57 protein-coding genes, 1 tRNA gene and 1 pseudogene (2 of these 59 running past the window's edge) are annotated in these 54,429 nt (G+C 73.9%); 37 read left to right on the forward strand and 22 right to left on the reverse strand.

Going from position 1 to position 54,429, the window contains the following annotated elements:
• Window positions 1-37, forward strand: the end of a protein-coding gene (locus PHY01_RS10815; protein ID WP_141278437.1) for a LacI family DNA-binding transcriptional regulator. It extends 1,016 nt beyond the left edge of the window; only the last 37 of its 1,053 coding nucleotides appear in the window; its start codon lies beyond the left edge, outside the window; the stop codon is at window positions 35-37.
• Window positions 38-40: 3 nt separating this feature from the next.
• Here PHY01_RS10815 and PHY01_RS10820 read toward each other — a convergent pair whose 3' ends face one another.
• The gene (locus PHY01_RS10820; RefSeq protein ID WP_141278438.1) at window positions 41-922 is read right to left on the reverse strand and encodes an oxygenase MpaB family protein; all 882 of its coding nucleotides are present in this window, start codon (window positions 920-922) and stop codon (window positions 41-43) included.
• A gap of 79 nt (window positions 923-1,001) precedes the next feature.
• On the opposite strand from PHY01_RS10820, the gene PHY01_RS10825 reads away from it, so the two are divergent.
• Entirely contained in the window at window positions 1,002-1,343 is a 342-nt protein-coding gene (locus tag PHY01_RS10825; protein ID WP_141278439.1) for a UBP-type zinc finger domain-containing protein, read from the forward strand.
• Between the two features lie 25 nt (window positions 1,344-1,368).
• Here the strand turns inward: PHY01_RS10825 and PHY01_RS26425 are convergent, their stop codons facing one another.
• Entirely contained in the window at window positions 1,369-1,536 is a 168-nt protein-coding gene (locus PHY01_RS26425) for a hypothetical protein (protein ID WP_170183752.1), read from the reverse strand.
• A 190-nt stretch (window positions 1,537-1,726) separates the two neighbouring features.
• Between PHY01_RS26425 and ilvA the strand changes: the two genes are divergently transcribed.
• Entirely contained in the window at window positions 1,727-2,974 is a 1,248-nt protein-coding gene (gene ilvA, locus PHY01_RS10830) for a threonine ammonia-lyase IlvA (protein ID WP_141278440.1), read from the forward strand.
• A 256-nt stretch (window positions 2,975-3,230) separates the two neighbouring features.
• Here the strand turns inward: ilvA and PHY01_RS10835 are convergent, their stop codons facing one another.
• Window positions 3,231-3,998 carry a MerR family transcriptional regulator gene (locus PHY01_RS10835; RefSeq protein WP_141278441.1) on the reverse strand — a complete coding sequence of 256 codons (768 nt, stop codon included), beginning with the start codon at window positions 3,996-3,998 and terminating at the stop codon, window positions 3,231-3,233.
• A gap of 62 nt (window positions 3,999-4,060) precedes the next feature.
• Here PHY01_RS10835 and PHY01_RS10840 point away from each other — a divergent pair, with 62 nt between their 5' ends.
• The 4 genes from PHY01_RS10840 to PHY01_RS10855 all read left to right on the forward strand — a co-directional run bounded on the left by PHY01_RS10840 (window position 4,061) and on the right by PHY01_RS10855 (window position 8,364).
• Entirely contained in the window at window positions 4,061-5,065 is a 1,005-nt protein-coding gene (locus PHY01_RS10840) for a ferredoxin reductase (RefSeq protein ID WP_141278442.1), read from the forward strand.
• Between the two features lie 11 nt (window positions 5,066-5,076).
• A complete protein-coding gene (locus PHY01_RS10845) occupies window positions 5,077-6,231 on the forward strand; it encodes a fatty acid desaturase family protein (RefSeq protein WP_141278443.1) in 1,155 nt (384 codons plus the stop codon).
• Between the two features lie 272 nt (window positions 6,232-6,503).
• The gene (locus tag PHY01_RS10850) at window positions 6,504-7,766 is read left to right on the forward strand and encodes a geranylgeranyl reductase family protein (RefSeq protein WP_141278444.1); all 1,263 of its coding nucleotides are present in this window, start codon (window positions 6,504-6,506) and stop codon (window positions 7,764-7,766) included.
• A gap of 73 nt (window positions 7,767-7,839) precedes the next feature.
• Window positions 7,840-8,364: a DUF3558 family protein gene (locus PHY01_RS10855; protein WP_141278445.1), complete on the forward strand. Its 525-nt coding sequence runs from the start codon at window positions 7,840-7,842 to the stop codon at window positions 8,362-8,364.
• 62 nt (window positions 8,365-8,426) lie between these two features.
• Here the strand turns inward: PHY01_RS10855 and PHY01_RS10860 are convergent, their stop codons facing one another.
• Window positions 8,427-9,971, reverse strand: coding sequence for an AMP-binding protein (locus tag PHY01_RS10860; RefSeq protein WP_141278446.1), 1,545 nt, complete (start codon window positions 9,969-9,971; stop codon window positions 8,427-8,429).
• A 10-nt stretch (window positions 9,972-9,981) separates the two neighbouring features.
• On the reverse strand, window positions 9,982-10,773 hold the full coding sequence (locus tag PHY01_RS10865) for an SDR family NAD(P)-dependent oxidoreductase (RefSeq protein ID WP_141278447.1): 792 nt from the start codon (window positions 10,771-10,773) through the stop codon (window positions 9,982-9,984).
• 119 nt (window positions 10,774-10,892) lie between these two features.
• Here PHY01_RS10865 and PHY01_RS10870 point away from each other — a divergent pair, with 119 nt between their 5' ends.
• Genes PHY01_RS10870 through PHY01_RS10880 form a run of 3 tightly spaced genes read left to right on the forward strand, consistent with a single transcriptional unit; the run spans window position 10,893 to window position 13,368 of the window.
• A complete protein-coding gene (locus PHY01_RS10870; RefSeq protein ID WP_141278448.1) occupies window positions 10,893-11,510 on the forward strand; it encodes a TetR/AcrR family transcriptional regulator in 618 nt (205 codons plus the stop codon).
• Window positions 11,507-11,854, forward strand: coding sequence for a TraR/DksA family transcriptional regulator (locus PHY01_RS10875; RefSeq protein WP_141278449.1), 348 nt, complete (start codon window positions 11,507-11,509; stop codon window positions 11,852-11,854). The genes PHY01_RS10870 and PHY01_RS10875 overlap by 4 nt, the downstream gene beginning before the upstream one ends.
• A gap of 50 nt (window positions 11,855-11,904) precedes the next feature.
• Window positions 11,905-13,368 (forward strand): GDSL-type esterase/lipase family protein, encoded by a 1,464-nt coding sequence (locus tag PHY01_RS10880; protein WP_141278450.1) that lies wholly within the window; start codon window positions 11,905-11,907, stop codon window positions 13,366-13,368.
• On the opposite strand, the gene PHY01_RS10885 is transcribed toward PHY01_RS10880, so the two are convergent.
• The 5 genes from PHY01_RS10885 to PHY01_RS10905 all read right to left on the reverse strand — a co-directional run bounded on the left by PHY01_RS10885 (window position 13,365) and on the right by PHY01_RS10905 (window position 18,181).
• On the reverse strand, window positions 13,365-14,516 hold the full coding sequence (locus tag PHY01_RS10885) for a carboxylate--amine ligase (protein WP_141278451.1): 1,152 nt from the start codon (window positions 14,514-14,516) through the stop codon (window positions 13,365-13,367). The genes PHY01_RS10880 and PHY01_RS10885 overlap by 4 nt on opposite strands.
• Window positions 14,517-14,603: 87 nt before the next feature.
• Window positions 14,604-15,944, reverse strand: coding sequence for a sensor histidine kinase (locus tag PHY01_RS10890; RefSeq protein ID WP_141278452.1), 1,341 nt, complete (start codon window positions 15,942-15,944; stop codon window positions 14,604-14,606).
• Entirely contained in the window at window positions 15,944-16,588 is a 645-nt protein-coding gene (locus tag PHY01_RS10895; RefSeq protein WP_141278453.1) for a response regulator transcription factor, read from the reverse strand. The genes PHY01_RS10890 and PHY01_RS10895 overlap by 1 nt, the downstream gene beginning before the upstream one ends.
• Window positions 16,589-16,628: 40 nt before the next feature.
• Window positions 16,629-17,138 carry a spermidine N1-acetyltransferase gene (gene speG, locus PHY01_RS10900; RefSeq protein WP_246085825.1) on the reverse strand — a complete coding sequence of 170 codons (510 nt, stop codon included), beginning with the start codon at window positions 17,136-17,138 and terminating at the stop codon, window positions 16,629-16,631.
• A complete protein-coding gene (locus PHY01_RS10905) occupies window positions 17,135-18,181 on the reverse strand; it encodes an Atu2307/SP_0267 family LLM class monooxygenase (protein ID WP_141278454.1) in 1,047 nt (348 codons plus the stop codon). Before PHY01_RS10905 ends, speG begins: the two co-directional genes overlap by 4 nt.
• Window positions 18,182-18,199: 18 nt before the next feature.
• Between PHY01_RS10905 and PHY01_RS10910 the strand changes: the two genes are divergently transcribed.
• Entirely contained in the window at window positions 18,200-18,487 is a 288-nt protein-coding gene (locus tag PHY01_RS10910) for a DUF1905 domain-containing protein (RefSeq protein ID WP_141278455.1), read from the forward strand.
• A 3-nt stretch (window positions 18,488-18,490) separates the two neighbouring features.
• On the opposite strand, the gene PHY01_RS10915 is transcribed toward PHY01_RS10910, so the two are convergent.
• Both PHY01_RS10915 and PHY01_RS10920 read right to left on the reverse strand, forming a co-directional pair.
• Complete coding sequence (locus tag PHY01_RS10915; protein WP_141278456.1) at window positions 18,491-18,766, reverse strand: hypothetical protein; 276 nt, start codon at window positions 18,764-18,766, stop codon at window positions 18,491-18,493.
• A 34-nt stretch (window positions 18,767-18,800) separates the two neighbouring features.
• The gene (locus tag PHY01_RS10920) at window positions 18,801-19,838 is read right to left on the reverse strand and encodes an alpha/beta hydrolase (RefSeq protein WP_141278457.1); all 1,038 of its coding nucleotides are present in this window, start codon (window positions 19,836-19,838) and stop codon (window positions 18,801-18,803) included.
• A 213-nt stretch (window positions 19,839-20,051) separates the two neighbouring features.
• On the opposite strand from PHY01_RS10920, the gene PHY01_RS10925 reads away from it, so the two are divergent.
• Window positions 20,052-20,309 carry a WhiB family transcriptional regulator gene (locus tag PHY01_RS10925; RefSeq protein WP_141278458.1) on the forward strand — a complete coding sequence of 86 codons (258 nt, stop codon included), beginning with the start codon at window positions 20,052-20,054 and terminating at the stop codon, window positions 20,307-20,309.
• Between the two features lie 117 nt (window positions 20,310-20,426).
• On the opposite strand, the gene PHY01_RS10930 is transcribed toward PHY01_RS10925, so the two are convergent.
• Entirely contained in the window at window positions 20,427-20,840 is a 414-nt protein-coding gene (locus tag PHY01_RS10930; RefSeq protein WP_141278459.1) for a GlcG/HbpS family heme-binding protein, read from the reverse strand.
• 288 nt (window positions 20,841-21,128) lie between these two features.
• Between PHY01_RS10930 and PHY01_RS10935 the strand changes: the two genes are divergently transcribed.
• Together PHY01_RS10935 and PHY01_RS27525 are read left to right on the forward strand one after the other, a co-directional pair.
• Window positions 21,129-21,431, forward strand: a complete 303-nt coding sequence (locus tag PHY01_RS10935) for a putative quinol monooxygenase (protein WP_141278460.1) — start codon at window positions 21,129-21,131, stop codon at window positions 21,429-21,431.
• A gap of 56 nt (window positions 21,432-21,487) precedes the next feature.
• Window positions 21,488-22,084, forward strand: coding sequence for a Dps family protein (locus PHY01_RS27525; RefSeq protein WP_141278461.1), 597 nt, complete (start codon window positions 21,488-21,490; stop codon window positions 22,082-22,084).
• A gap of 50 nt (window positions 22,085-22,134) precedes the next feature.
• On the opposite strand, the pseudogene PHY01_RS28105 reads toward PHY01_RS27525, so the two are convergent.
• Window positions 22,135-23,964 (reverse strand): annotated as a pseudogene (locus PHY01_RS28105) (PucR family transcriptional regulator); the annotation flags it as partial.
• A gap of 310 nt (window positions 23,965-24,274) precedes the next feature.
• On the opposite strand from PHY01_RS28105, the gene PHY01_RS10950 reads away from it, so the two are divergent.
• The 13 genes from PHY01_RS10950 to PHY01_RS11010 all read left to right on the forward strand — a co-directional run bounded on the left by PHY01_RS10950 (window position 24,275) and on the right by PHY01_RS11010 (window position 36,036).
• Complete coding sequence (locus tag PHY01_RS10950) at window positions 24,275-24,676, forward strand: Hsp20/alpha crystallin family protein (RefSeq protein ID WP_141278462.1); 402 nt, start codon at window positions 24,275-24,277, stop codon at window positions 24,674-24,676.
• A 61-nt stretch (window positions 24,677-24,737) separates the two neighbouring features.
• On the forward strand, window positions 24,738-25,268 hold the full coding sequence (locus tag PHY01_RS10955) for a YflT domain-containing protein (RefSeq protein ID WP_218030101.1): 531 nt from the start codon (window positions 24,738-24,740) through the stop codon (window positions 25,266-25,268).
• Between the two features lie 3 nt (window positions 25,269-25,271).
• Entirely contained in the window at window positions 25,272-27,164 is a 1,893-nt protein-coding gene (gene dnaK / locus PHY01_RS10960; protein ID WP_141278463.1) for a molecular chaperone DnaK, read from the forward strand.
• Window positions 27,165-27,196: 32 nt separating this feature from the next.
• Window positions 27,197-27,712, forward strand: coding sequence for a nucleotide exchange factor GrpE (locus tag PHY01_RS10965; protein ID WP_141278464.1), 516 nt, complete (start codon window positions 27,197-27,199; stop codon window positions 27,710-27,712).
• A 2-nt stretch (window positions 27,713-27,714) separates the two neighbouring features.
• Complete coding sequence (locus PHY01_RS10970) at window positions 27,715-28,719, forward strand: DnaJ C-terminal domain-containing protein (RefSeq protein ID WP_141278465.1); 1,005 nt, start codon at window positions 27,715-27,717, stop codon at window positions 28,717-28,719.
• On the forward strand, window positions 28,716-29,042 hold the full coding sequence (locus PHY01_RS10975; protein WP_141278466.1) for a chaperone modulator CbpM: 327 nt from the start codon (window positions 28,716-28,718) through the stop codon (window positions 29,040-29,042). The genes PHY01_RS10970 and PHY01_RS10975 overlap by 4 nt, the downstream gene beginning before the upstream one ends.
• Window positions 29,042-31,675: an ATP-dependent chaperone ClpB gene (clpB, locus tag PHY01_RS10980; RefSeq protein WP_141278467.1), complete on the forward strand. Its 2,634-nt coding sequence runs from the start codon at window positions 29,042-29,044 to the stop codon at window positions 31,673-31,675. Before PHY01_RS10975 ends, clpB begins: the two co-directional genes overlap by 1 nt.
• A 72-nt stretch (window positions 31,676-31,747) precedes the next feature.
• The gene (gene trxA / locus PHY01_RS10985; protein ID WP_246085826.1) at window positions 31,748-32,224 is read left to right on the forward strand and encodes a thioredoxin; all 477 of its coding nucleotides are present in this window, start codon (window positions 31,748-31,750) and stop codon (window positions 32,222-32,224) included.
• Complete coding sequence (locus tag PHY01_RS10990) at window positions 32,221-32,634, forward strand: hypothetical protein (protein ID WP_141278468.1); 414 nt, start codon at window positions 32,221-32,223, stop codon at window positions 32,632-32,634. The genes trxA and PHY01_RS10990 overlap by 4 nt, the downstream gene beginning before the upstream one ends.
• Window positions 32,631-32,903, forward strand: coding sequence for a UBP-type zinc finger domain-containing protein (locus PHY01_RS10995; protein WP_141278469.1), 273 nt, complete (start codon window positions 32,631-32,633; stop codon window positions 32,901-32,903). Before PHY01_RS10990 ends, PHY01_RS10995 begins: the two co-directional genes overlap by 4 nt.
• Window positions 32,900-34,609 carry an FAD-dependent oxidoreductase gene (locus tag PHY01_RS11000; RefSeq protein ID WP_141278470.1) on the forward strand — a complete coding sequence of 570 codons (1,710 nt, stop codon included), beginning with the start codon at window positions 32,900-32,902 and terminating at the stop codon, window positions 34,607-34,609. Before PHY01_RS10995 ends, PHY01_RS11000 begins: the two co-directional genes overlap by 4 nt.
• A gap of 15 nt (window positions 34,610-34,624) precedes the next feature.
• On the forward strand, window positions 34,625-35,077 hold the full coding sequence (locus tag PHY01_RS11005; RefSeq protein WP_141278471.1) for a DUF1931 family protein: 453 nt from the start codon (window positions 34,625-34,627) through the stop codon (window positions 35,075-35,077).
• Window positions 35,077-36,036 (forward strand): AraC family transcriptional regulator, encoded by a 960-nt coding sequence (locus tag PHY01_RS11010; RefSeq protein WP_141278472.1) that lies wholly within the window; start codon window positions 35,077-35,079, stop codon window positions 36,034-36,036. The genes PHY01_RS11005 and PHY01_RS11010 overlap by 1 nt, the downstream gene beginning before the upstream one ends.
• Window positions 36,037-36,087: 51 nt before the next feature.
• Here the strand turns inward: PHY01_RS11010 and PHY01_RS11015 are convergent, their stop codons facing one another.
• Window positions 36,088-36,516, reverse strand: a complete 429-nt coding sequence (locus PHY01_RS11015; protein WP_141278473.1) for a hypothetical protein — start codon at window positions 36,514-36,516, stop codon at window positions 36,088-36,090.
• The gene (locus PHY01_RS11020; RefSeq protein WP_170183753.1) at window positions 36,497-37,099 is read right to left on the reverse strand and encodes an MEDS domain-containing protein; all 603 of its coding nucleotides are present in this window, start codon (window positions 37,097-37,099) and stop codon (window positions 36,497-36,499) included. Before PHY01_RS11020 ends, PHY01_RS11015 begins: the two co-directional genes overlap by 20 nt.
• Window positions 37,100-37,435: 336 nt before the next feature.
• Here PHY01_RS11020 and PHY01_RS11025 point away from each other — a divergent pair, with 336 nt between their 5' ends.
• Window positions 37,436-37,813: an STAS domain-containing protein gene (locus PHY01_RS11025; protein WP_141278475.1), complete on the forward strand. Its 378-nt coding sequence runs from the start codon at window positions 37,436-37,438 to the stop codon at window positions 37,811-37,813.
• Between the two features lie 157 nt (window positions 37,814-37,970).
• Window positions 37,971-38,606, forward strand: a complete 636-nt coding sequence (locus PHY01_RS11030; RefSeq protein ID WP_141278476.1) for an NADPH-dependent F420 reductase — start codon at window positions 37,971-37,973, stop codon at window positions 38,604-38,606.
• Window positions 38,607-38,624: 18 nt separating this feature from the next.
• On the opposite strand, the gene PHY01_RS11035 is transcribed toward PHY01_RS11030, so the two are convergent.
• A complete protein-coding gene (locus PHY01_RS11035; RefSeq protein ID WP_141278477.1) occupies window positions 38,625-39,410 on the reverse strand; it encodes a PAS domain-containing protein in 786 nt (261 codons plus the stop codon).
• Between the two features lie 348 nt (window positions 39,411-39,758).
• Between PHY01_RS11035 and PHY01_RS11040 the strand changes: the two genes are divergently transcribed.
• Window positions 39,759-41,015 (forward strand): cytochrome P450 family protein, encoded by a 1,257-nt coding sequence (locus tag PHY01_RS11040; protein WP_141278478.1) that lies wholly within the window; start codon window positions 39,759-39,761, stop codon window positions 41,013-41,015.
• Between the two features lie 100 nt (window positions 41,016-41,115).
• Here the strand turns inward: PHY01_RS11040 and PHY01_RS11045 are convergent.
• Window positions 41,116-41,187, reverse strand: a tRNA-Asn gene (locus tag PHY01_RS11045).
• 504 nt (window positions 41,188-41,691) lie between these two features.
• Entirely contained in the window at window positions 41,692-43,794 is a 2,103-nt protein-coding gene (locus PHY01_RS11050; protein ID WP_141278479.1) for an alpha-galactosidase, read from the reverse strand.
• A 103-nt stretch (window positions 43,795-43,897) separates the two neighbouring features.
• Between PHY01_RS11050 and PHY01_RS11055 the strand changes: the two genes are divergently transcribed.
• The 7 genes from PHY01_RS11055 to galK all read left to right on the forward strand — a co-directional run bounded on the left by PHY01_RS11055 (window position 43,898) and on the right by galK (window position 51,992).
• Window positions 43,898-45,241: an ABC transporter substrate-binding protein gene (locus tag PHY01_RS11055; protein ID WP_141278480.1), complete on the forward strand. Its 1,344-nt coding sequence runs from the start codon at window positions 43,898-43,900 to the stop codon at window positions 45,239-45,241.
• Between the two features lie 2 nt (window positions 45,242-45,243).
• Window positions 45,244-46,194 carry a carbohydrate ABC transporter permease gene (locus PHY01_RS11060; protein WP_141278481.1) on the forward strand — a complete coding sequence of 317 codons (951 nt, stop codon included), beginning with the start codon at window positions 45,244-45,246 and terminating at the stop codon, window positions 46,192-46,194.
• 110 nt (window positions 46,195-46,304) lie between these two features.
• On the forward strand, window positions 46,305-47,093 hold the full coding sequence (locus PHY01_RS11065) for a carbohydrate ABC transporter permease (RefSeq protein WP_246085834.1): 789 nt from the start codon (window positions 46,305-46,307) through the stop codon (window positions 47,091-47,093).
• Window positions 47,090-49,054 carry a beta-galactosidase gene (locus tag PHY01_RS11070; RefSeq protein ID WP_246085827.1) on the forward strand — a complete coding sequence of 655 codons (1,965 nt, stop codon included), beginning with the start codon at window positions 47,090-47,092 and terminating at the stop codon, window positions 49,052-49,054. The genes PHY01_RS11065 and PHY01_RS11070 overlap by 4 nt, the downstream gene beginning before the upstream one ends.
• Window positions 49,055-49,810, forward strand: coding sequence for a DeoR/GlpR family DNA-binding transcription regulator (locus tag PHY01_RS11075; RefSeq protein WP_141278483.1), 756 nt, complete (start codon window positions 49,055-49,057; stop codon window positions 49,808-49,810).
• Window positions 49,807-50,901 (forward strand): galactose-1-phosphate uridylyltransferase, encoded by a 1,095-nt coding sequence (gene galT / locus PHY01_RS11080; protein WP_370467276.1) that lies wholly within the window; start codon window positions 49,807-49,809, stop codon window positions 50,899-50,901. The genes PHY01_RS11075 and galT overlap by 4 nt, the downstream gene beginning before the upstream one ends.
• Entirely contained in the window at window positions 50,898-51,992 is a 1,095-nt protein-coding gene (galK, locus tag PHY01_RS11085) for a galactokinase (RefSeq protein ID WP_218030102.1), read from the forward strand. Before galT ends, galK begins: the two co-directional genes overlap by 4 nt.
• Before the next feature lie 36 nt (window positions 51,993-52,028).
• Here the strand turns inward: galK and PHY01_RS11090 are convergent, their stop codons facing one another.
• The 3 genes in view from PHY01_RS11090 to PHY01_RS11100 are tightly spaced (at most 8 nt apart) and all read right to left on the reverse strand, a layout consistent with a single transcriptional unit that may run on beyond the window.
• Window positions 52,029-52,418 carry an OsmC family protein gene (locus tag PHY01_RS11090; RefSeq protein ID WP_246085835.1) on the reverse strand — a complete coding sequence of 130 codons (390 nt, stop codon included), beginning with the start codon at window positions 52,416-52,418 and terminating at the stop codon, window positions 52,029-52,031.
• Window positions 52,419-52,420: 2 nt separating this feature from the next.
• Entirely contained in the window at window positions 52,421-53,842 is a 1,422-nt protein-coding gene (locus PHY01_RS11095) for an ATP-binding protein (RefSeq protein WP_246085828.1), read from the reverse strand.
• An 8-nt stretch (window positions 53,843-53,850) separates the two neighbouring features.
• On the reverse strand, window positions 53,851-54,429 hold the 3' portion of the coding sequence (locus PHY01_RS11100) for an FAD-dependent oxidoreductase (protein ID WP_141278487.1). Its footprint extends 1,095 nt past the window's final position; only the last 579 of its 1,674 coding nucleotides appear in the window; the start codon falls outside the window, past its right edge — the gene reads right to left on this strand; the stop codon is at window positions 53,851-53,853.

The following is a 54,429-nucleotide window of genomic DNA, read 5'->3' on the forward strand; positions in this document are numbered from 1 at the left end:
GCGCATCGGCACCACGACCGGACCACCGGCCCGCTGACCGCTACGAGGCGGGCGTGTGCGGGACGGGGCAGCCCCGCGGGAAGGTGCCGAGCGCGGCCACGTCGTAGCCGTCGGGGTAGCTGCGGACGTTGGGCAGCTGGCGGGCGTACTTCGGCTCCGCCCGCGGCGCCATGCGGCGCACCACCGCGCTGCGCGCCCGCACCGCGGCCCGGGCCGCGCGCTGCTCCCACGCCGGGATGCGGGGGTAGCGGAAGGCGGCGCGCAGGGCGTCGTCCATCAGGCCGTAGGAGAAGCGGGTGACGACCTTCGCGGGCGCGAGGTGGTTGGGTGGGAAGGTCGTGAACAGCGCCAGCGTGGCGTCGGCGACGGCGCGGGCGCCCGGGTCGTAGCCGAAGTGCTCGCGCTCGTAGTCGTCCATGTAGGTCGCGAACTCGCGGTGGGTCTCCGGGATGTCCTTCATCCCCATCAGCGCGCCGAGCTTGCGGTAGTTGTGCGCGGCGGCGATGCGCTCGTGCTCGGAGAGCCGGCGCCACCCCATGTCGTCGATCCACCGGATCGGCACGACGACGAACGTGGACAGGACGTAGAGGAAGTCGGCGTTGGAGATGTCGTACGCGCCGTGCATCTGGTTCATCCGCCGGATCGCCGCACGGCCCTGGGTGCTGTCGTGCCCGTGCTCGAGCACCGCGTCGAGGATCAGGGCGGTGTCGTCGTAGCGCTTCTGGACCCGCTCGGTGAACTCGCCGGTGGACGCCAGGAGCTTCCCGATGCTCGGCACGGCGTAGGTGCGGAACAGCGCGAACGACAGGGCCTGGTTGTAGTCCCACGGGAACTCGTGGGTGGCACTGATGCCGTAGATCTCGACGGCGTCGGCGACCGGGTCGAGCTCCTCGATGCGACGCAGCCAGTGGTGGCGATCCATGCGCGCAGGCTAGGTCGCCCGCATGGATACGGTCAACGCTGACCGTCCCCTGTCACCGGTGCGGGTCCATGCTGGTGGCATGGACACGGACATCGACCCGACCGTCCCGCCCAGCGGGCCCGGCTGCCTCGACTGCGACGCCGCGGGCGGCTGGTGGGTGCACCTGCGCCGGTGCGCGCGGTGCGGCCACGTCGGCTGCTGCGACTCCTCCCCCGCCCAGCACGCCACCGCGCACTGGAAGGCCACCGGCCACCCGGTCGTGCGCAGCTACGAGCCGGGCGAGAGCTGGTTCTGGGACTACGCGACGGGCACCGCCGCCCGGGGCCCGGAGCTCGCCCCGCCGCTGCACCGCCCGGCCGACCAGCCCGTGCCCGGACCGGCCGGGAGGGTCCCCGCCGACTGGCGTGCGCACGTCCACTGACCCGGGCGCACCGTCGACGGGCCGCTCACCGCGGGGCGGGTACCTCCAGCGGGAGGGTCGTGACGTGCCCGAGGAACCACTCCCGGCGTGCCGACATCGCCCCGGACGCCGTGGCCGGCCGCGGACGCCCGATCCAGCCGCAGGCGCACCGCCCGACGTAGCGGACGAACGTGCCGGGCGCGCAGCGCGCCACGTCGGTCCAGCCGTCGCTGAGCGAGCCGTCGCGGTAGCGGCCGGCGACGTAGCCGCCGTGCTAGTCACCGTTCGTCGTCACGGTGGTCATGGTGCCCACGGATCGTGACGGTCATGTGAACCCACGGTGAGACGACCTGGTCGGGTGACCCCGTTCCGGGCCGCCGTGCGGCGCCGGGGAGGATCGGGCGGTGACCTCCGATGCCTTCGCCGCGTCCGTCGCCGACGCCGCGCACCGGCTGGCCGGCGTCGCGCGCACGACCCCGCTGCAGCGCAGCGCCCGGCTCTCCGACGCCACCGGCGCCCACGTGTGGCTCAAGCGCGAGGACCTGCAGGTCGGGCGCTCCTACAAGCTGCGCGGCGCCTACAACCTGCTCGCCGGTCTCGACGCCGGGGCCCGGGCGGCAGGCGCGGTCTGCGCGAGCGCGGGCAACCACGGCCAGGGCGTCGCCTACGCCTGCGCGCGCCTGGGCGTGCGCGGCCGCGTGCACGTGCCGCGCACCACCCCGCGCCAGAAGCGGGAGCGGATCGCGGCGCTGGGCGGCGGCGCGGTCGAGCTCGTCGTCGACGGCGACACCTACGACGAGGCCGCGGCCGCCGCGGCCGAGTACGCCGCCCGCACCGGCGCCACCGTCGTCCCCGCCTTCGACGACCTGCGCACCATCGCCGGGCAGGGCACCGTCGCGGTGGAGGTGCTCGACCAGCTCGCGCGCGAGCCCGACGTCGTCGTGGTGCCGGTGGGCGGGGGCGGGCTGCTCGCCGGCGTCGGCACCTGGCTGGCCGCGCGGCACCCCGGTGTCCGGGTGGTCGGGGTGGAGCCCGCGGGGGCGGCGAGCATGACCGCCGCGCTGGCCGCCGGTGCCCCGGAGACGCTCGTCGACCTCGACACCTTCGTCGACGGCGCGGCGGTGCGGCGCGTCGGCGACGTCAGCTTCCCGCTGGTGCGCGACTGCGGCGCCGAGCTGGTCACCGTCGACGAGGGGCGGGTCTGCACCGAGATGCTCGACCTCTACCAGGTCGACGGCATCATCGCCGAGCCCGCGGGCGCGCTCGCCTGCGCCGCGCTCGAGGAGCTCGACCTGCCGCCCGGCGCCACCGTCGTCAGCCTGCTCTCCGGCGGCAACAACGACGTGAGCCGCTACGCCGAGGTCGTGGAGCGCTCCCTGGTGCACCGGGGGCTCAAGCACTACTTCCTCGTGGAGTTCCCGCAGGAGCCCGGGGCGCTGCGCCGCTTCCTCGACGAGGTGCTCGGCCCCGACGACGACATCGTGCTGTTCGAGTACGTCAAGCGCGACAACCGCGAGACCGGGGCGGCGCTGTGCGGCATCGAGCTGGCCGGCCGCGAGGGCTACGAGCCGCTGTGGAAACGCATGGAGGCCAGCCCGCTGAAGATCCAGCTGGTGGCGCCGGGGTCCACGGCGTACCGCTTCCTGGTGTGACCCGAACCGCATCCGCCCCCGCGTGCGAACGCCCGGGCGGACCGGCGGCCGTCGGGGCGGAGGGGACAACCACACGGCGGCCGCCGGTGCGCAACCCCCGAGGGGCACCCCAGGTGGGTGCGCGTACCCGAGGGTAGGCGCGAGGGGGGCCGAACGCGCGACGATCGGCCCCCGCGGGGGGCCTGCTGGGTACGGATGGCGGCCGGGGTTCGGCCACCTGCCGCGCGTGACGGTCCGCGCGTGACGGTCCGGGCGCTCAGTCGGCGACGGGCGGCCTGCTGCTGGTGCGGACGTTGCGGACGATGTCGCGCCCGAAGGTGACGTCGAGCCGCTCGGCGACCGCGAGTTCCAGCACCGCGAGCATGGCGTCGCCGGAGACCTTGCGCAGGTTGCCGATCACCTCGTAGAGCCGCGGCCACTGGTCGTCGGGGCGGCCCTCGGCGTCGAAGGGCTGCCAGACCTCGCCGAGGAACAGGTCGACGTAGACCTTCGCGATGCCGTCGGCGTGCTGGCGCAGCTGGTCGACGACGTCGAGCGAGCGGCTCATCGGGATGCCCATCTCGGTCATCGCCTGGGCCGCGGCCATCAGCCGCGGGCTGGTCTCCTCGTACTGGCCGTCCGCGATCTCGGTGAGCAGGCCCATCTTCTGCGCCCGCTTCACCAGGTTGGGGTCGGTCTCGGAGAACCGCTCCACCAGCTCCGCCAGCGTGACGATCTGCCGGTCCTCCACGGCGAACAGGCTGCGGACCGTGCGGATGAAGCGCACGACCTGCTCGGTGGAGCCGCCGGTGGTGTCGAGCAGCTTCCTGATGACGTCGAGCTTGACGCCCTCGCCCTGCAGCTCCTTGATCAGGTCCAGGCGGGCCTCGTGACCCGGCCCGTAGTAGCCGGTGCGGGCCCGGACCTGCGGCGGGGGCAGCAGGCCGCGGGCCTGGTAGGCCCGGATGTTGCGGACGGTGACGCCGCTGACGCGGGCCAGCTCGTCGATGGTCCGCCATTCGACATCGTCATCGTCCTCGAACATGTGACACAGACTAGCAGGGCCCCCGGTTGCTATGTGACATCAAATTGTGCTGAACTGATGTCATGTTCAAGGCGCTGGTCGCACTGACCACCCCGCTCCTCCCCGAGGACTACCTGTCGCTGGTCGACCCGCTGTGGTCGACCACCGAGCTGCGTGGCCGGGTCGTCGCCGTCCGCCGCGAGACCGCGCGCGCCACCACCCTCGTCATCCGTCCCGGCCGCGCCTGGACCGGGCACCGCGCGGGCCAGTACGTGCGCATCGGCGTCGACGTCGACGGGGTGCGGCACTGGCGCACCTACTCGCTGTCCGGGCCCGAGGGCGGGCAGGACATCACGATCACCGTGCAGGCCGTGGCGGACGGGCTGGTCTCCCGGCACCTCGTCGACGCCACGCCGGTCGGCACGATCGTGCGCCTGGAGCCGGCCGCGGGCGACTTCGTGCTGCCCTCCCCCGTGCCGTCGAAGCTGCTGATGATCACCGCGGGCAGCGGGATCACGCCCGTCATGAGCATGTTGCGGACGCTGGGCGACCATCCCGACGTGGTCGTGCTGCACAGCGCCCCCACCGCCGACGGGGTGATCTTCGCCGACGAGCTGCGGGCGCGCGGCGCCGTCGTCCGGCACACCGGGGAGCAGGGCCGGCTCGACCTCGCCGAGCTCGACGTCCGGTGCCCGGACTGGCGCGAGCGCGAGGCCTACGTCTGCGGCCCGGCCGGGCTGCTCGACGCGGCCACCGCCCACTGGGCCGACCACCTCGACCGGCTGCACGTGGAGCGCTTCACCCCGCCGGCCCGCTCGGCGGGCGGCGAGGGCGGCACCGTGTGCTTCGGCGACCGCGAGGTCGACGTCGACGGCGGCGCCAGCCTGCTCGAGGCCGGCGAGGACGCCGGGGTGCTGCTGCCCAGTGGCTGCCGCATGGGCATCTGCTTCAGCTGCGTGCTCCCGCTGCGCGACGGCCAGGTGCGCGACCTACGCACCGGCGAGATCCACGGCGAGCCCGGCGACCTCGTCCAGACCTGCATCAGCGGCGCCACCGGCACCGCCCGTCTCGACCTCCCGACCACGTGAGGAGCCACCCCATGACCGCCGTCCTCGACACCCCCACCGGCACCCCCACCCCGCCCGTGCGCACCGTCGCCTCCCGCCCGTCGCCGGTGGCCGCCGGGCTCACCGCCGCGCAGGTGGAGGAGCTGGGCAGGCGCCTGGACGCGATCCGCGACCGGGTCGTCGCCTCCCGGGGCGCCGACGACGCCGCCTACATCCACTCCGTGATCCGCAAGCAGCGCTACCTGGAGATCGGCGGCCGCGCGCTGCTGTTCGCCGGGGTCCTGCCGCCCGCCTGGGTCGCCGGCACCGCGATGCTCGCGGCGTCGAAGATCCTGGAGAACATGGAGCTGGGCCACAACGTCATGCACGGCCAGTGGGACTGGATGCGCGACCCGAAGATCCACTCCACCACCTGGGAGTGGGACAACACCAGCCCCGCCGCGGCGTGGAAGTACACCCACAACTACGAGCACCACACCTACACCAACGTCGTCGGCCGCGACCGTGACGTGGGCTACGGGATCCTGCGGATGTCCGACGAGCAGCCCTGGCGGCCCTACTACCTGGGCAACCCGCTGTGGAACGCGCTGCTCGCCACGTTCTTCCAGTGGGGCGTGGCGCTGCACGACCTGGAGGCGGAGAAGATCGCCTCGGGGGAGAAGTCGCTGAAGTCGATCTGGCCGCAGCTCAAGGCGATCGGGCGCAAGATGCGCCGGCAGTTCACCAAGGACTACCTGGTGTTCCCGGCGCTGGCCGGCCCGTTCTTCCTGCCGGTGCTGGCCGGGAACGCCACGGCGAACCTGGTGCGCAACCTGTGGTCGCACGCGATCATCTTCTGCGGGCACTTCCCGGACGGCGCGGTGCAGTTCACCGAGGAGCAGCTGGCCGACGAGACCCGCGGGCAGTGGTACCTGCGCCAGATGCTCGGCTCGGCCAACCTCGACGGCGGCCCGCTGTTCCATCTGATGACGGGCAACCTGAGCTTCCAGATCGAGCACCACCTGTTCCCCGACCTGCCCAGCAACCGCTACGCCGAGATCGCCCCGGAGGTCCGCGCGCTGTGCGCGGAGTACGGCCTGGAGTACACGACCGGCCCGCTGTGGAAGCAGTACGGGCAGGTCCTGCGCACGATCAACCGCCTGGCCCTCCCCCCGCGGGTCGCCGGATCCCCGCCCGCGAGTCGCTGACCCCCGCGCGCGAGTCCCCCGATCTCCGTCCGCGAGTCCCCCGACCTCCGCGCGCGAGTCCCCCGATCTCCGCGCGCGAGTCCCCCGACCTCCGTCCGCGAGTCCCCCGATCTCCGCGCAGGCACCTCGGGACTCGCGGGCGCAATCGGGGGGACTCGCGGACGTGATCGGGGGGACTCGCGCGACGGGGACGGGGGACTCGCGGGTGGGTGAGACGGGGGTCGCGCCCGGTGGGCGAGCCGGGGGCCCCGCCCGCCGGGATACTGGGAGCCATGTCCGTGCCTGACGCCCCCGCCCCCACCTCCACCGACGTGCTGGTGGTGGGGGCCGGGCCGGCGGGTGCGGCCGCCGCCGCGTGGGCCGCGCGGCACGGGCGCGACGTCGTCCTCGCCGACGCCGCCGTGTTCCCCCGTGACAAGGCCTGCGGCGACGGCCTCACCCCGCGCGCCATCGCGGAGCTGGAGAAGCTCGGCCTCGGCGACTGGGTCCGCGCCCACGGCACCAACCGCGGTCTGCGGGCCACCGGGTTCGGGCAGGTGCTGGAGCTGCCGTGGCCCGGCGGGTCGCTGCCCGACCACGGCGGCGCCGTCCCCCGGCTGGAGCTCGACGCCCGCATCCGCGACGTCGCGCTCAAGGAGGGGGCCACGCCCGTCGAGGGCGCGAAGGCGGTCGACGTCGTGCGCGACGGCGACCGTGTCACCGGCGTCGTGTTCGACGACGGCGCGACGATCGGCTGCGAGCGCCTGGTCGTCGCCGACGGCGCGCGCTCCACCCTTGGCCGCGTGCTGGGCCGCGAGTGGCACAAGGACACCGCCTACGGCGTCGCCGCGCGCGGGTACGTGCGCTCGGGCCGCAGCGACGACCCGTGGATCTCCTCGCACCTGGAGCTGCGCGGCGAGCAGGACGAGGTGCTCGCCGGCTACGGCTGGGTGTTCCCGCTCTCCGACGGCGAGGTCAACATCGGCGTCGGCACGCTCGCCACCGCGAAGCGCCCCGCGCAGATCCGGCTGCGGTCGCTCATCGAGCACTACACCGACGCCCGCCGCGAGGACTGGCAGCTCGACGGCCCGGTGCGCGCCCCGATGTCGGCGCTGCTGCCGATGGGTGGCGCGGTGTCGCACGTCGCGGGCCGCAACTGGGCCCTGATCGGCGACGCCGCGGGCTGCGTCAACCCGCTCAACGGCGAGGGCATCGACTACGGCCTGGAGACCGGGCGCCTGGTCGCCGAGCTCATCGCCCAGGACCGCGACCTGTCCGTGGCCTGGCCCGCCACCCTGCGCACCCACTACGGCCAGGCGTTCTCCATCGCGCGACGGCTCGCGGGCCTGCTGACGCTGCCGCGGCTGCTGCCGCTGGCGGGCCCGGTCGGGATGCGGTCGCGGGCGCTGATGACGGTGGCGCTGCGCGTCATGGGCAACCTCGTCACCGACGCCGACCGTGACCTCACCGCCCGCGCGTGGCGCGCCGCCGGGCGGCTGAGCCTGCGGCTCGACGACCGGCCGCCGTTCCCCGCGGCCGACCTGCGCACCGGCTGAGGATCGGGTGTAACTTCCGCGGCCCACCGCGACTCCTCCAGGTGACATCCCCCCGAGCCACCCGGAGACCACGATGACCACCTCTCCCCGCATCGCCGCCGCCATCGGTGCCGCAGCGCTGCTCGCCCTGCTCGGCACCGGCTGCCAGCGGCCCGTCGACCCCGCCGCCGGCACCGCGTCGTCGCCGGCCTCCGCGGCCCAGGAGGCGGGCAGCACCGAGCCGCTCGACGCCTGCGCGCTGCTCCCCGCCGGCCAGGTGGAGGAGCTCATCGGCCCCCACGACGGCGGCACCCCGAGCAGCGCGCCGAACAGCAACGGCGGGGGCTGCGTGTGGGAGAACCCGGACAACTACTACTCGGTGTCGATCGACTGCGGGCAGACCGGGACCGCCGTCAACGGCCTGCCGGAGTGGGAGCCCGCGCTGGGCCCGGAGCGGCCCCTGCCCGACGAGATGCGCGAGTTCGGCGCGAACAGCGGCAGCGTCCAGTTCGTCGCCGACACCCGTGACTGCCTCACCCAGGTGGTGCGCAGCAGCAGCGGCGGCGACCTCGACGCGGCCGTCGTGCTCGCCCGCCAGATCCGCGACGACCTCGGCTGAGCGGTGCGCCACGCCGCCCCGGTGGTTCGTGGGGGGACCACCGGGCCGGCGGGGACGCCCCGTCAGCCGCCGGCCGCGCGCAGCCGGTCCTTGATGTCGGTCTTGAGCACCTTGCCGACGGTGGAGCGCGGCAGGTCCGGCCAGATCTCGACCTGCTTGGGCGCCTTGACGCTGCCGATGCGCGCCTTGACGAACGCGATCACCTCGCCCGGGTCGACCTGCGCCCCGGGCTGCGGCTGGACCACGGCCACCACCCGCTCGCCCCACTTGTCGTCGGGCAGCCCCACCACGCCGCAGTCGCGGACGGCCTCGTGCGCCATCAGCGCCTGCTCCACCTCCGCCGAGTAGACGTTGAACCCGCCCGTGATGATCATGTCCTTGGCCCGGTCGACGACGAACAGGTAGCCCTCGTCGTCGAGGTAGCCGATGTCGCCGGTGTGGTGCCAGCCGTGCGCCGACGCCTCGGCCGTCGCCTCCGGGTTCTTGTAGTACCCGGCCATCACCAGCGAGCTGCGGACCACGATCTCGCCGCGCTCCCCCGTGCCGAGCAGCGACCCGTCCGACGCCATGATCCCGACGGTGACCAGCGGGCCGGGCCGCCCGGTGGAGGCCAGCCGGTGCCGCGCGACGGACCCGTCGGGCAGGAAGTGGTCGCGTGGGGCCATCATCGAGACGAACATCGGCGCCTCGGACTGGCCGAACAGCTGCGCCATCACCGGCCCGATGTCGGTGAGCGCCTGCTCCAGGCGCGCGGGCGACATCGGCGCCGCCCCGTACCAGAAGCACTGCAACGAGCTCAGGTCCGTGGACGCGAGTGCCTCGTGCGCCAGCAGCATGTAGATCAGCGTCGGCGGCAGGAACGTGTGCGTGACGCGGTGCCGCTCGACGTGTTCCAGGAACCCGCCGACGTCGGGGGCGGGCATCACGACGATCTGCCCGCCCAGCGCCATCACCGGGAAGCAGAGCACCCCGGCCGCGTGCGTGAGCGGGGCCATCGCGAGGTAGACCGGCCGGCCCCCCGCCGACGCGCTCCCTCCCGCGGAGGCGGCATCGGCGCCGAAGGGGTAGCCCATCAGCGCCAGCGCCGTCATCGTCTCGATCGCGCGGTCGGTGAGCTGCACGCCCTTGGGCCGCCCGGTCGTGCCGCCGGTCCCGACGATCATGACCGTGTCGTCGGGGACGTCCGCGGGGACGTCGACGCCGTCGGCGAGCCAGCCGTCCAGCTCGTCGAGGCACACCACCGTGGTGACGCGCGGCAGGTCCATCTCCGCGACCATCGGGGCGTAGGCGCGGGAGTGGAACAGCGCGACGCAGTCGAACAGCTCGAGCAGCTCCGCGTTCTCGGCCGCGCCGTTGCGCGGGTTGATCGGGCACCACACCGCGCCCCGGCGGGCGATCCCGAACACCGTGGCGAACGCGACGGGGTCGTTGCCGGACAGGATCCCGACCTTGTCCCCCGCCGCCACGCCCGAGCGCGCGAGCGCCCGGGCGACGGCGTGGCTGTGGTCGACGACGTCGCCGTAGGTCAGCGTCGTCGACCCCATGACCAGACAGGGCGCGTCGCGTCCGAGCGACGCCCCCTTGTCGAGGTATCTGGCCAGACTCATGAGGGGGGCCTCACATCCCCATGCCGCCGTCGACGGGCAGCCCGGCCCCGTTGACGAACCGCGACGCGTCCGAGGCCAGGAAGACCACCGCGTCGGCCATGTCGGCGACCTCGCCCAGCCGGCCCGACGGCGTCAGCTCGACGACGGCGCCGACGGCGGCCTCCGGGCTCTCGAACAGCCCGAGTCCGCTGGTCTCCACGGCCAGCTTGACGCCCATGTCGGTGGCGACGAGACCGGGGTAGATGCAGTTGACGCGCACGCCGTAGCCGAGCTTGCCGGCCTCCATCGCGGCGACGCGGGTGAGCCGGTCGACCGCGGACTTGGTGGCCGAGTACCCCGCGATGGCGGGGAACGCGATGGTGGCCGCGACCGAGGCGATGTTGATGATCGAGCCGCCGTTGCCCGCCGCGCCGCCCGGGCGCATGGCCCGCAGGCCGTGCTTGAGCCCGAGCATGGTGCCCAGGACGTTGACCTCGAGCATCCTGCGGATCTCGTCGGGGTCGGTGTCGACGATCAGCTGCGTGACCTCGATCCCCGCGTTGTTGACGACGATGTCGAGCCCGCCGAGCTCGGCGACGGTGTGCGCGACCGCGGCCTCCCACTCGCCGTCGTTGGTGACGTCGAGCGACACGAAGCCCCCGCCGTCCAGGCCCGCCGCGGTCTGTTCGCCCAGGTCCTTGAGCACGTCGGCGATCATCACCCGGGCCCCCGCCGCCGTCAGCGCCTGCGCCATCCCGGCGCCCAGCCCGCGGGCGCCGCCGGTGACCAGCGCGCGCCTCCCCGTCAGATCGAACGTGCTCATCCGTCGTCCTCTCGCCATCGCCGGTGATGCGGACCACAACCTAGAAGTGGACCTTGACGACTGTCAAGGACTTCCTGGACGACTGTCCAGAGCAGCTCGCGGGGTACTCTCGCCCGGACATGGCCACCGCAGCGAAGGTCGAGCCCCAGCGGGTCGACCGGTTCGAGGAGCGCCGCCGCGAGCTCGCGGACGCGGCGCTGGTCACGCTGTCCGAGCTCGGTTACGCCCGCACGAGCCTGCGCGAGATCGCCCAGAACTCGGCCTTCAGCCACGGCGTCCTGCACTACTACTTCCGCGACAAGGTCGACCTGATCACCTACTGCGTGCGGCAGTACAAGGCGGCGTGCGTGCTGCGCTACGACCGGATCGTGGCCACCGCACGCACCCCCGAGGGTCTCGCGCAGGGTTTCGCCGACGGGCTGGTAGCCACGCTCGTCGAGGACGCCCGGATGCACCGGCTCTGGTACGACCTGCGCTCGCAGGCGCTGTTCGAGGAGTCCTTCCGCGCCGACGTGCTCGACATCGACGCCACGCTGGAGCGCATGATCGACCGGATCGTCGGCCGCTACGGCGAGCTGCGCGACCGGCCGGCGCCCGCCCCGTCCGCCATGACCTACGCCCTGTTCGACGGCCTGTTCCAGCAGGCCCTGCTCCGGCACTTCGCCGGCTCCCCCACCGCCGCCGACGACCTGCGCGCCCGCGTGCTCGGACTCCTCGACCGGCTGTTCCCCCCGTGACCGACCGGGCGGCCGACATCGCCGCCGCACGCGCGGCGGCGGTCGAGCGCGCCGCCGCGCTGAGCCGGCAGGTCCAGGGACTGGCCGAGCAGCAGGCGCACACCACCCACGACGACGAGCACGACCCCGAGGGCGTGACCATCGGGTTCGAGCGCGCCCAGCTGCAGGGCCTGCTCGCCGGCGCACGCGAGGAGATCGAGGCGCTGGACCGCGCCGCCGCACGGCTCGCCGCGGGCACCTACGGCCGGTGCGCGGTCTGCGGGGGGCCCATCGCCCCCGAACGCCTCGACGCGCTCCCCGCCACCGAGACCTGCATCGCCTGCGCGTCGCGTCGCCGTCGCTGACCTTCACCCGAAAGTCGCGTATCGGCGGGCCGAACGGTCCCGTTGGTCCGGTGAGTGACCGGACCGCCGGTCACCCGACCGTCGAGGAGGACGGCCAGGTGTCGACCGCTCAGCATCGTCTCGCAGGCCTGGGCCGCCGCGCGCGTCTCGCGATCGTCGGGGGTGCCGCCGTCGTGCTGACGGCCGCGACCCTCGCCGTCCCGGCGGTCGCGCCGCGGGCGGCCGCGGCACCCGACGACGGTGACTGGGTCTCGGCCTGGTCGGCCGCGCCGCAGGGCCCCTCGACCCTGGGCGACTTCGGCGCCGAGACGTTCTCCGGCACGCAGCAGGTCAACGCGGTGCAGGACGTCGTGCCCCCGCCCACCACGTTCACCGACGAGACCGTCCGCCAGGTCCTTTACCTGCACCACGGCGGCAGCGCGGTGCGGGTGCAGCTGTCCAACGAGTTCGGTGACCGCGACGCGACGTTCCCTGCGGTGACGGTCGGCGTCCGCGACGGCGACTCCGGCGCGGCGGTCGAGCCCGGCACGCAGCGCGACCTCACCTTCGACGGCGAGCCCGCCGTCACGATCCCGCCGGGTGCCACCGTGCTCAGCGACCCGGTCGACCTCGACACCGAGGCGTTCGACCACCTGGTGCTGAGCATGTTCGTGCCCGCCGGGAACGGTGCGGCCACGGTGCACGGCAACCACATGCAGACCTTCTTCACCGCCCCCGGCGACGCGACCGCGGCCGAGGGCGACGGGGCCTTCGCCGAGCGCGGGGTCGTGCTGAACAACTACACCTCGACGTTCACCACCGCCTCGTACTACGCCACCGGCGTGCACGTCGAGGGCGAGCCCGGCGACCGCACCCTCGTCACGTTCGGCGACTCCATCACCGACGGGTTCCTGTCCACCGGCAACACCGACAGCCGCTACCCCGACGTCCTGGCCCGCCGGCTCAAGGCCGACCCCGCCACCGAGCACCTGTCCGTGACCAGCCAGGCGATCAGCGGCGGCCGCGTCACCGGCGACGGCATCGGGCCGTCGGCGCTCTCGCGGATCGACGAGCAGATCCTCGCCCAGCCGAACCTGGGCGGCGTGATCTTCCTGCAGGGCATCAACGACCTGGGCACGGCCGTCCTGCAGGGCGCCCCGGCCACCGCGGACGACCTCATCGCGGCCTACCGCGAGATCGCCGACCGGGTGCACGCCGCGGGCGTCCCGATCTACATCGGCACCCTCACCCCGGCCGGCAACCTGCTGCGCCCGGCGCCCTACGGCGTCTACTCCGCCCCGTCGCAGGTGGCCGAGCGCAACGCCGTCAACGAGTGGCTGCGCACCGAGGGCCGCGAGGTCTTCGACGGCGTGATCGACTTCGACGCCGTCATCCGCGACCCGCTGATCCCGGACTGGATCGCGCTGCAGTACGACGCGCTGGACAACCTGCACCCCAACGACGCCGGGTACCGGGTCATGGCCGAGTCGATCCCGCAGGAGTTCCTGGACGAGATCGCCGCGGGAGGGCGCTAGCCGCGACCGGCCACCTTGCGCGCGAGCTGGGCCAGCAGCGCGAGGGCCGGGAGCGGGTCGCGCAGGGCGAGGGCGCCGGTGTCCCGGGTGCCCCGCCAGCTGCGCCCGACCTCGCGCAGCGTCGTCTGCCGCGCCCGCATCCGCGCGGCCACGGCGGCCACCTCCTTGTGCGGCAGCATCACCTTGCGCCCGTCGATCTGGGCGGGCTGCGGTTCGAGGGGCAGGTCGGCGAGCGTGGCGTAGAGCCGCCACGGCCCGTCCACCCCGCACGCCTGCGACAGGCCGAAGCTGCCCGGCACCCGCACGTTGATCTCGATGAGGTACAGCTCGCCGGTGTCGGCGTGCCGCTTGGTCTCGCACGCCGAGATGCCCACGTAGCCGGTGTGGTCCAGCAGCCGGCGGTTGATCTTCAGGGTCTCCGGGACGTCGGCGGACTCCATGAGCGAGGCGACCCCGTAGTCCAGCGGCCACTGGCGGAGCTTGCGGCGGCCGTACTCCAGCCGGTACGCGCCGTGGCGGTCGCGCACGGCGACGCTGCCCTCCAGCGCGGTCTCCGGCCCGGGGACGAGCTCGGTGACCAGCAGCGCGACCCCCAGATCCAGCAACCGGACGGCGTGCTCGAGCAGCTGCGCGCGCCCGTCGATCCGGACGGTGCCCACGCCGACCAGCTCCTTGGCCAGGTGCCCCAGCGTCGGCTTGAGCACACAGGGGTAGGTCAGCTGGTCCAGGTGCCGGTCGAGGTCGGCGCGGGTGGCGACGTGGCGCATCCAGGGTGCGCGGACCCCGGCCAGCTCCGCCGTGCGGTAGAGCAGCTGCTTGTCCATCAGGTCGACGTGCACGCGGTCCGCCGACTCGAAGGTCCGCAGGCCGGGCGCGAGGTCGGCGCGGTGCTCGGTGAGGAACTCGGTCGCGGCGTCGGAGCCGCTGAGCACGACGGCGTCCCCGATGCCGTTCAGCTCGGCGAGCCAGGACTCGGGGTGTCGGCGGACGTCGGGCAGGACCCGTCCCGTGACCGCGCGGCTGCGCAGGACCCAGCGGTAGTCGGGGGCGGGCAGGACGTGGGTCTCGACGCCCCGCCTGGCCAGCGCCCTGGCCATGGTCAGGCACCCGTCGTTCGGGTGGAGCACGACGAGACGGGGCAGTGCCATGGTGGTCCTCGGTGCGTAGTGCGTCGCAGCACCCGGATCGGGCGCGCTCCCCCTGACGGTAGGCAGCCCGCCGCGATCCGTATCTCCCTAGAGTTGAGGGGAGCGGTCCAGCACCGCCCCGGCGGGGAAGGTGGCCGTCACGGTGGTCCCCGCGCCTGCGGCGCTGGTGACGGTCAGCTCGCCGCCCGCCTCCTCCAGCGCGCGCCGCACCAGCCGCAGGCCGATGTGCCCGCCCTCGGGGGCCGAGCCCGGGTCGAAGCCGACGCCGTCGTCGGAGACGGTGAGGACGAGCCCCCGGCCGGTCGGCACCACCCGGACGTCGATCCGGGAGGCCCCGCTGTGGCGGAAGGCGTTGCGCAGCAGCTCGCGCGAGATGCGGTGCAGCAGGGCCGCGGTGTCGTCACCGAGGCCGGTGCTCTCGACCTCGACGGCCACCGCGGTGTCGCCCCCGCCGCGCAGCTGGGCCACCAGGTCGGTGAGGGCGGCCCGCAGGTCGGCGGCGCCGAACGTGCTCGGCAGCAGGCTGGAGGCCAGGTCGCGCAGCTCGCGGACGTCCTGTTCGACGAGCCGCTGGGCCTCCTCCAGGAGGCCGGGCCGGCCGTCGAGGACGGTCCGGGAGCCACCGGCCGACCGGATCGCCTGCAGCAGCATCCCCGCTCCGGCGAGGTCCTGGATCACGCCGTCGTGCAGCTGCTGGGCCAGCTCGCCGCGCTCCCGGTCCGAGGCCGCGAGCCCGTAGCGCAGCGCGGCCCGGTGCTCGTCACGGTCGCGCTCCATGCGGCGGGCCAGCGAGACCGACAGCGGGACCGTCGCGATCCCCAGCGCCAGCAGGCCGGCCAGGGTCATCGGCAGGAGCACGGCCGCGGTGCCCCGCGTGGTCGCCGCGACGTCGAAGGGCACGTAGATCTCCAGCCGCATCTGGTTGCCCGCGGCGTCGGTGAAGCCGGTGAAGACCTCGATCAACGGCATGCCGGCGGCGATCTCGTAGCGGTGCTCGTCGTCGTCGGGCAGGCGCAGGGAGACCATCTCGCCCGCGTCGACCCGCCGGGCAAGGTCGGGGTCGAGCACGCCGGACTCACCCTCGATGCGGGGCTCGTCGGAGAAGACCACCGTGCTCCGGTCGCCGTCGACGATCCACACCTTGACCCGGTGGATGATGCCGGCCTCCAGGAACGGGGCCAGGTCGGCCAGCAGCACGTCGTGCCGCGTGGCCTGCGGGCTCCGGAAGTCGATCTCCGCCAGTGACGCCGTCAGGCCGCCCGCGGCCTGTTCGGACACCAGCCGCGCCGTCGCATGCCCCTCGGCCTCCGCGACCCGCCAGACGCCGACGACCAGCAGCCCGCCCAGCACGGCCGCGACGACCGCGGTGAGCAGCGCGTGCCGCACCAGTGCGCGCTGGACGGAGCGGCGCAACGGCGGGGCGGGCATCAGGACCGCCCGCCCAGGTCGACCAGACCGAGCCGGCCCGCGGTCACCACGGTGTCGAGCTGGGTGTGGGTACCGAGTTTGGCCATGATCGCCCGGATGTGGTCACGGGCGGTGTGGACCGAGATGCCCAGCGCCCGGGCCACCTGCCGGGCGTCGTGGCCGTCGCCCAGGCCGCGCAGGACGTCGGCCTCCCGGGGGGTGAGCCGGATCCCGCCCGAGCGGTCCACCCGCGCCGCCGGGGTGACGATCGGGCTCGCCGCGTCGGCGTACCGGATCGCGTGCAGGATCTCCTCGAGCGCGCCCTCCTTGGCCAGGAACGCGACGGCACCGGCCGCGATCGCCCGGGCGGCGGGCGCGGAGCGGGGGTAGCCGGTCAGCATGACGACGCGGGCGTGCGGGCGCAGCTCCCGCAACCGCCCGATCGCGTCGATCCCGCTGCCGTCGGGCAGCTGGAGGTCGACCAGTGCCACGTCGAAGTCGGTCGTCGCGGCGAGGGCCAGCCCGTCGGCGAGGGTGTGGGCGACGGCGACGCAGTGCAGGTCGGCGTGCAGGTCGAGGGCGATCCGCAGCGTGTCGGTGAACGCGCGGTGGTCGTCGAGCACCAGGACCGCACGCCGCGGGCCGTCGCTGCACGGGAGAGACACCCGACCAGCGTACGGAGCCCCGCCGACACGTCCGTGTGAGCTACCCCGGATCGAGGTGCTCGTGCTGCAGGATCCCCATCCGCAGGGCGTTGCGGTAGCGGCCGTCGGCGAAGAACTCCTCCCGCAGCTCGCCCTCGGTCACGAAGCCGACCGTGCGGTACACGTGGATGGCCGCGGCGTTCTCGACGTCGACGACGAGGTACACCTTGTGCAGGTTCAGCACCGCGAAGGCGTAGTCCAACGCCCTGCGGGTGGCCTCGCGGGCGTACCCGCGGCCCTGGTGGGCGGGGTGCACGATGATCTGGAACTCGGCGCCGCGGTGGATGTAGTCGATCTCCACCAGCTCCACGATCCCGGCCGGCTCGCCGTCGGCCTCGATGACGAACCGGCGCTCCCGGTTGTCGTGGACGTGCCGGTCGTAGATGTCGCGCAGCTCCACCAGCGCCTCGTAGGGCTCGGTGAACCAGTAGGACATGATCCGCGAGTCGTTGTTGAGCGCGTGCACGAACCCGAGGTCGTCGCGCTCGAGGGCCCGCAGGCGGATGGTCACGGCGCCGTGCCGGCCGACCGCGCCCGCACGGCGGGCGCCACGGCCGTGCCGAGCAGCTCGATGCCGTGCAGCAGGTCCTCGTGGGCCAGGCGCACGTTCGTCATCTGCAGGGAGATCCGGTCGACGCCGCCGAGCGCGTCGGAGACGGCCAGCATCTTCGTGGCCACGGTCTCGGCGTCACCGATGAAGTAGGCGCCGGTCGGGCCGGTGGTGGCCTCGTAGGCCATGCGGGTGGGCGGCGGTCCCCCGCGCTCGCGGGCGATCTTGGTGAAGATCTCCGACCAGCCCGGGTAGAACAGGTCCTTCGCCTGCTGGTCGGTGTCGCCGACGTAGCCGAACACGTGCAGGCCGACCTTCAGCGCCGCGGCGTCGTGGCCGGCGCGGCGGCCGGCCTCGCGGTAGGCGTCGACCAGCGGGCGGAACCGGTGCGGCTCGCCGCCGATGATCGCCACCATCAGGGGCAGGCCCAGCACCCCGGCCCGGACGAACGACTCCGGGGTGCCGCCGACGCCCAGCCAGATCGGCAGCGGGTCCTGCAGCGGCCGCGGGTACACGCCCTGCCCGGTCAGCGGGGGCCGGTGCCGCCCGGACCAGGTGACCGTCGGCGACTCGCGGATGCGCAGCAGCAGGTCGAGCTTCTCGGTGAACAGCGAGTCGTAGTCGCGCAGCGACAGCCCGAACAGCGGGAACGCCTCGGTGAACGACCCGCGCCCGACGACCATGTCCATCCGCCCGCGCGAGACGAGGTCGAGGGTGGCGAAGTCCTGGAACACCCGGACGGGATCGTCGGCGCTGAGCACGGTGACGGCGCTGTTGAGGCGGATCCGGCTGGTCCGCGCCGCGGCCGCGGCGAGCAGGATCGCCGGGGCCGAGTCGTAGTACTCGCTGCGGTGGTGCTCGCCGATGCCGAAGGAGTCGAGCCCGACCTCGTCGGCGCGCTGCACCTCCTCGAGCAGGTGCGCCACCCGGTCCGCCGGGCTCACCACCTCACCGGTGTGCGGGTCGGTGACGGCGGAGACGAAGCTGTCGATCCCGATGTGCATGGTTCCCATCCTGGCCGCATGGAACTCGGGTTCGCCGGTGAGGTGTGGCACTGGAGGGGTCCGGCGCCGTGGTACTTCGTCACCGTGCCCGATCCGGAGTCGGCCGCGCTGGAGTCGGCGTCCACGCTCGTCACCTACGGCTGGGGCATGATCCCGGTGCACGCCCGGATCGGCGCCACCGCGTGGACGACGGCGTTGTGGCCCAAGGACGGGCGCTACGTCGTGCCGTTGAAGGCGGCGATCCGCCGGGCCGAGCGGATCGACCTCGGCGACGTCGTGCAGGTCGGGCTGACGGTCGACCTCTGACGGTCACCGGCCCAGCGCCGCGAGCCTGGTCGCCACCGCGTCGACGCCGAGGGGGTCGGGGTCGGGGTCGAGGGGGTCGGGGTCGAGCCCGAAGTGCCCCGCCAGCTCCGCACGCAGGAAGGCCGCGATCCCGGCGGCGTCCGCGCCGGCGGCGAGCCGCCGCAGGAGCGGGGCGATCAGGCAGTCGTACTCGTCGGCCGGTACGCCGTGCTCGATGACGCCGATCGGGTTCCAGGCGTTGAGGACGTCCCGGACGGCCGATCCTGCCGGACTCTGCATCCGTGCAGGCTAGGCCCCCCGGGACGTCCCGCGCTCAGCTGTTGCGGGCGTCCAGCCAGGCGTCGACGTCGGCGACGACCTGCTCGTGGTTCGCCTCCAGCACCGGGTAGTGCGACGCGTCGGCGATGATCGACTTCGTCACCTCGGGGCTGCCCAGGTAGCGGGCGGCCTGGAGCTCGGCGGCCGGGGGCGGGAAGATCGCGTCGGCGTCACCGAACTGGACGAGCACTGGCACGTCGATGCGGGCGAGCAGCAGGCTGTCGACCGTCAATGCCGGGCCGAGGGAGAGCAGCTGGCCGCACGGGTCGGCGTTCGGGGCCGGCACGGCGTCGCGGACGGCCTGCTCGGCGCTGTTGAAGTAGAAGGTGTCGATGCTGTCCTTCGCGAACACCGCGTAGTGCGGCTCCGCGCCCGGGTCACCGCCCAGCAGGCAGCGCCGCGAGACGTCGGCCACCTCCGCCGCGGCGTACGGGGAGGCCGCGAAGTCGCCCCAGGCGAAGTTCAGCACGCCGTCGACGTTGCCGTAGTGCGAGGCGGTGAGGTTCGAGATCAGCCCACCGACCGACGACCCGCCGAGGTAGACGCGGTCGAACGCGGGCGCCTTGGCCTTGTCCAGCTCGTAGTCGCCGGTGCGCAGCGCCTGCACCATCTGGTGGGCGACGTCGGCCTCGGAGCCGAAGCAGGTGTCGAGCCCGGCGGGGCGGTCGCTCTCGCCGTAGCCGAGGCGGTCGACCGCGACGATCGCGTGGCCCTCCTCGGCGAGCTGCCGGGCGACGTTGTAGCCCTCCACGCCGTCGAACTGCCAGTAGTCCTGGTCGAAGGTCACCGCGTGCAGCAGCAGCGACACCGCTCCCCCGGACTCGACGGCCTCCGCGGGCGCGACGAGCGTGCCGCGCACCGTGTACTCCGCGCCGTCGGACGGGCAGGGCACGGTCGTGGTGTTCGTGTTCTGCACCGAGAACGAGATCGGCACCTCGACGACCTGGCCGTCGGCCATGGCGAGGGGCGCGGCGGTGACCGTGGCGGTGACCGCCGCACCGAGTGCGGCTATCAAGGCGATGTGGCGGCGCATGGGGCATCCTCGGGTTTCGCTGGGGAGCGGTTCGCTCACTCAACGCTTCCTGAGCCGCGCCGATGCGGTGACGGGCCGGGTTCACCTGTTCGGGCACCGGGGTCGCGCGGGCGGGGCCGTGGCGACGGCCCGCTCTGCCGGACCGACCGCGGCCGTCGGGTTGGCACTGCCAGGCCGAGGACCGGGCGGGGGCCGTGGACGGAGCATCGCCCCATGACCAGCTGGCTGGACCACGCGGCGTGCCGAGACGTCGACCCGGAGATCTTCTTCCCGACCGGTGTCGGAGTGGTCGCCGACCGTCAGGCGGTCCGGGCCAAGGAGGTCTGCCGGCGCTGTCCCGTCGCCCCGGAGTGCCTGAGCTGGGCCCAGGTCCACGCGTCGGCCGACGGGGTCTGGGGAGGACTCGACGCGGGCGAGCGCCGGGAGCTCCGCCGGAGCAGGCGCCGGCAGGCCGAGCAGGGCGCGGCCTGATCCCCGCCGCCGGCACCGCAGCGGTGCGACACGAGACACCGCCCCCCGTTCCGGGAGGACCCGGGACGGGGGGCGGGTTCCACGCTCCGCGGCGTGCGCGGCGTGCGCGGGCGTCCGTCAGAATGCCGCCGAAGCGGCGTCGGCCACGGTCTGGTCCTGCTCGCCGCTGCCACCGCTGACGCCCACGGCCCCGACGACCCGGTCGCCCAGCCGCAGCGGGACACCGCCCGCGAAGATCATCACGCGGCCGCCGTTGGAGACGTTGATCCCGAAGAACTGCGCACCGGGACAGGCGTTCACCCCGAGGTCCGCGGTGGTGATGTCGAACGCCCGGGACGTGAAGGCCTTGTTGATGGAGATGTCGACGCTCCCGATCCACGCCCCGTCCATCCGGACGTGCGCGACGAGGTTCCCGCCCACGTCGACCACGGCGATGTTGCTGGGCTGGCCGATCTCGCCGGCCTTGGCCTCCCCGGCGGCGATGATCCGCCGAGCGTCTTCCAGGGAGACCGATTCGTACTTGAGGGTCATGGCGACGTCCCGTCCGTTGTGAGGGTTCCCCCGATGCGTGCCGGCCCAGGCTGTCCAGCGCCGATCCCCCGCACCTCCGCCTGCCGGGCCGAAAGCTGCACCGTCGGATGCGCACGACAGATCGACCCGGAGCACCGGTCGCTCCGCGTCGCCGCGACCTGGCCCGGCACGCCCAACGACACCGGCGAGATCCGGCCTGACGGGCGGATGCCGTGGCCGACCGCACCCCCGATGCTGATCTCCACAGAGATCGAGAACCGAAGTCGGACCCACCCGGAGGAGAGAATCATGTCGGTCACCAAGGGACTGTTCGTGACGCTGGAGGCGCAGCCGGGCAAGGAGTCCGACGTCGAGGAGTTCCTCCAGGCCGGGCGCTCGCTGGTCGGGGAGGAACCGGCCACGGTGGCCTGGTTCGCCGTCCAGCTCGGACCTTCGACCTACGCGATCGTCGACTTCTTCCCCGACGACGCGGGCCGCACCGCCCACCTGCAGGGCAAGGTCGGGCAGGCGCTCGGGGAGCGCGCCGACGAGCTCTTCGCGAAGGCGCCCGACATCCAGCAGCTCGACGTCGTGGCGTCGAAGCTGCCCTGACCGGTGTGCCTCGGGCGCTCCGGCCGAGGAGCGTCCCCGACGACCTGGGAGATCCCATGACCACCACGTCCGACCGCCCGAGGCACAGCCAGCCCTGGTTGCACCAGCACGGTGTGGAGGTGCAGGCCTACGGCACCGTGCGGCAGTTCCCCCTCGGCCTGTCCGCGGACGCCCGCGGCTACTCGTGCCAGCGGGTCAACCGGATACTCGCCGACTCGCAGATCCTCTACGCGCACTACAAGAAGCACCACTGGCTGATGCGCGGGCCCACCTTCTACTCCCTGCACCTGCTGCTCGACAAGCACGCGGGCGAACAGCTGGTCATCATCGACTCGCTGGCCGAACGGGTGCAGAGCCTGGGCGGTGTCGCGGTGGGCGACCCGAGGCACGTCGCCGAGATCACCCGCATCCCCCGCGCCCCGGACGGTGTGGAGGCGGTCCCGGCGATGCTGTCGCGGCTGCTGGAGGGGCACGAGCAGATCCTCATCGACGCGCACGACGCCGCCTCGCGGGTCGGTGCCCTGGGCGACGACGGCACGAACGACCTGTTGGTGTCCGAGGTCATCCGGACCGGCGAGCTGCAGGCCTGGTTCCTGGCCGAGCATCTGGTCGATACGCCACTGGTGCGCCTCGACGAGCGCGAGGGTCGGTGAGGGCGGTCCCGGGTCAGTGGCTCGATCAGGATCTGCCAGGCCCGGGACGCCACGTGCAGGTTCAGCCGGCTCTCGACGGCGCCCAGGTCGTGGCCGGACAGGTCACGGATGCGGCGCAGCCGGTAGCGCAGGGTGCTGCGGTGGATGGTCAGTGCGCGTGCGGTGGCGTCGTAGTTGCCACCGCACTCGTAGTACTGCCACAGCGTGACGACCAGCTCGGACCGGTTCGCCGCGTCGTAGTCGATGAGCGGCCCGAGCCACTCCCGGACGAACGCCCGCACCTCCCCGTCGCCCGCGCCGGCCGCGAGCAGCCGGTAGATCCCCAGCTCGTCGAAGGTGGTCGCGCCGCCGGGCCCCCCGGCCGCCACATTGACCTCGAGGGCGCGCACGGCCTCGGAGTACGACCGCGGGAGCTCCACCGGGTCCTCGCACGGCCGGCCCACGCCGATCGACCCGTCCGCCGACCGCACCAGCGACGCCAGGGTGTCGTGCAGCTCCGCCCAGGGCGGGTGGCCGGCGGCGTCGTCCGGGCGCGGCACCACCAGCACCGCCGCGCCGCGGCGGCGGGTGGTCAGCAGGGCCGGCCCCAGCACCCTGGCCGCCGCCCGGCCGAGGGCGACGACCACGGCCTCGTCACGGACCGAGGCGGCCCACCGCGCGACGACCACCTGGTGCGGTCGGTGCAGGTCGTGCCCGATGGCCGCCGCCCGCGCCCAGGCGCTCTCGTTGTCCACCCCGTTGAGCAGGTCGTCGACGAGGTCCCGGCGCAGCCGCAGCTCGGTCTCGGCCAGCGCGCGCTGATGGGCCAGTTCCATGGCCAGCGCGACCGCGGCGTACTCCAGCGCGAACACGTCCCGCTCCCCCGCCCGCAGACCGGGGTCGACGAGACTGAGCACGCCCAGCACCTCGTCGCGCGGCTGGGCGACCGCCACGATCCGGTCGCGGTGCCGCATGGCCCGGCCGGTGCGCTGGATCCTGGTCAGCATGTCGGCCCGGATCCGTGGCTGCGGTCGCGGGTAGGTGCGCGGGCGACCCGGGCCGGCCCAGGCGAGCAGGTTGCCGAAGCGGTCCTCGACCACGACGGCCAGCCCGGTGAGGTCGTGCACCGCGTCGGCGACCCCGCCCGTACCGCCACCGAGGGCCGCCACCCGGGCGAGGACCTCGTGGATCCGCTGGCGCTTCTGCAGGTCCGTCACCGCGTTCTGGAGCTGCTCGTTGATGGACTCCAGCCGGGTGTTGAGCTCACCCAGCTCCGCGGAGCCGGCCTGCGCCCGACGGTGCAGGTCGGCCCTCACCAGCGCCGCCCCCGCCAAATGGGCCAGCGTCGCCAGCAGGAACCGCTGGCCGACCGGGGGCTCCCGGTCGGCCGAGACGACCAGGTAACCGGAATGCCCGGCGACCGCCCGCATCGGGAAGGCCCAGGACCACGCGGCCCCGGTCACCTCGACCTCGCCCTCCGCCCCGCCCAGCTCGATCAAGGGGACGATCAGGCTGCCGTCGCCGTCCGAGGTGCGCATCCCGGCCTCGTCCACCAGGTACGTGCCCCGCGCCCGGTAGGGGCCCAGAGCGCCGACCGAGCTGACCGCCAGGCGGAGGATGTCCGCCTCCTGCGTGCGGTCGAACATGACCATCGCCAGCGCGAACATGCTGCACACGTTGGCCATCTGGGAGCGGAGCGCCGCCGCCTCCGGTCTGTCGCCCTCCGGCCGATCGTCCATGGGGGCTCCTCGACCCACCGGCTGTCGCGGTTCCGGCCATCCGGCCGTCCCCGCCGGGACACTACTCCGCTCCGGCCGGGCGGGAGCCCGTCCAGCGGCGCGGCCGGACCACGGATCCGACGACGTCGGCGCGGGCCCGCACGGGCCACGGAGGTCCACCATCGTCGATCTCCCGTCGCCCCGCTGCTCGTCCGCCTGCCCGATCACCGTGGCGGTGATCAGGTCCGGACGGCGCGGGCCGCCCGGTACTAACCCGCCCGCTCCCGTTCACCCCACCAGGCCGGTCCTCGTCGCGGCGCGGTCCGCAGGCCGGGGCACCCCGGTCGGCCTGCCGGGCCGAGGTCCCGCACCGAGATTGCCTCTCCGGGACCGAATCGGAGCCGACGCGGCTTTGCCAACGTCATCACCCCGCCGACCGGGTCTGCACCGACCCCACGCCGGCACCGGCACCCACGATCCCCTTGGAGTCCCCGTGGCGCTCATGCGATTCGACCCCTTCCGAGAGCTCGACCGGCTCGCCGAACGCACCATCCCCCCGCTCACCCGCACGATGCCGATGGAGGCCCTGCGCCGGGGCGACGAGTTCGCCGTGCACCTGGACCTGCCCGGGGTGAGCCGCGACGACGTGGACATCACCGTCGAGAACAACGTGATCACCATCCGGGCCCGGCGCATGCCGCAGCGCACGGAGGGCGACGAGGTGATCGCCGACGAGCGGACCTATGGCGAGTTCAGCCGGCAGCTGTTCCTCGGCGACAACCTCGACCCCAGCGGCCTCGCCGCGGACCTCGCCGACGGCGTGCTCACCCTGCGCATCCCGGTCAGCGAGGCCAGCAAGCCCCGGCGGGTCGCACTCGCCTCGTCCTCCCAGTAGACGCCTGGCGCGGCCGCGTGCGGACCATCGCGGCCGGGCCCCCCGGATCGGAGATCACACCATGACCGAACAGTCCATCCCCGTCGCCGACGGCCAACCGGCCGGCCGCAGCGCCGTGGACGACGCGAAGCGCCCGTCGCGGACCGACGTGGCCCGGTACCCCGCTCGCCGGCGGATCGCGACCTTCGACGACTACCGGGAGGCCGAGCGGGCCGTCGAGCGGCTCACCTCCCGCGGGTTCCCCGTGGAGCGGGCCGCGATCGTCGGCCGTGACATGCGGTGGGTCGAACAGATCACCGGGCGGCTGACCCTGCTCTCCGCCACCTGGCGCGGGGCGCTGGCCGGCGCGCTGCCCGGTGCCCTGATCGGCTGGATCTTCGGCCTGTTCTCCTGGGTCGACCCGCTGATCGGAGCGCTGCTGGTCGCGCTCTACGGCCTGATCTTCGGTGCCCTCCTCGGCGCGGTCATGGGCGCGGTCACCTACGCCCTGCAGCGCGGCAGGCGCGACTTCGCCTCCGTGGCGGTCCTGCAGGCCCAGCACTTCGACCTGCTCGTCGACGACGCCGCCCGACTGCTCGACCGGGGGGTGTGACCCGTGGCCCGAGCCGCCGGCATCGACCTCGGCACCACCAACTCCGTCATCGCCGCCTGGGAGAGCGGGCAGTCCGACGTCGTCCCCAACGCCGAGGGCACCCGCACCACGCCTTCGGTCGTCGCGTTCACCGAGGACGGCGAGCGGCTGGTCGGCCAGCTCGCCCGCCGCCAGGCGATCCTCAACCCCAAGGGCACGATCTCCTCGGTCAAGCGGTTCATCGGACGCAAGTTCGCCGAGGTCGAGCAGGAGGCCCGGCAGGTCCCCTACGACGTCGTGCCGGACGAGAACGGCAACGCGCGGATCGAGGTGCGGGGCAAGCTGTACGCGCCCGAGGAGATCAGCGCGATGATCCTGCGCAAGCTGGCCGACGACGCCGGCCGCAGCCTCGGGGAGAAGGTGACCGAGGTCGTCATCACCGTCCCGGCGTACTTCAACGACGCCCAGCGCACCGCGACCAGGGACGCGGGGCGGATCGCCGGGCTCGAGGTGCTGCGGATCATCAACGAGCCGACGGCGGCGGCGCTGGCCTACGGGATGGACAAGCAGGAGCACGAGACCGTGCTCGTCTACGACCTCGGCGGCGGCACGTTCGACGTCAGCCTGCTCGACGTCGGCGACGGGGTGGTCGAGGTGCGGTCCACCGCGGGCGACACCCACCTGGGCGGCGACGACTTCGACCGCCGGATCGTGGACCACCTCGCCGACCGGTTCCAGAAGGACAACGGCATCGACCTGCGGGCCGATGCGCAGGCCCTGCAACGGCTGTTCGAGGCCGCGGAGAAGGCCAAGGTCGAGCTCAGCTCGGTCACCCAGACGCAGGTCAGCCTGCCGTTCGTGACCGCGGACGCGACCGGGCCCAAGCACCTCACGACCTCGCTGATGCGCTCGACCTTCGAGGAGCTCATCGCCGACCTGCTCGAACGGACCATGGGCCCGCTGAAGCAGGCGATGAGCGACGCCAAGGTGAGCCCGGCCGACATCGACCAGGTCATCCTGGTCGGCGGCTCGACGCGGGTCCCGGCGGTGCAGAACCTGGTCCGGCGGCTGACCGGCGGGCGGGACCCGAACATGACGGTCAACCCCGACGAGGTGGTGGCCGTCGGCGCCGGGATCCAGGCGGGGGTGCTGAAGGGCGACGTCTCCGACGTGCTGCTGCTCGACGTGACCCCGCTGTCGCTGGGTGTGGAGACCCAGGGCGGGGTGATGACCCGGATCGTGGACCGCAACACGACCGTGCCGGTGCGCCGCAGCGAGACCTTCTCCACCGCGGCGGACGACCAGCCCGCGGTGGACGTGGTGGTGCTGCAGGGCGAGCGCGAACGCGCGGCGGACAACCGGGTGCTCGGGCGGTTCCAGCTCGGCGACATCCGGCCGGCGCCGCGGGGCGAGCCGCAGGTCGAGGTGACCTTCGACATCGACGCCAACGGCATCCTCAACGTCACCGCCCGCGACCAGGACACCGGCCGGGAGCAGCGGATCACGATCTCCGAGAGCTCCAACCTGGACACCTCCGACGTCGAGCAGATGGTCGCCGAGGCCGAGCAGAACCGGTCCGCCGACCAGAGGCTGCGCCAGGAGGTCGACGCCCGCAACGAGCTCGACTCGCTGACCTACCAGGCCCAGCGCCTGCTGGACGAGCTCGGCGACGCCGTCCCCGCGCACGAGCGGTCCCGGGCGGAGCTCCTGATCACCGACGCGCGGCAGGCCGTCGGCGAGCAGGCCCCGGTCGACCGGGTCCGGGAGCTGACCACCGAGCTGCAGAGCGTGCTCGGCGGGCTGCAGGCCCAGCGCGGCGGTGGCGGTCCGGGCGCGGGCACCGACCCCGGGGACACCGCGGACACCGGTGACGCCATGGACGAGGACGTGATCGACGCCGAGTTCGACCGGGCCTGACCACCACCCGGAGCCGACCCGAGAGGACACCGATGAGCGTCCCACCAGTGGACGACCACGACACCACGAGCGGCACCGGTGTCGACACCGAGGAGGCGACCGCCGCCGCCGTTCCGGAGATCGACGTCGAGGACCGGTGGCGGCGGGCGGTGGCCGATCTCGACAACGTCCGCAAGCGCCACGCCCGCGACGTGGCCCGGGAACGGGCCACCGAGCGGGCGCGGGTGGCCGCGGCGTTCCTGCCCGTGCTGGACACGATCGACATGGCGCTGGCCCACGCCGACGCCGATCCGTCCGCCATCGTGGCGGGGGTCCGGGCCGTGCGGGAACAGGCGCTGGCCGTGCTCGCCGGCCTGGGCTACCCGCGGCAGGACGACGTCGGCGTCCCGTTCGACCCGCTCCGCCACGAGGTCGTCGCGGTCGTCAGCCCGCAGGAGGCCGGGCAGCCCGCCGGGTCGGTCGCCGCCGTGCTGCGGCCGGGCTACGGCGAACCCGAGCGGCAGCTGCGACCCGCGGCCGTCACCGTGGCCGACGGGTCGGGGCGGTAGCCGTGGCGCGGGACTACTACGAGGTGCTCGGTGTCGGTCGCGACGCGGGCCCGGAGGAGATCCAGGCCGCGTACCGGCGGCAGGCCAGGGCCAACCACCCCGACGTGAACCGGGACCCGGCGGCCGAGGACCGGTTCAAGGAGGTCAACGACGCCTACCACGTGCTGTCGGACCCGTCGGCGCGCCGCCGCTACGACCGATTCGGCGACGACTTCCGGCGGGTGCCCGAGGACTGGGAGGACCGGGTGTCACGGACGGGGGGCCGCGGTGCCCCCCGCGGGTCCCGGGACGGCGGCTTCTCCGGCTTCGGGGACGTCGGCGTCACCGACTTCGGTGCCACCGACTTCGGCGACGGGGTCGGGGTCGACCTGGAGGACCTGCTGGGCGGGTTGTTCGGCCGGGGCCGGGCCGCCCGGGCGACCGGTGGCGCCGACCAGCAGGCCGAGCTCCCGCTGACCGTCGAGGAGGCCTACCGCGGCGGACGGCGGGAGGTGCAGCTCTCGGGCACCTCCGGCCCGCGCACCTACACCGTGACGATCCCCGCGGGCGTCGTCGACGGGCAGCGCATCCGGCTGGCCGGCGAGGGCGGCCGCGGCCTGGGTGGCGGCGCGGCGGGCGACCTCTACCTGGTCGTCCGGATCCTCCCGCACGAGCGCTACCGGCTCGTCGGCCGGGACGTCGTCGTGCGGCTGCCGGTGAGCCCGTGGGAGGCCGCGCTGGGCGCGACGGTGCCGGTGACCACCCCGGGCGGCGAGGTCGAGGTGACCGTGCCGTCGGGCTCCTCGACCGGGCGGCAGGTGCGCGTGCGCGGCGAGGGCATGCCCGGCCGGCGGGGTGCCCGCGGTGACCTCGTCGCCGAGGTCGCCGTGATGGTCCCGCCCCGGCTCACCGCGCGTGAGCGTGAGCTGTTCACCGAGCTGGCCGACGTGTCGGCCTTCGACCCGCGACGGGAACCCACCCGCGAGGGAAGCCACGGCCGACGGCGACGGAAGGCGGCGGCGTCATGACGGTCCATCCCCTCCTGGTCCGGCCGGGCCGGCCGCTGAGCCAGGCCGAGTTCGCCCGCCGCAGCGGGCTGCACCCCGAGCAGCTGCACCGCCTGTTCGCGCTCGGCCTGCTGCGGGCGGTCCCCGACGCCGACGGTGGGCTGGCGTTCCCCCTCGGCGAGCTCGCCGAGGTCCGCCGGATCGAGCGGCTGCGCGCCGAGCTGCCGGTCAACTACGCCGCAGTGGGCCTGATCGTCGAGCTGCTCGACCGGATCGGCCGTCTCGAATCGGCGCTGCGCATGCAGCGCGCCGCGCAGGAAGCGACCCGGAGGTGGATCTCCTGATGGACCCCGAACGCCTGACCCAGAAGTCCCAGCAGGCCATCGCCGCGGCGCAGGATGCCGCGACCCGCGCCGGCCACGTCGAGGTGGACTCGCTGCACCTGCTGCTCGCGCTGCTGCAGCAACCCGACGGGCTGGTGCCGCGCCTCGTCCAGGCCATGGACGTCGACACCGAACGGCTCGAGTCCGACGTCCGGGCCGAGCTGGCCCGCGTCCCGCGCTCGACCCGCGCCGGCGGCGCCCCGCAGGGCCAGGTCGTGGTCTCACCGCGGCTGGCCACGCTCCTGGACGAGGCCGAGAAGGAGGCCCGGCGGCTCTCCGACGAGTACGTCTCCGTCGAGCACCTGCTGGTGGCGATGGTCGCCGAGGCCGAGCGCAGCCCGGCAGGCCGGGTGCTGAAGCGCCACGGCATCACCCGGGACGCGTTCCTGGGCCGGCTGGCCGAGGTCCGCGGCAACCAGCGGGTCCGGTCGGCGACGCCCGAGGGCACCTACGAGGCGCTGACGAAGTACGGGCAGGACCTCGTCGCGGCCGCCCGCACCGGGCAGCCGGACCCGGTGATCGGCCGCGACGCCGAGATCCGCCGGGTGGTGCAGATCCTGTCCCGCAAGTCCAAGAACAACCCGGTGCTCATCGGCGACCCCGGCGTCGGGAAGACCGCGATCGTCGAGGGCCTGGCCCAGCGGATCGCCCACGGCGACGTCCCGGAGGGGCTGCGGGACCGCACCGTCTTCGCCCTCGACATGGGCCTGCTGGTGGCCGGGGCGAAGTACCGCGGCGAGTTCGAGGAGCGCCTGCAGGCGGTGCTCGCCGAGGTGAAGGCGGCCGAGGGACGGGTCCTGCTCTTCCTCGACGAGCTGCACACGGTGATCGGGGCGGGCGCCGCCGAGGGCAGCATGGACGCCGGCAACATGCTCAAGCCGATGCTGGCCCGCGGCGAGCTGCACATGATCGGCGCGACGACGCTCGACGAGTACCGCAAGCGGGTCGAGGCGGACGCCGCGCTGGCGCGCCGCTTCCAGCCCGTGCACGTCGACGAGCCGAGCGTCGAGGACGCCGTGTCGATCCTGCGCGGGCTGCGCGAGCGGTTCGAGGTGTTCCACGGCGTCCGGATCCAGGACGCCGCCCTGATCGCCGCGGCCACGCTCTCGCACCGCTACCTGACCGAGCGGTTCCTGCCCGACAAGGCCATCGACCTCGTCGACGAGGCCTGCGCCCGGCTCCGCACCGAGATCGACTCGATGCCCGCCGCGCTGGACGAGGTCACCCGCAAGGTGCTCCGGCTGGAGATCGAGGACGCGGGCCTGTCGCAGGAGGACGACCCGGCGAGCCGGGCCCGGCTCGACCAGCTGCGCGCCGAGTTGGCCGACCTGCGGGCGCAGGCCGACGCGATGCGGGCCCAGTGGGAGGCGGAACGGCAGGCCATCCGGCGGGTCCAGGAGCTGCGGGCCGAGCTGGAGCAGGTCCGTCACGAGGTCGAGGAGGCCGAGCGCGGCTACGAGCTCAACCGGGCCGCCGAGCTGCGCTACGGGCGGCTCGCCGAGCTGGAGCGGCGCCTGCAGGCCGAGGAGTCCCGGCTGTCGGCCAAGCAGGGCGAGTCCCGGCTGCTGCGCGAGGTCGTCACCCCCGAGGAGATCGCCGAGATCGTCTCGGCGTGGACGGGCATCCCGGTGGTCCGGCTCACCGAGGGCGAGCGGGAGAAGCTGCTGCGCCTCGACGAGGTGCTGCACGAGCGGGTCGTCGGCCAGGACGAGGCGGTCCAGGCGGTCGCGGACGCCCTGATCAGGGCCCGCTCGGGGGTGAAGGACCCGCGCAGGCCGACCGGCTCGTTCCTGTTCCTCGGCCCGACCGGGGTGGGCAAGACCGAGCTGGCCCGCACGCTCGCCGAAGCCCTGTTCGACACCGAGGAGAACATCGTCCGGCTGGACATGAGCGAGTACCAGGAGCGGCACACCGTCTCCCGGCTGGTCGGGGCCCCGCCCGGTTACGTCGGCTACGACGAGTGCGGCCAGCTCACCGAGGCGGTGCGCAGGCGGCCCTACGCGGTGGTGCTGTTCGACGAGATCGAGAAGGCGCACTCCGACGTGTTCAACACGCTGCTGCAGGTGCTCGACGACGGCCGGCTCACCGACGCCCAGGGCCGCACGGTCGACTTCCGCAACACCGTGATCATCATGACGTCGAACATCGGGTCGCAGTACCTCCTCGACGGCGTCACCCCGGACGGGCAGATCAAGCCGGACGCCCGCGACCTGGTGCTGGGCGAGCTGCGGACCCGCTTCCGCCCCGAGTTCCTCAACCGGATCGACGACACGGTGCTGTTCACCCCGCTCACCCGCGTCCAGACCGAGCGGATCGCGGAACTGCTCGTCGCGGACCTGGGGCGCCGCCTGGCCGCCCGCGGCCTGGACCTGGAGGTGAGCCCGGAGGCGCTGGCGCACATCGCCCGGGCCGGGTACGACCCGGTGTACGGGGCCCGGCCGCTGCGCCGCTACATCGCCCACGAGGTGGAGACCAGGGTCGCGCGGGCGCTGCTGCGTGACGCGGTGCCCGACGGCGCGACGATCCACCTGGACCTCGGCGAGGACGGCGAGCTGGTCGTCTCCCACGAGGTCCCGGCCGGGGCGCCGGCATGACCGCCGACGTGCTCGTTCCCGCGGAGGCGGCGTCGTGACCGCCGACGTGCTCGTTCCCGCGGAGGCGGCGTCGTGACCGCCGACGTGGCCGTGCGCCGGCCCGTCGTCACCTGCCCGCACTGCGGCACGCGCAACCGGGTGCCGTCGGTGGCCGAGGGGTTCCCCCGGTGCGGCAGCTGCCACAACCCGCTGCCCTGGATCGCCGAGGCCGGCGACGACGACTTCGCCGCCGTCGCCGAGCAACCGTCGATCCCGGTGCTGGTGGATCTCTGGGCGACCTGGTGCGGTCCGTGCCGCATGGTCAGCCCCGTCCTGGAGCAGCTGGCCGTCGAACGGGCCGGCGTGATCAAGCTCGTGAAGGTCGACATCGACCGGGCCCCGGAGCTCAGCCGGCGGTTCCAGGTCCAGGCGGTGCCCACGCTGCTGGTGCTGCGCGGCGGGGAGATCGCCGCCCGGCAGGCCGGGGCCGCCCCGGTGGCGATGCTGCGCCGCTGGCTGGACGACGCCCTCGCCGAACCCCGACCCCCGGAAGAGAAGGAGCAGTCATGAACGCGCGCGACCTCACCTGGCAGCTGCCGTTACGGCTGACGGCAGGCACGTACATCGTGGACTCCGGCCTGCACAAGTGGAATCCCGACGAGGAGACGGCGAAACAGCTGCACGGCTTCGCCGCCGGCACCTACCCGTTCCTGGGCGCCGTCCCGCCGGTCACCTTCAGCAAGGCGCTGGCCGCGGGCGAGACCCTCCTCGGGGCCGCGCTGCTCGTCCCGGCCGTCCCGGCCCGGCTGGCCGGCCTCGGGTTGCTCGGGTTCGGGGCCGGGCTGCTCGGCCTGTACGCGAAGACCCCCGGGATGCGCAGGCCCGGGACGCCCTTCCCCACCCAGGACGGCGTCTCGCTGGCCAAGGACTCCTGGCTGGTGGCCATCGGAGCGGCGCTGGTGCTGGGAGACCGCCGGTGACCGCCCCCCGCGCGGTCGTCACCGATCCGCACGTGGGGTGGATCCGGGACGTCGTCCCGCGCAGCCGCGGGTGCGAGGAGTGCCTGCGCATGGGCACCCCGTGGCTGCACCTGCGGCTGTGCCTGACCTGCGGTCACGTCGGGTGCTGCGACTCGTCCCCGATGCGGCACGGCCGCGCGCACGCCGGCGTGCGCGGCCATCCGATCGTCCGCTCGTTCGAACCGGGCGAGAACTGGCGATGGTGCTACGTGGACGAGGCGTTCGCATGACGCGCGGGGCCGACGTCGGCCTTCCCGACGTCGAGGACCTGCTGGCCACGGTGCCGCAGGGCGAGACCCCGGACCTGTCCGGTGCCTACCCGCGGCTGGACGACGACCGGATCCGGATGCTGAGCGGCCAGGGGTCGCGGCGGCCGACCGCGCGCGGCGACGTGCTCATCGTCGAGGGCCGCCCCGACGAGGCGTTCGTCGTCGTGCTGTCCGGCCGGGTCGCGATCGTCAAGGAGTTCGGCACCCCGGAGCAGCAGGTCGTGCGGGTGCACGGGCCGGGCCGGTTCCTCGGGGAGCTGGGCCTGCTCACCGGGCAGGTCGCGTTCTTCACCGCGATCGTGGCGGAACCCGGCGAGGTGCTCGAGGTGCCCCTGGACCGGCTGCGCGCCTGCCTGATGCGGGATGCGGCCCTCGGCGACCAGATCATGCGCGCCTTCCTGACCCGCCGCACGCTGGCCATCGGCGAAGGGCACGGCTTCCGCATCGTCGGGTCCCGGTTCTCGGCCGGCACCCGGGCGCTGCGCGAGTTCGCGGCGCGCAACCGGCTGCCGCACCGGTTCGTGGACCTGGAGGCCGACGCGGACGCCGAGTCGCTGCTGCAGGCCGTCGGCATCACCCCCGCCGAGACCCCGGTGGTGGTCTGGCGGGACACGGTGCTGCGCAACCCCGACCCGGCCGCGCTGGCCGCGCTGATCGGACAGCGCCCCGCCCGCACCCCGTCCCGGCTGCACGACATGGTGGTGATCGGCGCCGGGCCGGCAGGCCTGGCCGCCGCGGTCTACGGGGCGTCGGAGGGCCTGCTCACGCAGGTCCTCGACTCCGTGGCGACCGGCGGCCAGGCGGCCACCACCTCGCGGATCGAGAACTACCTCGGCTTCCCGGCCGGCATCTCGGGCACGGAGCTGGCCGAGCGGGCCGTGGTGCAGGCCCTCAAGTTCGGGGCGACCACCTGCGCGCCGGCCGAGGCGGTGGCGCTGGACACCTCGGGCCTGCAGCACGTCGTCCGCGTCCGCGGCGGCGACACGCTCGTCACCCGGTCCCTGGTCATCGCGACCGGGTGCCACTACCGGCGGCTGCCCGTGCCCCGGCTGGAGGAGTTCGAGCCCACGAGCATCCACTACGCGGCCACGCAGATCGAGGCGCAGCTGTGCGTCAACGACCCGGTCGTGGTCGTGGGCGGTGGCAACTCGGCCGGCCAGGCCGCCCTGTTCCTCGCCGACCACGCCCGGAAGGTCCGGATGGTGGTGCGCGAGCACGGCCTCGAGGAGTTCATGTCGCGTTACCTGGCCGACCGGATCCTGCGCGATCCGCGGATCGAGGTGCACCTGCACACCGAGGTGTGCGAGCTGGTCGGCGACGGCGGCCAGCTGGAGGCCGTCGTCGTGCGCGACCGCGACGACGGCTCCCGGTGCACGCTGCCCGCGCGGGAGCTGATGGTGTTCATCGGCGCGGACCCGTGCACCGGCTGGCTGGCCGGCACCGTCGCCCTCGACTCCGGCGCCTACGTGCGCACCGGGCGGGCCGCCGGGTCCGACGACGGCGACCGGACGGCGCGGCGGACGCCCGCACTGCTGGAGACCAGCATCCCGGGCGTCTTCGCCGCGGGGGACGTGCGCAGCGGGTCGACCAAGCGGGTGGCGTCCGCGGTCGGCGAAGGAGCGATGGCGGTCCGCCTGGTGCACGAGCACCTGGCTCACGTGAGGTAGCGAGGAGGTACGGACATGGCCGGACCGTCGGGCGTCCCGGTGTTCGAGCGGTTCTTCCGCTCGGTGGCGCAGCTGAAGGTGGACAAGAACGACGTGAAGCGGTTCCGCGAGTTCGTCGACGAGATGGTCGACGACATCGCCGTCGCCGGGCGGAACTCCGCCAGGGCGAACGGTCGGGACGTCATCGCCCCGATGGACCTGCCGATCACCAAGGGCATCCAGGAGCGGATGCGCGAGTTCGACAAGCTGGAGGAGGCGGACGACATCCGCGCCCTGCTGGGCCAGGTGGTGCGCAGGCCGCCGGCCGAGGTGACCTTCTCCGCGGAGACCGAGGCGATGCTGCCGGAGCTGTTCGGCGGGCTGGGCGTCGCCTTCGCCCGGGCCCTGCGCCTCGCCGATCCCGACGTCGTCCACCCCACGACCGATCTCTGGGACCGCGTCACCGACCTGTTCCGGCAGGTGTACTGATGACGACCCCGACCTTCGCCGACCTCCACGTGACCGACGTCGGCCGGGTGGACGCCCAGCTCCCGCCGGACGTGCACCTCGACCACGTCCCGACGGCGCCGTTCGCGTTCCACACCCACCGGGTCACCCGCGGCCCGCTCGCCGTCGAGCAGACCCACGCCACCGACGGGATCCGCCTACGGCTGCCCGACCGCCCGAGCTACCAGTTCGGGGTGCCGGTGCGCGGGCCCCTGCACGCCGACCACCGCGGCGAGGAGCTGGACCTGGGCCCGGGCGATGCGGCCGTCTTCTCCCCCTGGCCGGAGACCACGGTGGTGACCGGCGACCGCTTCGACCTGATGGTGGTCGACGTCGGATCGGCGGCGCTGGAGGACATGCTGGAGGCACTGCTCGGCCGGGCCGTGCCCCGCCCGCTGCGGCTGCCGACCTCGATGGCCGTCGGCACCGCGGTCGGCCGGATGTGGGCGGACATGGTGCGGCTGGTCGCCGACACCACCGCCGACACCGCCGCGGTGCTGACCAACCCGATGAGCGCCGAACCGCTGCAGGACACCCTGCTCGTCCGGCTGCTGCTCGCCACCGACCACGCGCACCGCGACGCGCTCGACGAGCGGGTGCCCACGTTCGGCCCCCGGGCCGTGCGGCGATGCGTCGACTACATCGAGGACCATCCGGAGCGCCCGCTCACCCTGGCCGGCCTCGCCGCGGATGCCGGGCTGAGCATCCGGGCCCTCGAAGGGTGCTGGCTGCGGCACCGGGAGGTGCGCCCCGGGCACGACGTCGGCCGGGTCCGGCTCGGGCGGGCGCACCGCGACCTGCAGTTCCACCGGCCCGGGGAGACCACGGTGACCGCGGTCGCCCGGTCGTGGGGATTCCGCCCGCAGCCGTTCGTGGCGGCCTACGGCATGCGGTTCGGCCACCCCCCCGGGCAGACGCTCCGCGGTCCCGTCTTCGCCTGAGCGCCCGCCCGCCTTCGGGTGAGCCCCGCCTTCGCCCCGGCGGGGCCGGGGTCACCCGAACGGCACGGGCAGCATCACCGTGACCCGGCCCGGGCCGTGCTCGACCACGATGCCGGTCCCGGGCTCGCGCCCGCCCGGCGTCGCGGTCGGGTCGACCAGCCGCAGCCGGTCCGGCTGCGGTGCGGTCGCCGCGGCCACTGCGCCGTGGGCGACGTGGCACACCAGCCGGCCCGGCTCCTCCCACAGGTCGAACGTGCACTCGCCCGCCGTCACGACGGTGGCGGCGGCCGTCGCCACGCTCCGGGCGAACCGGTCGGCCAGGTCGTCGACCACCCAGCGCGTGGCCAGCGCGCGGGCCAGCACGACGAGGACGTCGAGTGCGGTCCCGTCGATCCGGGCGTGGGCCCAGAACGGCTGGTGGCCGCCGGGAGCCCCGCCGGGATAGGCGACGTGGAGACCGTCATCGGGTTGCCGCGGCATGGCCGGTCAGCTCACGGGTCTCGGCATCCGACAGGTACTCGCTGCGCAGGTGGTACGGGTTGGTGAGGACGACACCGTTCATCCACACCTTCGGGTGCGCGCGGACGATGGGGACGATGACGTCGCCGTCGAACCTGTCCAGGTCGTACATGCACGCCGTCACCTGGGGGTGGCGCGACGCCCAGACGGTGAACCGGGTCTCGTAGCGCGCCAGGTCCATCACGAAGCCGTCGTCGTCGACGAGCGCCTTGGCCCAGCTCATGTCGGCGATGATCCGCGCGTGGGCCACGCCGTCGCGGTCGAAGGTCGCGATCGCCCAGTCGTCCCAGAACTGCAGCATCCGGTCGGACACGAAGTCGCCACGACCCAGGTGGCTCCCCTCGGGCGCGACGAAGTCGATCCGGCCCGCGGCCCCGGGCACCGCGCCGTCCGGGACCCGCCCGGTGCGCGCGGACACCGCGTCCGCGATCCGCTGGTGCTTGTCGGAGGCGATCATGCAGTAGCACCGGTCGCCCGTGCGGAGGCCCCCGGAGAGGAACTCCGCCATCAGATCGTCGCGCTGGCACTGGCCCCGGTACAGCACACAGAGATGGTCGTGCGTGCGTACCGGCAGCCCGCCGATGGTGGCGACCTGCTCGAACCTCGACGAATCGTCTGCAGATGTCACACAGCCACCGGCCTTCCGTTGCCCCATCGGTAGAGGAGTTCTAGCGGCTCCGCCCGCCTTCCGCACCGGCCCGGCAGGCCCAAACCACGCGGCGCCGGGGGCGTCCGGGCCGGGGCTCCCCGCACGGGCGACCCACGGATCGCCGTCGTCGGTCCCGGTCGCCCCGGGTGTCCTCGGAGACCGAGCGGCGCCGCCCGGGTTGACGCTGCGGAGTCCAAGCCCGGGACGGTCCGGCCCCGCGATGCTGCCCCGATGACGACACTCAGCTTGGTCGGCGCACGGCACGCACGGGGCGACGACGGCGTCGGGCACACCGCGGCCGTGCGTCTGGTGCGGCTCCGGGGTGAGATCGACGCGTTCAGCGCGCCGTTCCTGCGCGACGACCTGCGCCGGGAGGTCGAGGCGCGCCCGGCACTGGTCGCCGTCGACCTGTCGGACCTGGAGTTCATGGGGGTGGCGGGGCTCAACGTGCTGATCGAGGTGCGGCAGCTGGCCGACGAGCGCGGCACGGCGCTCATGCTCGTCGGGTCGCCCAGCCCGCCGGTGGAGCGCCTGCTCGGGCTGATCGGGTGGACGGTCGTGGACGAACCGGTCAGGAGCAGCCGGGGAGACCACCGCCGGACCCCGTAGCACCGGGCCCGGGCGCGGATCCCCGGGTGGGGACCTCGGGGCCCGACCGACCCACGGTGACCACACCCGGCGCCCGATCCTGCGCCGCCGGACCGGTGTGGCCGCGCGCCCGACCCGGCAGCTTTCCCGGGATGGACACCGTCGTGCGGGAGCAGACATGAGGATCTCGGTCATCGGAGCGGGGCCGGTCGGCGCGGGCGTGGCCGCCGCGGCGGTCAAGGCGGGTCACGAGGTCGTGCTGACGAGCCGGCGCGCCGAGCACGCGGAGGCGGTGGCCGTCGACGTGGGCGCCCGCCCGGCCGCGACCCCCGACGCCGCGGCCGACGGCGCGGACATGGTGGTGCTGGCCGTCCCGTCGACGGCCGTCGCGGACGTGTGCGACCGGATCCGCCGGCACGTCACCGGGAAGATCGTCGTCGACCCGACCAACCCGCTGGAGCCCGACCTGTCCGGTCTGCTCGACGCCACGCGGTCAGTGGCCGAGGTGATCGCCGCCCTGCTGCCCGGGGCGTCGGTCGTGAAGGCCTTCAACACCGTGCTGGGCTCGCGCCTGACCGACCCCGTCGTCGACGGCGTACGGCTGGACGGCCTCTACGCGGGCGACGACCCGGAGGCCACCGCGGCCGTCGCGGAGCTCGTCGCCGCGATGGGGTTCCGCCCGCTGGACGCGGGCCCGCTGCGGGCCGCCCGGTCGCTCGAGCACCTGGCGTTCCTCAACGTCAGCCTGAACGCCCGGCACGGGTGGTCGTGGTCGTCGGGGTGGAAACTGCTGGGCGACACCGGCGGCGGCTGATCCCGTCCGCGACCCGGGTCACCGGTCGGCCCCCAGCACGTCCGTGACGTCGATCGTGATGCCGCGCGTCGTGAGCGGGTGGCCGCCGGGCACCACGCGTCCCGTGCTCTCCAGACGGCGCGTCGTCCCGTCCGGGGCGAGCGTCCGGAAGCGGATGCCGTGGGCGTCGCCGTCGGCCAGTCGGGCCTGCCGGACCTGCTCCACGAGCGGGCGGTCCCCGGGGGCGACGCGGGACATGACCAGCGCGTCGGTGAGCGCCGTCCCGAGCGGGATGCCGAACAGGGTGTACATCTCCTCGGACCAGGTCGCCGTGCCCGCCCCGCCCTGCCGGACCCACGTGCCCACCAGCCGCCGGGGCCGTCCGTCGGCGCACTCGCCGACCTCGATCCGGGTGCCGATGCCGCACATGAGCTCGGCGTCGTGGTCGGCGACGACGTCCCACATCAGCCGGTGCCAACCACCGTCGCGGCCCAGCACCCTGACCTCGCGGCCCGCCAGCCGGCCCGACGCGGTCATCGTCTCGTCGAGGCCCTCCACGAGCGGGTCCCGGTCCTCCGGATGGACGAAGTCCCAGTACGAGGCGCTCGACAGCTCGGCCTCGGTCCAGCCGAGCAGCCGGAGGAAGCCCGGGTCGGCGGCCCGGAAGTAGGAGTCGAAACCCCAGACCGTCCATAGTGTCCCGTCGTCCTCCCGGGCCGGCCGCAGCGCGGTGAAAGGCGCCGGCAGGGGTTCGACCTCGACGGGGTGCAGTGTCGGATGTCCCGACCCCGGCTCGGACGGGGCGTATCCCGTCGGTCGTGTCATCGTCGTCGACCTCTCTCCCGGTCACGGTTCGGCAGTGCGGCGCGGCCCCGGGTACCAGGGTCCGCCCCTCCCGGTGGGTCCCGCAGGACGGGGTCGCCCATGTGCCCCACCAGGCCCTGTCCCCGGCCGGTGACCTGGCGATGGACGGCACGGTACCGGCCGGACAGGACCAGGAGGGGCACCTCGACGTCATTTCCGTGACGCCGGCGCGGTGTGCGATCGCCACGCCCCCCTCCCCCGACGGGAGCCGGCGGTCGGTCACCGACCGTGGACGTGCACGCCGGGTCCCCGGAGCCCTAACCTGGGGTCGCGTGGGTCGGACACCTCCACACAACCGGCGGGAGCAGCATGGCGACGACGGTGCGCGTCGATCTCCGACGGGAGTTCGCGGACGCAGGCTCCCGGGCCGACCCGGGTCCGGTCTACGCCCGGCTGCGCGACCTCGGACCGGTCCTGCGGTCGAAGGACATCCTCGGCGGCGGATTCCTCCTGCCGCGCTACGAGGAGGTCTCCCGGGTGATCAAGGACCCGAGATTCGCCAGCGACCGTCGGAACGTCGGGCTCCGTTCCCTGGACCAGTGGTGGACACCCGGGCTGTTGAGGTTGCTCATCTCCAGCATGGTGCTCAAGGACCCGCCCGAGCACCGCCGTCTGCGCAACCTCGTCCAGAAGGCCTTCACCCCGGCTCGGGTGGAGAAGCTGGCCGGGCGCGTCGAGGAGATCACCGACGAGCTGCTCGACGCCGCCGCTGCGAACCCGGTGATCGACCTCATGGGGGATCTGGCACTGCCGCTGCCGCTCACCGTCATCGCGGAGATGCTCGGCGTCCCCCCGGCCGACCGCGTCCGCTTCCGCACCCTCTTCGCGGCGATCCAGGACAACTCCGAGATGACGCCGGCCTCGATCGTGCGCAACTACCCGCGGATGCGTCGGCTCACCGGGTTCCTGCAGGAACTGGTGCGACTACGTCGCGAGCAGCCGGGGGACGACCTGGTGAGCGCGCTGGTCCACGCCGAGGAGGCCGGCGACCGGCTCGACGAGGACGAGCTCATCTCCATGGTCTTCCTCCTGCTCTTCGCCGGCCACGAGACCACGGTCAACCTCATCGGCAACGGCGTCCTGGAACTCGTCCGCCGACCCGACCAGCTGCAGATGCTGCGTGACGACCCGGACCTCATCGGCACCGCCATCGAGGAGATGCTGCGGTTCACCAACCCCGTGGGGTTCGTGGCGCCGCGGTTCGCCACCGAGGACGTCGAGATCGCCGGTGTCCCGATCCCCCGGGGCAGCATGGTCACCCTGCTGATCGCCTCGGCGAACCTGGACGAGGCCGCCTTCCCCGACGCGGACACGCTGGACATCACCCGCAGCCCGAACCGGCACGTCTCCTTCGGCCTGGGCACCCACTTCTGCCTCGGCGCCCCGCTGGCCCGGCTGGAGGCCCGCATCGCCATCCCCGCGCTGCTGCGCCGTTTCGGGCACCTCGAACTCGCCGTGCCGGCCGACCAACTGCCCTGGCGGCGTCACATCGCCCTGCGTGGGGTGGAGCACCTGCCCCTCGTCGTCACGCCGGCGGGCGCATCGGCCGGTCGGTCGACAACGTAGGGGCCCGACTGCACGGATCTCCCCGACCGGCGTGAGCGCTGATCGCGGTACCCGGATCTTGAAGAAGGATCAGCCGCGAGACGCTGACCTGGGGTTATTGCTCCTCCGGCTGGATTCGAACCAGCAACCACTCGATTAACAGTCGAGTGCTCTGCCGTTGAGCTACGGAGGACCGTCTCCGGGGCGCTGCCCCGACCGGCCCGGAAACCATATCGCACGGCGACCGGCGGACCGGGCGGGGGTGGGTCGGGCCGGACGGGGGTGTGCGGGGCGTCGGGATGCCCGCGTCGGACGGGGCGGCGCGCTGAGCGCCGGGGCTGGTTCGTCCGCCACGTCGCCCTCGACGACGCCACCCGCGCCCTGCGCGACCCACCCCTGGCCCACCCCGCGCGCACCCCGTCCCCCCGCGCGCACGCTCGACGGTGCGCGCGGGGCGGGACGGTGCGCGCCGGGCCACACCCTGCGCGCGGGGCCACACCGTGCGCGCCTCACCGACCCCGCCCACGCGCCGCGTACCCCGCCCGCCCCCACGCGCACCCCCGTACCCCGACGCGCACCCTCGACGGTGCGCGCGGGGCGAGACGGTGCGCGCCGCGCCACACCGTGCGCGCAGGTCACACAGTGCTCGCAGGTCACAGTGCGCGCTGGGCGGCAGGAGCCCCCGACGACCGCGGGCTCAGCGGGGCTCGACGTGCAGCACCACCGCCTGCCCCGGAGCCAGCAGCGGGGCGGCCACGCCGACCCGGCCCAGCACACCCCCGGTCAGCTCGACGCCGGTGTCGAGCCACGCCGGCTGCCGGACCGCGAACGACGGCCGCAGCTCCCCCGCCTCCGGGCGCAGGCGCAGGTGGTAGCGGCGGGCCGGGTCGAGGCCGGGCAGGCGCAGCCGCGGCGGCACCGCGTCCGCACCGGAGTGCAGCCTCAGGTAGGCGTACACCGCACCGCGGGGACCGACGACGCCGTGCAGCACCAGCCCCTCACCCGGGTCGTCGGCGCGGACGGTCCGCCCGGTGTGCAGCAGCCCGCGCAGCTCCTTGTGGAGCCCGGCCCAGGCGCGCAGCCGCGCGAGGTCCTCCGGCGGCACCGCCGTGAGGTCCCACTCGATCCCGGCGTGCCCGAACAGCGAGCTCACCAGGCGCAGCGGCAGACCGGAGGCCCGTCCGGTGGTGTGCGAGACCGGCGCCCCCACGTGCGTCCCGACCAGCTCGGGCGGCAGCAGCAACCCGGTCCAGCGCTGGATCGACTGGCGTTCCACGGGGTCGGTCGTGTCCGAGGCCCAGACCCGGTCGGTGCGGGCCAGGATGCCCAGGTCGGCGCGCGCGCCGCCGGAGGCGCAGGACTCGATCTCGCAGCGCGGGTGCCGGGCCCGCAGCTCGTCGAGCAGGCGGTAGAGCGCGTGGGTCTGGGCGTGCGTGCCCGGCACCCCGTCGTGCACGGGCTCGTGCAGGTCGCGGTTGTGGTCCCACTTGAGCGCGTCGAGGTCGTAGGTGCCGACCAGGGCGTCGAGCGCGTCGAGGACGTGGGCGAACGCCTCCGGGCGGGCCAGGTCGAGCACCTGCTGGTGGCGCCACGACCGCGGGATACGCCCGGGCGCGGCCAGCAGCCAGTCGGGGTGGGCACGCGCGAGGTCGGAGTCGGGCGAGACCATCTCCGGTTCCACCCACAGCCCGAACTGCATGCCCAGCCCGCGGACGTGGTCGACGAGCGGGTGCAGGCCGTCGGGCCACACCGAGGGATCGACGGTCCAGTCCCCCAGCGCCGTCGTGTCGTCGCGGCGGCCGCGGAACCAGCCGTCGTCGAGGACGAACCGCTCCACGCCGACGGCCGCGGCCCGGTCGGCGAGGTCGGTGAGCCGGGCCGGGTCGTGGTCGAAGTAGACGGCCTCCCAGGTGTTGCAGGTCAGCGGCCGCGGCGTCCGGGGATGCGAGGCCCGGGCGCGGACGTACGCATGGAGCCGCGCCGACAGGCCGTCGAGACCACTGTCCGACCAGGCCGCCACCAGTGGAGGCGCGTCGTAGGAGGCCCCGGGCGCCAGCACCAGCGGCCGCACCAGCTCTCCCCCGCCCAGCACCGTGACGCCCTCGGGCACCCGTTCGACGACGTGCTCGGCGTCGCCGCTCCACGCCACGTGCACCGCCCACACCTCGCCGTGCCCGAACCCGAAGCCCGGCGTGCCCGCCACGAGCAGCGGCGTGCCGTCGTGGCCGGGCCGCCCGCGCCACGACTCCCGCGACCGGATGCCGACGTGCAGCGGCGAGCGCTGCGGGGAGTTCTCGCGGCACCAGCGGCCGGTCAGGTCGAGCAGCTCGCGCGCGTGCCCCGGTAGCGGCAGCAGCGGGGTGAGCCCGTCGAGGACGTAGGGGGTGGCGCCGTCGTTGCGCAGCGCGACGCGGACGACGAGCACCCCGGACGGTTCCAGCGACAGCCGCAGGTCCAGGGCCAGCCCCTCGGCGGCGGCGGTCACCGCCAGCTCCGGCCCGTCGACGGCCACGCCCGACACCGACCAGCGGGGGAACGCGCCGCGGCCCGCGCGGTGGCCCCGCACGGCCGGCCGCCCGGGCCACCCGTCGGCCGCCCCCGGCAGCACCGTGAGCGGCCACGGCTCGTCGAGCGCGCTGTGCGCGACGGCCGGGACCAGCGCCGCGGCCGTCGCCGCCGGGTCGTCGCCGGGCACGTCGGCACCCCAGTGCAGGACCCGGGGCAGGGCGTCGGGCGAGACGTCGAGCAGGAGGCCGACGCCGCCGGCCCGGAGCCGCACGATGTTCGAACTTGTCGGCATATGGCGCCTTCCTCTGTTGGACTCTGTTGAAAAGTATTGACTTTACGGGAGCATTACGCCATCGTTCGGCGATCCGACCACCTCACCGTCGAGGAGCCGCTCCATGTCCCCCACCCCCTGGCGTCGTCGCCTGCTCGCGACACTCACCGTGGCCCCGCTCGTCGCACTCGCCGCCTGCAGCGGCGGCGGCGGCGGTGACGGAGGCGGTGCCGCGGCCGGCTGCGAGCCGTCCGACGGGCCCGTCGAGCTGACGTTCACCTCCTGGGTGCCGGGCGTCGAGGAGGCCGTGGCGCTGTGGAACGAACAGAACCCGAACGTCCAGGTCCGGGCCGAGAGCGTGCCCGCGGGCAACGCGGGTACCTACAGCAACCTGTTCAACGCGCTGCAGGCGAACACGGCACCGGACCTGAGCCAGGTCGAGTACGACTCGCTGTCGAGCTTCCGGCTGCAGAACGGGCTCGTCGACATCGCGGCGTGCGCCGGTGTCACGGACGCGCAGTCGCAGTTCGTCGACTGGACGTGGTCGCAGGTGCAGCTCGGTGACGAGGGCGTCTACGCGGTGCCACAGGACACCGGCCCGATGGCGCTGTTCTACCGCAAGGACCTCTTCGACGCCGCCGGCATTCCCGCCCCCACCACCTGGGAGGAGTACTACCAGGCCGCCGTCGCGCTGAAGGCCGCGAACCCCGAGGCCCGGATCACCCACTTCCCGCAGCAGGACGCCAACTGGTTCACCGGGCTGCTGTGGCAGAACCGGGCCGGCCTGTTCGACATCGAGGGCGACACGCTGTCGGTCACCGTCGACAGCCCGCAGAGCCGCCAGGTCGCCGAGTACTGGCAGCGGATGATCGACGAGCAGCTGGTCGCCACCAACCTGCAGGGCTTCTCCACCGAGCTGTACTCCGCCTGGAACACCGGCACCGTCGCCACCTGGGTGTCGGCGGCGTGGGGCTACTCGACGATCCGCGACAACGCCCCCGACACCGCCGGGCAGTGGGCCGTCGCGCCCATGCCGCAGTGGGAGGCGGGCGGCGCCAGCGCCGGCAACTGGGGCGGTTCGACCACCGCGGTCTTCTCGGGCACCGAGCACCCCTACGAGGCGGCGCAGTTCGCGCTGTGGCTCAACACCGACCCCGCGTCGCTGGAGATCCTCAACGCCGAGGGCGGCCTGTTCCCCGCCGCGACGGCCGGGCAGGACCTGCCGGCTCTGAGCTCGGGCGTGGACTTCTACGGCGGCCAGCCGATCTTCGACGTGTTCACCGAGGCGTCCGGCCAGGTCGACACCGACTTCACGTGGGGCCCGACCATGACCGACACCTACACCGCCCTGTCCGACGGCTTCACCGCCGCGCTCAACGGCCAGGGCACGCTGTCCGACGCACTGGGTGCGGCGCAGGCGTCCTCGCTGGACGCCCTGCGGGCCCAGGGCATCCAGGTGGAAGGCTGATCATGGCGACCCCGGTCGTCACCACCTCGTCGGGGCCGTCGCGCACGGCCCCGGCGGGGCGCCGCCCGGCCGCCCGTCTGGCCGGCCGCCGTGCGTGGGTCGTGTTCGTGGTGCCCTTCGCGATCCCCTTCGTGCTGTTCTACCTCGCGCCCATCGGCTACGCGATCGTCCAGTCGTTCCTGCGCACCGAGCGCTCGGGCGGCATCTTCGGGCAGGCGCGCACCGTGTTCACGGGGTTCGACCAGTACGCCGCCGTCTTCGCCGACCCGGTGTTCCTCCAGGGCATCGGCCGGATGCTGCTGTTCGGCGTCGTCCAGGTGCCGATCATGCTGGCGCTCGCGCTGGGCCTGGCCCTGCTGCTGGACGCGGGCGTGTCGCGGTTCAAGCGCTTCTTCCGGATCGCCTACTTCCTGCCCTACGGCATCCCGGGCGTCATCGCGGCGCTGATGTGGGGCTTCCTCTACAGCCCGCAGCTCTCACCGATCGTCGACCTGTTCGACGCGATCGGCCCGCGGCCGGACTTCCTGGGCGCGGGAACGATCCTGTGGTCGATCGCGAACATCGTCACCTGGACCTACACCGGCTACAACATGCTGATCATCTTCGCGGCGCTGCAGGCGGTGCCGCCGGAGGTGTCGGAGGCCGCGTACATGGACGGCGCGGGTGCCTGGCGGATCGCCTGGAGCATCAAGATCCCGCTGGTCCGGCCCGCCCTGATCCTCACCGCGGTGTTCTCCATCATCGGCACGCTGCAGCTGTTCACCGAGCCGATCGTGCTGCGCGCCATCTCCACGAACGTGACCAGCGGCTACACCCCCAACCTGCTCGCGTTCACGATCGCGTCGGGCAACAACTACCCGCTCGCCGCCGCCACCTCGGTGGTGCTGGCGCTCGGCACGTTCGTGCTGTCGTTCGGGTTCTTCCGGTTCGCCCAGCGGAAGGGGTGGTCATGACCACCGCGACGAGGGAACGGGCCGCGACGAAAGACCGGGCCGCGAAGGAGCGCAAGCCGGGCACCGAGGGCCCGGTGTCCGTCGGCGTCGCGCTGGTGTTCCTGACGCTGATGGCCGGGTACTTCCTGATGCCCGTCTACTGGCTGCTGGTCAACGCCACGAAGTCGCAGCGCGACCTCGTGACGACCAACGGGTTCGCGTTCGCCGAGGTCCAGCTCGGGCAGAACCTCGCCGACCTGTTCGCCCGCGACGACGGCGTCTTCGGCCGCTGGGCCCTGAACTCCCTGCTCTACGCCGGGCTGGGCGCGGCCGTCGGCACGATCCTGGCCGCGATGGCCGGGTACGGGATCGCCAAGTACGAGTTCCGGGGCCGCGAGCTGCTGTTCGGCTTCGCGCTCGGCGGCGTGCTCGTCCCGGCCACCGCGCTCGCATTGCCGCTGTTCCTCATGTTCGCCGGCGTCGGGCTGACCAACACCTACTGGGCGGTGTTCCTGCCGAGCATCGTCAGCCCGTTCGGGGTGTACCTCTCGCGGGTCTACGCGGCGGCGAGCGTGCCCGACGAGCTGCTCGACGCCGGGCGGGTCGACGGCGCGAGCGAGCTGCGGATCTTCTTCACGGTCTCGATCCGGCTGATGGCCCCGGCGCTGGTGACGGTGTTCCTGTTCCAGTTCGTGGCCATCTGGAACAACTTCCTGCTGCCGCTGATCATGCTCCAGGACACCTCGCTCTATCCGCTCACCTACGGTCTGTACACGTGGGCGTCACTGGTGTCGCGGGACCCGTCCCTGCAGGTGCTGGCCATCGTCGGCTCCCTGGTGTCGGTGATCCCGCTGATCATCACATTCGTGACCCTGCAGCGGTTCTGGCGCAGCGGGCTGGCCGCGGGGTCGGTGAAGTGAGCGCGTTCCCGTTCCGGGGCGTCGCCATGGGGTGCGACTACAACCCCGAGCAGTGGCCGCGGGAGGTGTGGCGCGAGGACGTCGCGCTGATGCGGGAGGCCGGCGTCGGGTTCGTGACGCTCGGGGTGTTCTCCTGGGCGTTGCTGCAGCCCGCGCCGGACCGCTGGGACTTCGGCTGGTTCGACGAGGTCGTCGAGCTGCTCCACGGCGCCGGGATCGCGATCGACCTGGCCACGGCGACGGCGTCCCCACCGCCGTGGCTGACCGCGGCGTACCCGGAGATCCTGCCGGTCGACGAGTCGATGCGGGTGGTCTGGCCGGGCAGCCGGCAGGCCTGGTGCCCGAGCAGCCCGGTGTTCCGCGGCCACGCCCTCGCGCTCACCGAACAGCTGGCCTTCCGCTACGGCGACCACCCGGCCGTGCGCCTGTGGCACGTGTCCAACGAGCTGGGCTGCCACAACGGCCGCTGCTGGTGCGACGTGTCGGCGGCGGCGTTCCGGCGCTGGCTCGCCGACCGGTACGGCTCGGTCGAGAAGCTGAACGACGCCTGGGGCACGGCGTTCTGGTCGCAGCACTACGGGTCCTTCGACGAGGTGCTGCCCCCGCGGCTCACCGGCGCCTCCCCCAACCCCGGCCACGAGCTGGACTTCGCCCGCTTCTCCTCCGACGAGCTGCTGGCGCACTACCGGGCCGAGCGCGACGTGATCCGCGCGCACTCGGCCGTGCCCGTCACCACCAACCTCATGGTGACCGCGCACCAGGACCAGCAGGACAACTTCCGCTGGGCCCGCGAGCTGGACCTGGTGTCCAACGACCACTACCTCGACGGGCGGCTGCCCGACCCCCGCGCCGAGCTCGACTTCGCCGCCGACCTCACCCGCGGGGTCGCCCGCCGCGAGCCGTGGCTGCTCATGGAGACCGCCACCTCCGCGGTGAACTGGCAGCCGGTGAACCTGGCCAAGCGGCCCGGCGAGCTGCTGGTGGACGCGCTGACCCACGTCGCCCGCGGGGCCGACGGGATCGGGTTCTTCCAGTGGCGGGCCTCGCGCGCGGGCGCGGAGAAGTTCCACTCCGCGCTGGTGCCGCACGCGGGTGCCGACTCGGCCCGGTTCCGGGAGGTCGTCGCCCTCGGTGACGCGCTCGCCCGGCTCGCGCCCGTCGCCGGGTCGCCGGTGGAGGCCGAGGTCGCGCTGCTGTTCGACTGGGAGGCCTGGTGGGCGTGCGACCGGCCCTCGATGCCCAGTGGCGAGCTGCGCTACCTCGACGCGGCGCACCGCTGGCACGCCGCGTTCACCGGGCTCGGGGCAGGGGTCGACGTCGTGCACCCCTCGGCCGACCTGGACCGCTACGCCGTCGTCGTCGTCCCGACGCTCTACCTGTGCGCCGACGCCGACGCCGACGGGGTCGCCGCCGCCGCCCGGCGCGGGGCGCAGGTGGTCGTCACCTACTTCTCCGGCATCGCCGACGAGCGCGACCACGTCCGTCTCGGCGGCTATCCCGGCGCGTTCCGCGAGCTGCTGGGGGTGCGCGCGGAGGAGTTCGCGCCGCTGCCGCCCGGCGTCACCGTCACCCTCGACGACGGCGCCACCGCCGACCTGTGGACCGAGGTCCTCGCGGCCCCGGACGCCGAGGTGGTCGCGTCCTTCGTCGACGGCCCGGTCGCGGGTGCGCCCGCGCTCACCCGGCGCGGGGTCGACGCGGGCGCCGCCTGGTACGTCGCCACCCGCCTCGACGCCGCCGCGACGGCGGCGCTCGCGGCCCGGGTCGCCGCGGCCGCGGGGATGCCGGCGACGGCGCTGCCCCCGGGCGTCACACTGACCCGGCGCGGCCGTCACGCGTTCGTCCTCAACCGGGGCGACCGGCCCGCGCCCGTCGACGTGCGCGGCACCGACCTGCTCACCGGCGCGCCCTTCCCCGGCGTCGTCGCCGGCCGGTCGGCCGCCGTCGTGGAGGAGGTGTAGATGCTCGCCCGGCAACGCCAGGAACTGATCCTCGACGCGGTGCGGACGACCGGTGGCGCACGGGTGTCCGAGCTCGTCGACACCCTCGGCGTGTCCGACATGACCGTGCGCCGCGACATCGAGGTGCTGGCCCGGCGCGGGCTGGTCACCCGGGTGCACGGCGGGGCCACCGCGGCCGGGTCGAGCGTGGAGGAACCCGGGTTCGCGGCGAAGTCCGGCCGGAACCCGGCGGCGAAGCAGTCGATCGCGACGGCCGCCGCGGCGCTGATCGAGCCCGGCGCGTCGGTCGCGCTGTCGGCCGGGACCACCACGCACGCGGTGGCCACGGCCCTGCTCGGCGTGCCCGGGCTGACCGTCGTCACCAACTCGCTGCGGGTGGCGGAGGTGCTGTGGGCGGGTGACGCGACGGTGGTGCTCACCGGCGGCGAACGCACCCCGTCCGACGCGCTCGTCGGGCCGGTGGCGGTGGCGGCGCTGCGCGGCCTGCACGTCGACTGGTTGCTGATGGGCGTGCACGGGATGGACGTCGAGGCCGGGTTCACGACACCGAACCTGGCCGAGGCGGAGACGAACCGGGCGCTGGTGGCCACCGCGAGGCGGGTGGCCGTGGTGGCCGACAACTCGAAGTGGGGGGTGGTGGGGTTGAGCACGATCGCGGCCCTGGACGAGGTCGACGTACTGGTCAGCGACGACGGGCTGGAGCCGGACGCGCGGCGGACGCTCGACGAGTGCTGCGGACGGCTGGTGCTGGCGTGATCCGCACCGACGCCCCGATGGCCGACGGACGCGTCCTGCGCTACTACGACGAGACACCCGGGAGGGTCCCACCGCCCGACCCGCGCGACCTGCCCGCCGTCGAGCACGGGTCGGTGATGCGCTTCGACGTGCTCACCGGCGAGTGGGTGACGATCGCGGCGCACCGGATGAACCGGACCCACATGCCGCCGGCCGACCAGTGCCCGCTGTGCCCGTCGCGGCCCGGCGGCGAGCCGTCGGAGATCCCGGCCGACGCCTACGACGTGGTGGTCTTCGACAACCGCTTCCCCTCGTTCGGCGAGACGATGACCGAGGTCCCGGCCGAGGTGGACGGGAACCCGCTGTGGCCCCAGCGCCCGGCCACCGGCCACTGCGAGGTCATGTGCTTCACCTCCGACCACGAGGCGGCGTTCTCCTCGCTCTCGCTCGAGCGGGTGCGCACCGTGATCGACGTGTGGGCCGACCGCACCGCCGAGCTGTCGGCGACCGAGGGCATCGAGCAGGTGTTCCCGTTCGAGAACCGGGGGCGCGAGATCGGGGTGTCGCTGCAGCACCCGCACGGCCAGATCTTCGGCTACCCCTACGTCACGCCGCGCACGGCGCAGCTGCTGACCCGCGCCGGGGCGCACCGCCAGCGCACCGGGCGCGACCTGATGGAGGACGTGCTCACCGGCGAGCGCAAGGCCGGGCACCGCGTCGTGATCGACGGCGAGCACTGGACGGCGTTCGTGCCGGCCGCGGCGCGCTGGCCGGTGGAGGTGCACCTCGTCCCGCACCGCGCCGTGCCCGACCTCGCCGCGCTGTCCGACGAGGAGCGCACCGAGCTGGCCGTGGTGTACCGCGACCTTCTCGGGCGGGTGGAGCGCTACTTCGGCCCCGAGGGTGCCGACCCGCCCTACATCGCCGCGTGGCACCAGGCGCCGGTGCACACCGGCCGCGACCTCACCCGCCTGCACCTGCAGCTGTTCTCCCTGCGCCGCGCCCCGGGCAAGCTCAAGTACCTGGCCGGGTCGGAGTCCGGGATGGCCGCGTGGCTGGGCGACGCCTCCCCCGAGCGGATCGCCGAGCGGTTGCGCGAGGTGGGCGCGTGAGGTGGGCCGCCCCGGGGCGCGTCAACCTGATCGGCGAGCACGTCGACTACGCCGGCGGCGTGTGCCTGCCCTTCGCCCTGGCCGAGCGGACGGTCGTGGAGGCGCACACCCGGGCCGACGGCCGGTTCACCGCGCGCAGCACCGCCGAGGACGGCGTCGTCGACGTGGCGCTGGACGAGATCGCGCCCGGATCCCCCGCCGGCTGGGCCGGGTACGCCGCCGGGGTGCTCTGGGCGTTGCGCGCGGCCGGGCACGCCGTCGGCGGGCTCGACGTCGCCGTCACCGCGACGGTGCCGCTCGGGGCCGGGCTGTCGTCGTCGGCGGCGCTGGAGTGCGCCGTCGCGCTGGCCGTCGACGACCTGTACGGGCTCGGGCTCGCCCGCACCGAGCTCGCGGCCGCGTGCGTCCGGGCGGAGAACGAGATCGTCGGCGCGGCGACGGGCGGCATGGACCAGGCGGCCGTGCTGCTGGCCACCGCCGGGCACGCGCTGCTGCTCGACACCCGCGACGGCTCGACCCGCCAGGTCCCCTTCGCCCCCGCCGACGACGGCCTCGCCGTCCTGGTGATCGACACGCGGGTCCGCCACCACCTCGCCGACGGGCGGTACGGCGCGCGGCGGGCGTCGGTGGAGAAGGCCGCCGCCGCACTGGGGCTCGCGACCCTGCGCGAGGCGACCCTGCGCGATCTGGAGGGCCTGCGGGACGTGGAGCGGCTCGACGTCGACCTGCTGCCCCGCGCCCGGCACGTCGTCACCGAGATCGCCCGGGTCGCCGAGGTCGTCGCCCTGCTCGACGACGGGCGGCTGCGCGAGGTCGGCCCCCTGCTCGACGCCTCGCACGAGTCGCTGCGGGTGGACTACGAGGTGTCCTGTCCGGAGCTGGACCTGGCCTGCGCGGCCGCCCGCGCGGCCGGTGCGCTCGGGGCCCGGATGACCGGCGGCGGGTTCGGCGGCTCGGCGATCGCACTCGTCCCGCTGGGCCGGGTCGACGACGTCACCCGGGCGGTGTGCGACGCCTTCGCCGCGGCCGGGTACGGCGGGCCGACGGTCCGGACCGCCGAGCCCTCGGCGGGCGCCTCGCGCGTGGGGTGAGGGCCCGCCCGCACGCCGGACCCGGAGCCCGGACGGTCAGTTCAGCACCTCCCCCGCGTGCTCCACCGCCGTGCGGATCTGGAACGACGGGCGCAGCAGCAACGTCAGCTCGGTGCGTTCCAGCGCGTCGGCGAGGCGGTGGGCGTCGGCCGCCGACAGCCGCCACGGCAGCAGCACCCGCCGGTAGAACAGGGTGGGCGGGCCGGCGTCGAGGGTGACGACCACGTCGAGCTCGCCGACGTCACCGTCGCGGGCCAGGTGGGTGCGCGCCGTCATCGCGCTGCACGCGGCGAGCGCGCCCGTCATCAGCTCCAGCGGGGTGGGCCCGCCGTCGTGGTCGACGACGACCGTGTGCCGCCCGAGCGCCAGCGCGACGGGGCCGGACGGTGCGGCGTGGGCGTCGGCCGCCGCCATCGGCATCTGCATCGTCACGGCGCCACCTCGGCGATCGGCAGCCGCACCTGGAACCGGGTGTCGCCCGGCTCCGAGCGCACCGCGATGTCGCCGTGGTGGCGCGAGACGACCACGCGGTAGCTGACGTCGAGCCCGAGCCCGGTGCCCTTCCCGACGCCCTTCGTCGTGAAGAACGGCTCGAAGATCCGCTGCCGCACCTCGGGCGGGATGCCGGGGCCGGTGTCGGCGATCTCGACGAGCACTCGGTCCTCCTCGCGCGCCGTGCGGACGGTGAGCGTGCCCGACCCGTCCATGGCGTCGATCGCGTTGTCGACGATGTTGGTCCACACCTGGTTCAGCTCGGCGGCGTAGGCCGGGATCGGCGGGAGCGTCCGGTCGTAGTCCTTGACGATCCGCACCCCGCTCCCCGTACCGTCGGCCGGAGTCCCGAGCTTGCGCCCGAACATCACCAGCGTGGCGTCGAGCCCCTCGTGGACGTCGACGAACCGGTGCGGCGCCCGGTCCATCTGCGAGTACTGCTTGGCCGCCAGGACCAGGTCGGAGATCCGCGCGGTGGCGTCGGTGATCTCGCGCAGCAGGCTCTCGGTCTCCACCGTGTAGGCCAGCCAGCGGATCGCACCCTCCAGCACCGCCGGGTCGGACGCCGTGCGCACCGCCTCCAGGTCGGCGACCTCGAGCCCGCCCGCGACGAACACCGGGGCGAGGTCCCAGCCGCCGGTGATGCCGGCGTCGTCGAGCCAGTCGCCCAGCTCGTCCTCGCGGTCGGAGGTCTCGATCGGCGAGAGCGCCGGGGCGTGGCGCACCTTCTTGACGAACTCGTCCTGCGCCACGACCAGCTTGTGCAGCTGCGGGCCGGCGATCCGGCCGTCGGCGATCATGGCCAGCTTGTGGCGCATCCCCTCGACCTTGTCGCGCAGGGCGTCCGTCGCCCGCCCGGCCGCGGCCGCCGGGTTGTTCAGCTCGTGGGTGAGCCCGGCCGACAGCTTGCCCAGCGCGAGCAGCCGCTCCCGCTCGGCGGTGATCTGTCCGCCCTTGCGGAGCCCGAGGATCATGCCCTCCAGCAGGTGGACGGCCATCGGGAACCACTGCTGGAACCGCACGGCGAACTCCGCGGCCGGCAGCGCCAGCACGCAGCAGTCGGTGACGGCCCGCACCGAGGCCGGGTAGGTCCGGGCGCTCTCGTCGTCGAGGTAGAACTGCACCGCCCCGAAGTAGACGCCGCGGTGGTCGGTGCGGGTGGTCTCCACCGGGTCGCCGCCGATGATCCGGCTCATCGCCACCGTGCCGGAGATCAGCACGTGGAAGCAGTCCGCCGGATCGCCCTCGGTGACGATGTCGCGGCCCGCGGCCACCGTCACCTCGTCGGCGTGCTCGGCGATCCACGACAGCTGCTGCTCGTCGAGGGCCTCGAACAGGAACAGGGACCGCAGGTCCACCTGCGTGCTCACTGCTCCGCCAGGTACCGGTGCACCAGCGTCACCGCCATCGCACCCTCGCCGACGGCCGAGGCCACCCGCTTGACCGACTCCGACCGCACGTCGCCGGCCACGAACACCCCGGGCACGCTGGACTCCAGGTGGTAGGGGTCGCGGTCGAGCGACCAGCCCGGCGGCGGGGCACCACCGGTGACCAGGTCGGGGCCGGTGGGGACGAACCCGCGGGCGTCGCGGACGACCACGCCGTCGAGCCACTCGGTGCGCGGGGCGGCGCCGATGAACACGAACATCGCCCCCGCGGTGACCGTCTGCTTCTCCCCGGTGGTGCGGTCGGAGAGCACCAGCCGCTCCAGGTGCCCGTCGCCGCAGGCCTCGGCGACCTCGGTGCCGGTGCGGACGACCACGTTGTCGATCGCGTCGAGCTGCTTGATCAGGTAGTGCGACATCGACGCCTCCAGGTCCGGGCCGCGCACCAGCACCGTCACCGTCGCGGCGTGCCGGGAGAAGAACACCGCGGCCTGCCCCGCCGAGTTCGCCCCGCCGACGATGTACACGTCCTGTCCCGCGCACGCCGGGGCCTCGGTGGC

Origin of the sequence: Pseudonocardia hydrocarbonoxydans, from assembly GCF_006539565.1 — a bacterium.
In the GTDB taxonomy this organism is placed as follows: Bacteria; Actinomycetota; Actinomycetes; order Mycobacteriales; family Pseudonocardiaceae; genus Pseudonocardia; species Pseudonocardia hydrocarbonoxydans.

What these genes read in the sequence shown, in the direction of transcription:
- PHY01_RS10820 (WP_141278438.1), bottom strand. Translation starts at nt 922, where the DNA reads ATGGATCGCCACCACTGGCTGCGTCGCATCGAGGAGCTCGACCCGGTC.
- PHY01_RS10825 (WP_141278439.1), top strand. Translation starts at nt 1,002, where the DNA reads ATGGACACGGACATCGACCCGACCGTCCCGCCCAGCGGGCCCGGCTGC.
- PHY01_RS10835 (WP_141278441.1), bottom strand. Translation starts at nt 3,998, where the DNA reads ATGTTCGAGGACGATGACGATGTCGAATGGCGGACCATCGACGAGCTG.
- PHY01_RS10840 (WP_141278442.1), top strand. Translation starts at nt 4,061, where the DNA reads ATGTTCAAGGCGCTGGTCGCACTGACCACCCCGCTCCTCCCCGAGGAC.
- PHY01_RS10845 (WP_141278443.1), top strand. Translation starts at nt 5,077, where the DNA reads ATGACCGCCGTCCTCGACACCCCCACCGGCACCCCCACCCCGCCCGTG.
- PHY01_RS10850 (WP_141278444.1), top strand. Translation starts at nt 6,504, where the DNA reads ATGTCCGTGCCTGACGCCCCCGCCCCCACCTCCACCGACGTGCTGGTG.
- PHY01_RS10855 (WP_141278445.1), top strand. Translation starts at nt 7,840, where the DNA reads ATGACCACCTCTCCCCGCATCGCCGCCGCCATCGGTGCCGCAGCGCTG.
- PHY01_RS10860 (WP_141278446.1), bottom strand. Translation starts at nt 9,971, where the DNA reads ATGAGTCTGGCCAGATACCTCGACAAGGGGGCGTCGCTCGGACGCGAC.
- PHY01_RS10865 (WP_141278447.1), bottom strand. Translation starts at nt 10,773, where the DNA reads ATGAGCACGTTCGATCTGACGGGGAGGCGCGCGCTGGTCACCGGCGGC.
- PHY01_RS10870 (WP_141278448.1), top strand. Translation starts at nt 10,893, where the DNA reads ATGGCCACCGCAGCGAAGGTCGAGCCCCAGCGGGTCGACCGGTTCGAG.
- PHY01_RS10885 (WP_141278451.1), bottom strand. Translation starts at nt 14,516, where the DNA reads ATGGCACTGCCCCGTCTCGTCGTGCTCCACCCGAACGACGGGTGCCTG.
- PHY01_RS10890 (WP_141278452.1), bottom strand. Translation starts at nt 15,944, where the DNA reads ATGCCCGCCCCGCCGTTGCGCCGCTCCGTCCAGCGCGCACTGGTGCGG.
- PHY01_RS10905 (WP_141278454.1), bottom strand. Translation starts at nt 18,181, where the DNA reads ATGCACATCGGGATCGACAGCTTCGTCTCCGCCGTCACCGACCCGCAC.
- PHY01_RS10910 (WP_141278455.1), top strand. Translation starts at nt 18,200, where the DNA reads ATGGAACTCGGGTTCGCCGGTGAGGTGTGGCACTGGAGGGGTCCGGCG.
- PHY01_RS10915 (WP_141278456.1), bottom strand. Translation starts at nt 18,766, where the DNA reads ATGCAGAGTCCGGCAGGATCGGCCGTCCGGGACGTCCTCAACGCCTGG.
- PHY01_RS10920 (WP_141278457.1), bottom strand. Translation starts at nt 19,838, where the DNA reads ATGCGCCGCCACATCGCCTTGATAGCCGCACTCGGTGCGGCGGTCACC.
- PHY01_RS10925 (WP_141278458.1), top strand. Translation starts at nt 20,052, where the DNA reads ATGACCAGCTGGCTGGACCACGCGGCGTGCCGAGACGTCGACCCGGAG.
- PHY01_RS10930 (WP_141278459.1), bottom strand. Translation starts at nt 20,840, where the DNA reads ATGACCCTCAAGTACGAATCGGTCTCCCTGGAAGACGCTCGGCGGATC.
- PHY01_RS10935 (WP_141278460.1), top strand. Translation starts at nt 21,129, where the DNA reads ATGTCGGTCACCAAGGGACTGTTCGTGACGCTGGAGGCGCAGCCGGGC.
- PHY01_RS27525 (WP_141278461.1), top strand. Translation starts at nt 21,488, where the DNA reads ATGACCACCACGTCCGACCGCCCGAGGCACAGCCAGCCCTGGTTGCAC.
- PHY01_RS10955 (WP_218030101.1), top strand. Translation starts at nt 24,738, where the DNA reads ATGACCGAACAGTCCATCCCCGTCGCCGACGGCCAACCGGCCGGCCGC.
- PHY01_RS10965 (WP_141278464.1), top strand. Translation starts at nt 27,197, where the DNA reads ATGAGCGTCCCACCAGTGGACGACCACGACACCACGAGCGGCACCGGT.
- PHY01_RS10975 (WP_141278466.1), top strand. Translation starts at nt 28,716, where the DNA reads ATGACGGTCCATCCCCTCCTGGTCCGGCCGGGCCGGCCGCTGAGCCAG.
- clpB (WP_141278467.1), top strand. Translation starts at nt 29,042, where the DNA reads ATGGACCCCGAACGCCTGACCCAGAAGTCCCAGCAGGCCATCGCCGCG.
- PHY01_RS10990 (WP_141278468.1), top strand. Translation starts at nt 32,221, where the DNA reads ATGAACGCGCGCGACCTCACCTGGCAGCTGCCGTTACGGCTGACGGCA.
- PHY01_RS11000 (WP_141278470.1), top strand. Translation starts at nt 32,900, where the DNA reads ATGACGCGCGGGGCCGACGTCGGCCTTCCCGACGTCGAGGACCTGCTG.
- PHY01_RS11005 (WP_141278471.1), top strand. Translation starts at nt 34,625, where the DNA reads ATGGCCGGACCGTCGGGCGTCCCGGTGTTCGAGCGGTTCTTCCGCTCG.
- PHY01_RS11010 (WP_141278472.1), top strand. Translation starts at nt 35,077, where the DNA reads ATGACGACCCCGACCTTCGCCGACCTCCACGTGACCGACGTCGGCCGG.
- PHY01_RS11015 (WP_141278473.1), bottom strand. Translation starts at nt 36,516, where the DNA reads ATGCCGCGGCAACCCGATGACGGTCTCCACGTCGCCTATCCCGGCGGG.
- PHY01_RS11025 (WP_141278475.1), top strand. Translation starts at nt 37,436, where the DNA reads ATGACGACACTCAGCTTGGTCGGCGCACGGCACGCACGGGGCGACGAC.
- PHY01_RS11030 (WP_141278476.1), top strand. Translation starts at nt 37,971, where the DNA reads ATGAGGATCTCGGTCATCGGAGCGGGGCCGGTCGGCGCGGGCGTGGCC.
- PHY01_RS11035 (WP_141278477.1), bottom strand. Translation starts at nt 39,410, where the DNA reads ATGACACGACCGACGGGATACGCCCCGTCCGAGCCGGGGTCGGGACAT.
- PHY01_RS11040 (WP_141278478.1), top strand. Translation starts at nt 39,759, where the DNA reads ATGGCGACGACGGTGCGCGTCGATCTCCGACGGGAGTTCGCGGACGCA.
- PHY01_RS11050 (WP_141278479.1), bottom strand. Translation starts at nt 43,794, where the DNA reads ATGCCGACAAGTTCGAACATCGTGCGGCTCCGGGCCGGCGGCGTCGGC.
- PHY01_RS11055 (WP_141278480.1), top strand. Translation starts at nt 43,898, where the DNA reads ATGTCCCCCACCCCCTGGCGTCGTCGCCTGCTCGCGACACTCACCGTG.
- PHY01_RS11060 (WP_141278481.1), top strand. Translation starts at nt 45,244, where the DNA reads ATGGCGACCCCGGTCGTCACCACCTCGTCGGGGCCGTCGCGCACGGCC.
- PHY01_RS11065 (WP_246085834.1), top strand. Translation starts at nt 46,305, where the DNA reads ATGGCCGGGTACTTCCTGATGCCCGTCTACTGGCTGCTGGTCAACGCC.
- PHY01_RS11075 (WP_141278483.1), top strand. Translation starts at nt 49,055, where the DNA reads ATGCTCGCCCGGCAACGCCAGGAACTGATCCTCGACGCGGTGCGGACG.
- PHY01_RS11090 (WP_246085835.1), bottom strand. Translation starts at nt 52,418, where the DNA reads ATGCAGATGCCGATGGCGGCGGCCGACGCCCACGCCGCACCGTCCGGC.